At 72.4% G+C, this 57,671-nt stretch carries 50 protein-coding genes (2 of these 50 cut by a window edge); 30 read left to right on the top strand and 20 right to left on the bottom strand.

The window, feature by feature from the left end:
* From Q9R28_RS14855 to Q9R28_RS14820, 8 genes are all read left to right on the top strand, one after another.
* A protein-coding gene (locus tag Q9R28_RS14855; protein ID WP_066658412.1) for a cytidine deaminase crosses the window boundary here: on the top strand, positions 1–239 show its 3' portion. 181 nt of this gene lie to the left of the window's left edge; only the last 239 of its 420 coding nucleotides appear in the window; its start codon lies beyond the left edge, outside the window; its stop codon occupies positions 237–239.
* Position 240: 1 nt separating this feature from the next.
* Positions 241–1,530: a thymidine phosphorylase gene (locus Q9R28_RS14850; protein ID WP_209685137.1), complete on the top strand. Its 1,290-nt coding sequence runs from the start codon at positions 241–243 to the stop codon at positions 1,528–1,530.
* A 131-nt stretch (positions 1,531–1,661) separates the two neighbouring features.
* Positions 1,662–2,774: an adenosine deaminase gene (locus Q9R28_RS14845; RefSeq protein WP_066655085.1), complete on the top strand. Its 1,113-nt coding sequence runs from the start codon at positions 1,662–1,664 to the stop codon at positions 2,772–2,774.
* A 2-nt stretch (positions 2,775–2,776) separates the two neighbouring features.
* Positions 2,777–3,223: a PTS sugar transporter subunit IIA gene (locus Q9R28_RS14840; RefSeq protein WP_066655083.1), complete on the top strand. Its 447-nt coding sequence runs from the start codon at positions 2,777–2,779 to the stop codon at positions 3,221–3,223.
* Positions 3,220–3,498, top strand: coding sequence for a PTS sugar transporter subunit IIB (locus Q9R28_RS14835; RefSeq protein ID WP_209685140.1), 279 nt, complete (start codon positions 3,220–3,222; stop codon positions 3,496–3,498). The genes Q9R28_RS14840 and Q9R28_RS14835 overlap by 4 nt, the downstream gene beginning before the upstream one ends.
* A 32-nt stretch (positions 3,499–3,530) precedes the next feature.
* Positions 3,531–4,358, top strand: a complete 828-nt coding sequence (locus Q9R28_RS14830; protein WP_066655080.1) for a purine-nucleoside phosphorylase — start codon at positions 3,531–3,533, stop codon at positions 4,356–4,358.
* Positions 4,359–4,429: 71 nt separating this feature from the next.
* Positions 4,430–6,076 carry a phospho-sugar mutase gene (locus tag Q9R28_RS14825; protein ID WP_311206499.1) on the top strand — a complete coding sequence of 549 codons (1,647 nt, stop codon included), beginning with the start codon at positions 4,430–4,432 and terminating at the stop codon, positions 6,074–6,076.
* 316 nt (positions 6,077–6,392) lie between these two features.
* Positions 6,393–7,346: a hypothetical protein gene (locus Q9R28_RS14820; RefSeq protein ID WP_311206473.1), complete on the top strand. Its 954-nt coding sequence runs from the start codon at positions 6,393–6,395 to the stop codon at positions 7,344–7,346.
* 206 nt (positions 7,347–7,552) lie between these two features.
* On the opposite strand, the gene Q9R28_RS14815 is transcribed toward Q9R28_RS14820, so the two are convergent.
* Together Q9R28_RS14815 and Q9R28_RS14810 are read right to left on the bottom strand one after the other, a co-directional pair.
* Positions 7,553–9,331 carry a biotin carboxylase N-terminal domain-containing protein gene (locus tag Q9R28_RS14815; protein WP_311206472.1) on the bottom strand — a complete coding sequence of 593 codons (1,779 nt, stop codon included), beginning with the start codon at positions 9,329–9,331 and terminating at the stop codon, positions 7,553–7,555.
* A gap of 79 nt (positions 9,332–9,410) precedes the next feature.
* Entirely contained in the window at positions 9,411–10,220 is an 810-nt protein-coding gene (locus Q9R28_RS14810; protein WP_311206471.1) for a Maf family protein, read from the bottom strand.
* 14 nt (positions 10,221–10,234) lie between these two features.
* Between Q9R28_RS14810 and Q9R28_RS14805 the strand changes: the two genes are divergently transcribed.
* The 4 genes from Q9R28_RS14805 (at position 10,235) to Q9R28_RS14790 (ending at position 14,683) form a co-directional block, all read left to right on the top strand.
* Positions 10,235–11,494, top strand: coding sequence for a TRAM domain-containing protein (locus tag Q9R28_RS14805; RefSeq protein WP_311206470.1), 1,260 nt, complete (start codon positions 10,235–10,237; stop codon positions 11,492–11,494).
* 122 nt (positions 11,495–11,616) lie between these two features.
* Positions 11,617–12,333 carry a response regulator transcription factor gene (locus Q9R28_RS14800; protein WP_251155536.1) on the top strand — a complete coding sequence of 239 codons (717 nt, stop codon included), beginning with the start codon at positions 11,617–11,619 and terminating at the stop codon, positions 12,331–12,333.
* Positions 12,334–12,338: 5 nt separating this feature from the next.
* Positions 12,339–13,640, top strand: coding sequence for an ATP-binding protein (locus Q9R28_RS14795; RefSeq protein ID WP_311206469.1), 1,302 nt, complete (start codon positions 12,339–12,341; stop codon positions 13,638–13,640).
* Positions 13,637–14,683: a hypothetical protein gene (locus tag Q9R28_RS14790; RefSeq protein WP_251159532.1), complete on the top strand. Its 1,047-nt coding sequence runs from the start codon at positions 13,637–13,639 to the stop codon at positions 14,681–14,683. Before Q9R28_RS14795 ends, Q9R28_RS14790 begins: the two co-directional genes overlap by 4 nt.
* A gap of 473 nt (positions 14,684–15,156) precedes the next feature.
* Here Q9R28_RS14790 and Q9R28_RS14785 read toward each other — a convergent pair whose 3' ends face one another.
* Positions 15,157–15,432, bottom strand: coding sequence for an acyl-CoA carboxylase subunit epsilon (locus tag Q9R28_RS14785; protein ID WP_311206468.1), 276 nt, complete (start codon positions 15,430–15,432; stop codon positions 15,157–15,159).
* Positions 15,432–17,027 (bottom strand): acyl-CoA carboxylase subunit beta, encoded by a 1,596-nt coding sequence (locus tag Q9R28_RS14780; RefSeq protein WP_066655068.1) that lies wholly within the window; start codon positions 17,025–17,027, stop codon positions 15,432–15,434. Before Q9R28_RS14780 ends, Q9R28_RS14785 begins: the two co-directional genes overlap by 1 nt.
* 74 nt (positions 17,028–17,101) lie before the next feature.
* Between Q9R28_RS14780 and Q9R28_RS14775 the strand changes: the two genes are divergently transcribed.
* From Q9R28_RS14775 to Q9R28_RS14765, 3 genes are read left to right on the top strand one after another with little or no spacing between them, the layout of a single operon-like run.
* The gene (locus Q9R28_RS14775; protein ID WP_311206467.1) at positions 17,102–17,965 is read left to right on the top strand and encodes a biotin--[acetyl-CoA-carboxylase] ligase; all 864 of its coding nucleotides are present in this window, start codon (positions 17,102–17,104) and stop codon (positions 17,963–17,965) included.
* A 4-nt stretch (positions 17,966–17,969) separates the two neighbouring features.
* Positions 17,970–18,518 carry a PH domain-containing protein gene (locus Q9R28_RS14770; RefSeq protein WP_251155541.1) on the top strand — a complete coding sequence of 183 codons (549 nt, stop codon included), beginning with the start codon at positions 17,970–17,972 and terminating at the stop codon, positions 18,516–18,518.
* A gap of 53 nt (positions 18,519–18,571) precedes the next feature.
* Complete coding sequence (locus Q9R28_RS14765) at positions 18,572–19,879, top strand: UDP-glucose/GDP-mannose dehydrogenase family protein (RefSeq protein ID WP_311206466.1); 1,308 nt, start codon at positions 18,572–18,574, stop codon at positions 19,877–19,879.
* 133 nt (positions 19,880–20,012) lie between these two features.
* Here Q9R28_RS14765 and Q9R28_RS14760 read toward each other — a convergent pair whose 3' ends face one another.
* On the bottom strand, positions 20,013–21,224 hold the full coding sequence (locus Q9R28_RS14760; RefSeq protein ID WP_311206465.1) for a glycosyltransferase: 1,212 nt from the start codon (positions 21,222–21,224) through the stop codon (positions 20,013–20,015).
* Positions 21,225–21,358: 134 nt separating this feature from the next.
* On the opposite strand from Q9R28_RS14760, the gene Q9R28_RS14755 reads away from it, so the two are divergent.
* Positions 21,359–22,582 carry a polysaccharide pyruvyl transferase family protein gene (locus Q9R28_RS14755; RefSeq protein ID WP_311206464.1) on the top strand — a complete coding sequence of 408 codons (1,224 nt, stop codon included), beginning with the start codon at positions 21,359–21,361 and terminating at the stop codon, positions 22,580–22,582.
* On the top strand, positions 22,579–23,571 hold the full coding sequence (locus tag Q9R28_RS14750; protein ID WP_311206463.1) for a lysylphosphatidylglycerol synthase domain-containing protein: 993 nt from the start codon (positions 22,579–22,581) through the stop codon (positions 23,569–23,571). Before Q9R28_RS14755 ends, Q9R28_RS14750 begins: the two co-directional genes overlap by 4 nt.
* Before the next feature lie 46 nt (positions 23,572–23,617).
* On the opposite strand, the gene Q9R28_RS14745 is transcribed toward Q9R28_RS14750, so the two are convergent.
* Together Q9R28_RS14745 and Q9R28_RS14740 are read right to left on the bottom strand one after the other, a co-directional pair.
* Positions 23,618–25,174, bottom strand: coding sequence for a DUF2142 domain-containing protein (locus Q9R28_RS14745; protein ID WP_311206462.1), 1,557 nt, complete (start codon positions 25,172–25,174; stop codon positions 23,618–23,620).
* A 36-nt stretch (positions 25,175–25,210) separates the two neighbouring features.
* Complete coding sequence (locus tag Q9R28_RS14740) at positions 25,211–25,699, bottom strand: GtrA family protein (RefSeq protein WP_066655053.1); 489 nt, start codon at positions 25,697–25,699, stop codon at positions 25,211–25,213.
* A 133-nt stretch (positions 25,700–25,832) separates the two neighbouring features.
* Between Q9R28_RS14740 and Q9R28_RS14735 the strand changes: the two genes are divergently transcribed.
* Both Q9R28_RS14735 and purE read left to right on the top strand, forming a co-directional pair.
* Positions 25,833–26,969, top strand: coding sequence for a 5-(carboxyamino)imidazole ribonucleotide synthase (locus tag Q9R28_RS14735; protein ID WP_311206461.1), 1,137 nt, complete (start codon positions 25,833–25,835; stop codon positions 26,967–26,969).
* A 61-nt stretch (positions 26,970–27,030) separates the two neighbouring features.
* Positions 27,031–27,543, top strand: a complete 513-nt coding sequence (purE, locus tag Q9R28_RS14730; protein WP_311206460.1) for a 5-(carboxyamino)imidazole ribonucleotide mutase — start codon at positions 27,031–27,033, stop codon at positions 27,541–27,543.
* A gap of 18 nt (positions 27,544–27,561) precedes the next feature.
* Here the strand turns inward: purE and Q9R28_RS14725 are convergent, their stop codons facing one another.
* Positions 27,562–28,269: a hypothetical protein gene (locus Q9R28_RS14725; RefSeq protein WP_066655046.1), complete on the bottom strand. Its 708-nt coding sequence runs from the start codon at positions 28,267–28,269 to the stop codon at positions 27,562–27,564.
* Between the two features lie 169 nt (positions 28,270–28,438).
* Positions 28,439–29,581, bottom strand: a complete 1,143-nt coding sequence (locus Q9R28_RS14720) for a glycosyltransferase family 1 protein (RefSeq protein ID WP_311206459.1) — start codon at positions 29,579–29,581, stop codon at positions 28,439–28,441.
* A 121-nt stretch (positions 29,582–29,702) separates the two neighbouring features.
* Between Q9R28_RS14720 and Q9R28_RS14715 the strand changes: the two genes are divergently transcribed.
* On the top strand, positions 29,703–31,262 hold the full coding sequence (locus Q9R28_RS14715; protein ID WP_311206458.1) for a hypothetical protein: 1,560 nt from the start codon (positions 29,703–29,705) through the stop codon (positions 31,260–31,262).
* Positions 31,259–32,215, top strand: coding sequence for a pentapeptide repeat-containing protein (locus Q9R28_RS14710; RefSeq protein ID WP_311206457.1), 957 nt, complete (start codon positions 31,259–31,261; stop codon positions 32,213–32,215). Before Q9R28_RS14715 ends, Q9R28_RS14710 begins: the two co-directional genes overlap by 4 nt.
* Positions 32,216–32,329: 114 nt before the next feature.
* Here Q9R28_RS14710 and rfbD read toward each other — a convergent pair whose 3' ends face one another.
* From rfbD to Q9R28_RS14695, 3 genes are all read right to left on the bottom strand, one after another.
* Entirely contained in the window at positions 32,330–33,181 is an 852-nt protein-coding gene (gene rfbD, locus Q9R28_RS14705; protein WP_311206456.1) for a dTDP-4-dehydrorhamnose reductase, read from the bottom strand.
* On the bottom strand, positions 33,178–34,164 hold the full coding sequence (rfbB, locus tag Q9R28_RS14700) for a dTDP-glucose 4,6-dehydratase (protein WP_311206455.1): 987 nt from the start codon (positions 34,162–34,164) through the stop codon (positions 33,178–33,180). The genes rfbD and rfbB overlap by 4 nt, the downstream gene beginning before the upstream one ends.
* An 87-nt stretch (positions 34,165–34,251) precedes the next feature.
* Entirely contained in the window at positions 34,252–35,193 is a 942-nt protein-coding gene (locus Q9R28_RS14695; RefSeq protein ID WP_311206454.1) for a glycosyltransferase family 2 protein, read from the bottom strand.
* A 163-nt stretch (positions 35,194–35,356) separates the two neighbouring features.
* On the opposite strand from Q9R28_RS14695, the gene Q9R28_RS14690 reads away from it, so the two are divergent.
* The 4 genes from Q9R28_RS14690 to Q9R28_RS14675 all read left to right on the top strand — a co-directional run bounded on the left by Q9R28_RS14690 (position 35,357) and on the right by Q9R28_RS14675 (position 39,965).
* Positions 35,357–36,457, top strand: a complete 1,101-nt coding sequence (locus tag Q9R28_RS14690; RefSeq protein ID WP_311206453.1) for a hypothetical protein — start codon at positions 35,357–35,359, stop codon at positions 36,455–36,457.
* 100 nt (positions 36,458–36,557) lie between these two features.
* Complete coding sequence (locus tag Q9R28_RS14685) at positions 36,558–37,166, top strand: dTDP-4-dehydrorhamnose 3,5-epimerase family protein (protein WP_066655027.1); 609 nt, start codon at positions 36,558–36,560, stop codon at positions 37,164–37,166.
* A 10-nt stretch (positions 37,167–37,176) separates the two neighbouring features.
* Positions 37,177–38,040, top strand: a complete 864-nt coding sequence (gene rfbA, locus Q9R28_RS14680) for a glucose-1-phosphate thymidylyltransferase RfbA (protein ID WP_311206452.1) — start codon at positions 37,177–37,179, stop codon at positions 38,038–38,040.
* Positions 38,040–39,965, top strand: coding sequence for a glycosyltransferase (locus Q9R28_RS14675; protein WP_311206451.1), 1,926 nt, complete (start codon positions 38,040–38,042; stop codon positions 39,963–39,965). The genes rfbA and Q9R28_RS14675 overlap by 1 nt, the downstream gene beginning before the upstream one ends.
* 21 nt (positions 39,966–39,986) lie before the next feature.
* Here the strand turns inward: Q9R28_RS14675 and Q9R28_RS14670 are convergent, their stop codons facing one another.
* From Q9R28_RS14670 to Q9R28_RS14645, 6 genes are all read right to left on the bottom strand, one after another.
* Positions 39,987–41,108 (bottom strand): glycosyltransferase family 2 protein, encoded by a 1,122-nt coding sequence (locus Q9R28_RS14670; RefSeq protein ID WP_311206450.1) that lies wholly within the window; start codon positions 41,106–41,108, stop codon positions 39,987–39,989.
* Between the two features lie 61 nt (positions 41,109–41,169).
* Positions 41,170–42,045, bottom strand: a complete 876-nt coding sequence (locus Q9R28_RS14665; RefSeq protein WP_311206449.1) for a glycosyltransferase family 2 protein — start codon at positions 42,043–42,045, stop codon at positions 41,170–41,172.
* Positions 42,042–43,169, bottom strand: a complete 1,128-nt coding sequence (locus Q9R28_RS14660) for a glycosyltransferase family 1 protein (RefSeq protein ID WP_311206448.1) — start codon at positions 43,167–43,169, stop codon at positions 42,042–42,044. Before Q9R28_RS14660 ends, Q9R28_RS14665 begins: the two co-directional genes overlap by 4 nt.
* Position 43,170: 1 nt before the next feature.
* On the bottom strand, positions 43,171–44,418 hold the full coding sequence (locus Q9R28_RS14655; protein WP_311206447.1) for an ABC transporter ATP-binding protein: 1,248 nt from the start codon (positions 44,416–44,418) through the stop codon (positions 43,171–43,173).
* A 3-nt stretch (positions 44,419–44,421) separates the two neighbouring features.
* Positions 44,422–45,318 carry an ABC transporter permease gene (locus Q9R28_RS14650; protein WP_311206446.1) on the bottom strand — a complete coding sequence of 299 codons (897 nt, stop codon included), beginning with the start codon at positions 45,316–45,318 and terminating at the stop codon, positions 44,422–44,424.
* A gap of 87 nt (positions 45,319–45,405) precedes the next feature.
* Positions 45,406–47,973 carry a glycosyltransferase gene (locus tag Q9R28_RS14645; protein ID WP_311206445.1) on the bottom strand — a complete coding sequence of 856 codons (2,568 nt, stop codon included), beginning with the start codon at positions 47,971–47,973 and terminating at the stop codon, positions 45,406–45,408.
* Positions 47,974–48,092: 119 nt separating this feature from the next.
* Between Q9R28_RS14645 and Q9R28_RS14640 the strand changes: the two genes are divergently transcribed.
* The 4 genes from Q9R28_RS14640 (at position 48,093) to Q9R28_RS14625 (ending at position 53,753) form a co-directional block, all read left to right on the top strand.
* A complete protein-coding gene (locus Q9R28_RS14640; protein WP_311206444.1) occupies positions 48,093–49,124 on the top strand; it encodes a glycosyltransferase family 2 protein in 1,032 nt (343 codons plus the stop codon).
* A 241-nt stretch (positions 49,125–49,365) separates the two neighbouring features.
* A complete protein-coding gene (locus tag Q9R28_RS14635; protein WP_311206443.1) occupies positions 49,366–51,447 on the top strand; it encodes a hypothetical protein in 2,082 nt (693 codons plus the stop codon).
* Between the two features lie 93 nt (positions 51,448–51,540).
* Entirely contained in the window at positions 51,541–52,962 is a 1,422-nt protein-coding gene (locus tag Q9R28_RS14630) for a hypothetical protein (protein WP_311206442.1), read from the top strand.
* A 32-nt stretch (positions 52,963–52,994) separates the two neighbouring features.
* Positions 52,995–53,753: a polyprenol monophosphomannose synthase gene (locus tag Q9R28_RS14625; protein WP_066655007.1), complete on the top strand. Its 759-nt coding sequence runs from the start codon at positions 52,995–52,997 to the stop codon at positions 53,751–53,753.
* 108 nt (positions 53,754–53,861) lie between these two features.
* On the opposite strand, the gene Q9R28_RS14620 is transcribed toward Q9R28_RS14625, so the two are convergent.
* Positions 53,862–55,181 (bottom strand): exopolysaccharide production protein, encoded by a 1,320-nt coding sequence (locus Q9R28_RS14620; RefSeq protein ID WP_311206441.1) that lies wholly within the window; start codon positions 55,179–55,181, stop codon positions 53,862–53,864.
* Positions 55,182–55,275: 94 nt separating this feature from the next.
* Between Q9R28_RS14620 and Q9R28_RS14615 the strand changes: the two genes are divergently transcribed.
* Positions 55,276–56,796, top strand: a complete 1,521-nt coding sequence (locus Q9R28_RS14615; protein ID WP_311206440.1) for a hypothetical protein — start codon at positions 55,276–55,278, stop codon at positions 56,794–56,796.
* Between the two features lie 9 nt (positions 56,797–56,805).
* On the opposite strand, the gene Q9R28_RS14610 is transcribed toward Q9R28_RS14615, so the two are convergent.
* A protein-coding gene (locus Q9R28_RS14610) for an O-antigen ligase (RefSeq protein ID WP_081984932.1) crosses the window boundary here: on the bottom strand, positions 56,806–57,671 show its 3' portion. Its footprint extends 511 nt past the window's final position; the window shows 866 of its 1,377 coding nt (coding positions 512–1,377); its start codon lies beyond the right edge, outside the window; its stop codon occupies positions 56,806–56,808.

Below are 57,671 nucleotides of genomic sequence, written 5' to 3'. Positions count from 1 at the left end.
CCGAGTGCTCGCTCGTCTCGCAGCTGCACATGACCGGCGGCGGCAAGCTCGTCGCGTTCACCTGCGTGGACGGCGACGGTGCGACGCTCATGCCGTGCGGCCGGTGCCGGCAGCTGCTGTTCGAGCACTCGACCGAGGGCATGCTCCTCGAGACGGTCTCGGGCATCCGCACGATCGACCAGGTGCTCCCCGACGCGTTCGGGCCCCGCACCCTCGCGACCTACCAGCAGGAGCACTGACATGGCAGTCGAGCCCTTCGACACCGTCGACCTCATCCGCACCAAGCGCTCCGGCGAGGCCCTGGCCACCGCCGAGATCGACTGGCTCGTCGACGCGTACACGCGCGGGTACGTCGAGGACCCGCAGATGGCGGCCCTGGCGATGGCGATCTTCCTCAACGGCATGGAACGGCGGGAGATCAAGGACCTGACGCTCGCGATGATCGCGTCGGGGGAGCGGATGTCGTTCGACGCCCTCGGCAAGACCACGGTGGACAAGCACTCCACCGGAGGCGTCGGGGACAAGATCACGCTGCCGCTCGCGCCGCTCGTCGCGTCGTTCGGGGTGGCGGTGCCCCAGCTCTCCGGCCGCGGGCTCGGCCACACCGGCGGCACGCTCGACAAGCTCGAGTCGATCGCCGGATGGCAGGCGTCGATCTCGAACGACCGCATGATGGAGGTGCTCCGCGACGTCGGCGCGGTCATCTGCGCGGCCGGTTCGGGACTGGCACCGGCGGACAAGAAGCTCTACGCGCTCCGTGACATCACCGGCACCGTCGAGTGCATCCCGCTCATCGCGTCGAGCATCATGTCGAAGAAGATCGCCGAGGGCACGGGTGCGCTCGTGCTCGACGTCAAGTTCGGCTCCGGTGCGTTCATGCCGACGTACGAGGCGTCGAAGGAGCTCGCGCAGACGATGGTCGACCTCGGCAACGACGCGGGCGTGGCGACCTCGGCGCTGCTCACCGACATGGAGGTCCCGCTCGGACTGACGATCGGGAACGCGCTCGAGGTCCGGGAGTCGGTCGAGGTCCTGGCCGGCGGCGGCCCGTCCGACGTGGTCTCGCTGACGGTCGAGCTCGCGTCGGAGATGCTGCGGCTCGCCGGGCTGCCGGACGCCGATCCCGCGGCAGCGCTGGCGGACGGTCGCGCGATGGACACGTGGCGCCGGATGATCGAGGCACAGGGCGGCGACCCCGCTGCGGACCTGCCGGTCGCCCGCGAGCAGCACGTGGTCACGGCGACGGAGTCGGGTGTGCTCGTCCAGCAGGACGCCCTGCCGTTCGGCATCGCCGCGTGGCGTCTCGGCGCCGGCCGGGCCCGCGCGCAGGACCCGGTGCAGGCGGGAGCCGGCATCGAGCTGCACGTCAAGCCCGGCGACACCGTCACCGCGGGCCAGCCGCTCTGGACGCTCCACACCGACGAGCCGGCGCGCTTCGACCGCGCGCTGGAGTCGCTCGAGGGTGCGTGGGCGATCGGGTCGTCCGCGCCCGAGCGCGGCCCCATCGTGCGGGAGCGCATCACCGGCTGAGCGCCACGGCCGCCACCCGGCCCCACCGACCGGAGGCTCCCCACTCGTCTGTGGGGAGCCTCCAGTCGGTCCGTCCGTCTGTTGTGCACAGGTGCCGACGCGGCGTCGGCGACCACCGCTAGCCTGGGAGCATGAGCGCCGACGCCCCGACCTACCGCCTGCCCGACGCCGGAGCGGTCATCGACGACCTGCCCAAGGTCTCGCTGCACGACCACCTCGACGGGGGTCTGCGCCCGGCGACCATCGTCGACCTGGCGGACGAGGCGGGCATCGAGCTGCCGACGACCGACCCCGAGGCACTCGGCGCGTGGTTCGCCGAGCAGTCGAACAGCGGCTCGCTCGTCGAGTACCTGAAGACCTTCGACGTCACGACGTCGGTGATGCAGACCGCGCCGCAGCTGCACCGTGTGGCGAAGGAGTTCGTCGAGGACCTCGTGGCCGACGGGGTGGTCTACGGCGAGATCAGGTGGGCACCGGAGCAGCACCTGCGGGGTGGGCTGACGCTCGACGAGACGGTCGAGGCGGTGCAGGCCGGCATCGAGGAGGCGGTCGACGCCGCGGGTGGCGCGATCCGGATCGGCCAGCTGGTCACCGCGATGCGTCATGCGGACCGGTCGCTCGAGATCGCCGAGCTCGCCGTCCGGCACCGGGACCGCGGCGTGGTCGGCTTCGACATCGCGGGAGCCGAGGCAGGCTTCCCGCCCGCGAACCACCGTGCGGCGTTCGAGTACCTGGCATCCGAGCTGTTCCCGGTCACGGTCCACGCCGGCGAGGCCGACGGGCTGGCGTCGATCCGCTCCGCGCTGGTGGACGGTCGGGCGCTCCGCCTCGGCCACGGCGTCCGGATCTTCGAGGACATCACCCTGTCGGACGCCGGTGACGGCTCCACGCTGGCGTCGCTGGGCGAGATCGCGTCGTGGGTCCGCGACCGCGAGATCCCCCTCGAGGTCGCCCCGCAGTCGAACCTGCAGACCGGTGCGATCGCCGCGTGGGGCGACGACCTCGCCGACCACCCGTTCGACGTGCTGTACCAGCTCGGCTTCCGCGTGACGGTGAACACCGACAACCGCCTGATGAGCGGCACGTCGCTGTCACGCGAGCTCGCCCTGCTCGCCGGCACCTTCGGCTACGACCTCGACGACCTCGCCGCGTTCCAGATCAACGCCGCGCTCGGTTCGTTCCTGCCGCTCGAGGACCGCGAGGAGATCATCGCGACCATCACGGCCGGACACCAGGAGGCCTAGCGATGTCCCTGCCGCCGCTGCCGGACGACGCCGTCGTGCTCGGAGCGAGCGCGTCCTCGTGGCGCGACGCGCTCCGGCTCGCCGGTGCCGCGCTCGTCACCTCGGGGTCGGCGACGCCGCCGTACACCGACGCGATGATCGACCTGGTCGAGGAGCACGGCCCGTACATCGTCATCTCGCCCGGACTCGCGTTCGCGCACGCCCGGCCGGGGCCGGCGGTGCTGCGGGACGGGTTGGCCGTCGTGACCCTGCGCGAACCGGTGTCGTTCGGGCACCCGCACAACGACCCGGTGTCGGTCGTCCTCGGGCTCGCGGTCGCCGAGGTCGGGACGCACCTCGAGTCGATCGGCGACATCGCGAACACGTTCAACGACGCCACGGTGACCGCGCGGCTCGCGGCGGCGGGCTCGGCGGACGAGGTCCGGACGATCATGGGGGTGTCGGCGTGAAGATCGTGACGATCTGCGGTGCGGGGATCGGGTCCAGCGGGATCCTCAAGGTGAACGCGGAGAAGGCCCTCGGCACGCTCGGGCTGTCGGCGTCGGTCGTCGCGGCGGACGTCGCCTCGGTGCGCGCCGTGGCCGAGGACGCCAACGTGATCCTGACCAGCCAGGAGTTCGTCGAGGCGATCGGGGAGACCTACGCCGAGGTCATCGTGATCCGGAACCACTTCGACCAGGGCGAGATCACGGCCGCGGTCGACCGGGCGCTCGGGGAGCACTGAGCAGCTCCCGACGCTGCCTCTAGAGTTGGGGCATGAGCACGGAGAACCCGCTGAACGACCCCGCCGCCGACCCGTTCGAGGTCGCCCGCGACGCCGCCGCCGTCATCGCCGACCGGTCCGGCATCGAGCGGCACGACATCGCCCTGACCCTGGGCTCCGGCTGGGGCAAGGCCGCCGACATCATCGGCGAGACGGTGTCCGAGATCCCCGCGGCCGAGGTCCCCGGCTTCAGCGCCTCTGCGGTGCCCGGACACTCCGGCACGGTCCGGTCGATCCGCCTGCAGGACGGCCGGCACGCACTCGTCATCGGTGCACGGACCCACTACTACGAGAACCACGGCGTCCGTCGCGTGGTGCACAGCGTCCGCACCGCCGCGGCGACCGGGGCGTCGGTCATGGTGCTGACCAACGGCGCCGGTGGCATCAAGGAGCACTGGACGCCCGGCACTCCGGTCCTCATCAGCGACCACATCAACCTGACGGCGGACAGCCCGCTCGAGGGCGCCACGTTCGTCGACCTGACCGACCTGTACTCGGCACGGCTGCGCGAGGTCGCGAAGTCGATCGACCCCACCCTCGACGAGGGCGTCTACACGCAGTTCCGCGGCCCGCACTACGAGACCCCGGCCGAGGTGCAGATGGCGAAGACCATCGGCGGGCACATCGTCGGCATGTCGACCGCGCTCGAGGCGATCGCCGCCCGTCAGGCGGGCATGGAGGTCCTCGGCTTCTCGCTCATCACGAACCTCGCCGCGGGCATCCAGAAGACCCCGCTCTCGCACGCCGAGGTGCTCGAGGCCGGGCGCGAGGCCGAGCCGGTCATCGCGGACCTCCTCGCCCGCGTGGTGGCGGCGCTGTGACCCGGCACGAGGGTGCCTCGGACGGCGCCATCGCGGACGGCGACCTCGGTGACGGCGGTGCCCTCGCCGCCGTGGACGAGGACGTCCTGTCCCGCGCCCGCGCGTGGGTGGAGCAGGACCCGGACGACGAGACCCGTGCGGAACTCCAGCAGCTGATCGACCGCGGCGACGCCGAGGAGCTCGCCGCGCGGTTCTCCGGTCGCCTGCAGTTCGGCACCGCCGGCCTCCGCGCCGAGCTCGGCGCCGGGCCGCAGCGCATGAACCGCGTCGTCGTCACGCAGGCCGCGGCGGGGCTCGCGCGCTTCCTGATCGACACCGGTCGTGACCGCAGCGTCGTGATCGGCTACGACGGCCGGGTCAACTCCGACGTCTTCGCTCGCGACTCCGCCGAGGTCATGCGCGGCCTCGGGCTCGAGGTCACCCTCCTGCCGTCCGCGCTCCCGACGCCGGTGCTCGCGTTCGCGGTGCGCCACCTCGGTGTCGGCGCGGGCGTCATGGTGACCGCGAGCCACAACCCGCCGCGGGACAACGGCTACAAGGTGTACCTCGGGGGCGAGGACGACGGCTCGCAGATCGTCCCGCCGGTCGACGGCGAGATCGCTGCGGCGATCGACGCGGTCGCCGCGGGGGACGTCCGCGACCTCGTGCGCGCCACCGACTACACGGTCGCCGGTCCGGAACTCGCCCGGGCCTACGTCGACGCGACCGCCGCGACGGTGCCGGCCCCGGCCCTCCCGGTCGACGCGCAGCCGAAGGCCGTCTACACGGCGATGCACGGCGTCGGGTGGGAGACCGCGCGAGCCGTGTTCGCCGCGGCGGGGTTCGCCGAGCCCGCCGTCGTGCCGGAGCAGATCGAGCCGGACGGCGCGTTCCCGACGGTGTCCTTCCCGAACCCGGAGGAGCCGGGTGCGATGGACCTGTCGGTCGCGCGCGGTGTCGCGGTCGGGGCTGACCTGGTCATCGCGAACGACCCCGACGCCGATCGCCTCGCCCTGGCGATCCCCGACGGTGCCGGCTCGTTCCGTCGCCTGTCCGGCAACGAGGTCGGTTGGTTGCTCGGCTGGCGGGCCGCCGCTCGTGCGCAGGCCGCGGGCTCGTCGGACGGGTCGGGTGTGCTCGCGGCGTCGATCGTCTCCTCGCCCGCGCTCGCCCGCGTCGCGGAGCGGTACGGGCTCGGGTACCGGGACACCCTGACCGGGTTCAAGTGGGTCTCCCGCGTGCCCGACCTGGTGTTCGGGTACGAGGAGGCGCTCGGCTACCTCGTCGACCCCGGCGTCGTCCGCGACAAGGACGGCATCTCGGCGGCCCTGGCGCTGCTCGACCTCGCCGTCTCGCTCGCAGCCGAGGGCCGGACCGTCGCCGACCAGCTCGACGCCTTCGCGGCCGAGTTCGGGGCGTTCGCCTCCGGACAGGTGTCGACCCGCGTGGACGACCTGTCGCGGATCGGGGAGATCATGACGTCGCTGCGGTCGTCGGCGCCCTCGTCGCTCGGCGGCCGTACGGTCACCGGGGTGACGGACTACTCGGACGGCGTGGAGGGCTTCCCGCCGTCCGACATCCTGCGCTACGACCTCGAGGGCGGCGCGCGGGTCATCGTCCGCCCGAGCGGCACCGAGCCCAAGGTGAAGGTCTACATCGACACGGTGGCGGCTTCGCCGGCCGAGGCGCAGGCGCTCGTCGACGCCCTCGCCGCCGACGTGCGGCCCCGCGTGTCGTAGCGGCGCGGCGCTGGTCCGCCGCGCCGTTGCCGGCCGCGCCTGCGGTGCGGGTGCCGCCCGTGCCGCTGTGCGGATGCCGCCGGTACCTGCACAACCGGAAGCACCTCACGCCACGCAATCACGTGGCGCGAGGTGCTTTCCGTTGTGCACGAGCAGCTGACACCACCGATGGGCATCCGGGTACCTCGGGACCGAGGACGAGCGCGGACCTCGTTGGGCGGCCGGTCCTCCTGCACAGAGCGGGGACGAGCGCTCGCTGCTCACAGGCACGGCCGGGAGGCGCGTGACCGGTCTGCGCGCGCGCCACGCTCAGGACATGGCGACGTTGGAGATCCTGGTCGGTGGCGGCGCGGACGAGACCGGGCGGCGCGGGCGGGACCACCGCGATCGCGCGCTGCGGGGAGAGCTCGTACGACTGGCCCCGGGCCGGTTCGTCGTCGCGGACGACTGGCGACGGGCGACCCCGGGGGAGCGGCACATCGCTCGGATCAAGGCGTTGCACGATCGGCTCGCCCCGCGACTGGTCGTCTCGCACGCCTCAGCCGCGGCGTTGCACGGGCTGCCCTGGCCCGGCGAGTTCCCGGTCCCGGTCGAGGTGATCGATCCGCTGCGATCCACCGGTCAGTCGCTGCGCTCCGTGCACAAGCGTGCCGGCGCCGGGCGCACACTCCGAACGTCGTACATGGTGGCGAACGGGCGAGCCCTGACCGACCTGGCGAGCACGGTGGTCGACCTCGCCGTGGCGTACCCGCTGCGGACGAGCGTGCCTGCGGTGGACCGTGCGCTCGCCCGCGGATCCAGCCTCGATGAACTCCGCGCGACACTGGACGAGAGCACCGCCGTACAGTTCCGAGCGAGGGCGGAGCGGGCTCTGGATCTCGCAGACGCGCGCTCCGGGTCGCCGGGGGAGTCCGTCGCCCGCGTGGCGCTCGACGAGGTCGGGGCGCCGAGGCCGATGCTGCAGCAGGAGTTCCGTGACGGCTCGGGGCCGATCGGCGTCGTCGACTTCTGGTTCGCCGACCAGGGCGTCGTCCTCGAGTTCGACGGTCGAGTGAAGTACGCCGACTCGTCCATGCGTGCCGCGGGCATGACGGCCGAGGACGTGCTCGTCGCGGAGAAGCGGCGCGAGGACCGGCTTCGTCGCCACCCGGACATCCGGGCGCTCGGCCGGATCAGCGTCGTCGAGACCGACGACACGGAGCGGCTGCGCTCAGTGCTGCGCGCCGTCGGGGTGCCGACGGCGCGCGGCCGCTTCACGACCGTCCGGTGAGCGATCCTCCTGCGGACGGCAGCCGGCGCGACGTGCCCGGACACAACCGGAAGCACCTCGCGCCACGGAACCGCGTGGCACGAGGTGCTCCCGGTTGTGCGGCGCGGGGCCGGCGCGCGGCTCGGCGCGGCGCGCGGCTCGGCGAGGCCCGCCCCGCGGGGCGCGGCGCGCGGCTCGGCGAGGCCCGCCCCGCGGGGCGCCGCGCGCTACGCGAGCTCGAGCAGCACGTGGCCGGACGAGATCGTCTGACCGACGGGGGCGTTCAGGCCGGTCACGACCCCGTCGCGCGGGGCCTGGACGGGCTGCTCCATCTTCATGGCCTCGAGGACGACGAGCAGGTCGCCCTTCACGACGGTGTCACCCTCGGCGACCGCGAGCTTCACGACGGTTGCCTGCATCGGGGACGTCACCGAGCCCGAGGACACGAGCCCGCCCTTCACGCCGGACGACCGGCGCTTCGGGGGAGCGGAGGGACCGGCCGGACGCCGACCGGCGGCGCCGGCAGCGCCACCGCCGACGATCGAGGGCATGGTGACCTCGATGCGCTTGCCCTGGACCTCGACGACGACGCTCTCGCGGGCGGCCGGTGCGGGGAGCTCCTCGGGGGAACCGCTCCAGGCCGGGATGTCGTTCTGGAAGTCCGTCTCGATCCACTGCGTGTACACGCTGAACGGCGTCTCGTCGTCCGTCGCGAACGCCGGGTCCGACACGACCGCACGGTGGAAGGGCAGCACGGTCGGCAGTCCGGTGACCTCGAACTCGGCCAGGGCGCGGCGCGACCGCTCGAGCGCCTCTTCGCGGGTGGCGCCGGTGACGATGAGCTTCGCGAGCATGGAGTCGAACGAGCCGGAGACGACGTCGCCGGAGACCACACCGGAGTCGACGCGGACGCCGGGGCCCGACGGCGCGGTGAACGCGTGCACGGGACCGGGTGCCGGGAAGAAGTTCCGACCCGGGTCCTCGCCGTTGATGCGGAACTCGAACGAGTGACCGCGCGGGGCGGGGTCCTCGTAGTCGAGCGTGCCGCCCTCGGCGATGCGGAACTGCTCGCGGACGAGGTCGATGCCCGTGACCTCCTCGGAGACGCAGTGCTCGACCTGCAGGCGGGTGTTCACCTCGAGGAACGAGACCGTGCCGTCCGCGCCGATGAGGAACTCGCACGTGCCGGCGCCGACGTAGCCCACCTCGCGCAGGATCGCCTTCGACGACTCGTACAGGCGCGTCTGCTGCTCGGGCGTCAGGTACGGCGCCGGGGCCTCCTCGACGAGCTTCTGGTGCCGACGCTGCAGCGAGCAGTCGCGCGTGGAGACGATGACGACGTTGCCGTGCTCGTCGGCCAGGCACTGGGTCTCGACGTGGCGCGGCTTGTCGAGGTACTTCTCGACGAAGCACTCACCGCGTCCGAACGCGGCGATGGCCTCGCGCGTCGCCGATTCGAACTGCGAGGCGACCTCGTCGCGCGTGCGTGCGACCTTCAGGCCACGGCCGCCGCCGCCGAAGGCCGCCTTGATGGCGACCGGCAGACCGACCTCGTCCGCGAACGCGATGACCTCGGCAGCGTCTGCGACGGGCTCGATGGTGCCCGGCGCGAGCGGCGCGCCGACCTTCTCGGCCACGTGGCGCGCGGAGACCTTGTCCCCGAGCTGCTCGATCGACTCCGGCGAGGGTCCGATCCAGGTGAGCCCGGCGTCGATGACGGCACGGGCGAAGTCGGCGTTCTCGGCGAGGAACCCGTACCCGGGGTGCACGGCGTCGGCCCCGGACCGGCGGGCCACCGAGATGATCTTGTCGATCACGAGGTAGGTGTCCGCGCTCGTGGTGCCGTTCAGCGCGTAGGCCTCGTCGGCGAGGCGGGCGTGGAGGGCGTCGCGGTCCTGGTCGGCGTACACCGCGACCGAGGCCTTGCCAGCGTCGCGGGCCGCGCGGATGATGCGGACGGCGATCTCGCCGCGGTTCGCGATGAGGACCTTGCTGATACGGGGCATGGTACGTCAGCGTATTCGTGCAGCGGCGGCCGGTTTTGACCGGCACGTACAAAGAAACAGCGTCCAGCAGTGTGGATGTCTACAGCGCCCACAGATCGTGCCAGGCGACGCCGAAGCCACGGAGCAGCATCGACCGCAGGACCGGCAGCGACAGCCCGACCACGGCCGACGGTGCTCCGTCGATGCGCGTGATGTACGCCGCGGCCCGTCCGTCGATCGTGAAGGCGCCCGCGACCTCGAGGGGCTCGCCCGTCGCGACGTACGCGTCGATCTCCTCGATCGACACGTCCTCGGCGAAGGTCAGCACGGCGCTGTCCACGGCGACGACGTGGTCGCCGGCGGTGACCAGCGTGGAACCGCCCGGCGCGACGTCACCGAGGTGACCCGCGATGCCCAGCGGCCCGCCGTCTGCCGCGTCCACCTGTCGGACGGGAGGCACGGTGCCGGTCCGTCCCGCGCCTCCAGGCCGGTCCCCGGTCGCGTCCGGGGCCGTGTCGAGACCGCGGTCGAGGCGCCGGTCCACGACGCAGTGGCCACTCCACAGGGTGCCGCCGCCCGCGGCGAGCATCTGCCGCCACCGCTCCTTCGCGACCTCCGGGTGGTGGGGCTTGCCGTGCAGGACGCCGTCCACCTCGAAGGCGGAGTCGCCGCCGAACACGAAGCCGTCCACGGCGGACCCGGCGACGCGGGCGTCCGCGACGGCGTCCGCCTTGGCGACCGCGAGGAGCCCGACGAGCTCCGGACCGGTGAGCTCTCGGCCGAGCGCGGCCCGCGCGGCGACGACGGCGGCGTCCTCGTCCACGCCCGGCGCGACGAGCACCGGCTCGATGCCGGTCTGCGCCAGGAGCGCACGGCGGGCGGGGGAGGTACTCGCGAGGTACAGACGCATGGGAACATCGAACCATGGGTGAATCCGTCGGAACGCTGCTCGAACTCGACGTCACCGGGATCGCCCACGGCGGCATCTCGGTGGCACGGCACGAGGGGCGTGTGGTCTTCGTCTCGGACGCGGTGCCGGGCGAGCGCGTCGTCGCGCGCGTGACCGAGGACCGCAAGAAGTCGTTCTGGCGTGCCGACACCGTGTCCGTCCTGTCGCCGAGCGAGCACCGGGTCGACCACGTCTGGCCCGAGGCCGCCCTCGACCGCGACCCCGCCGTGCGCGCCGGCGGTGCGGAGTTCGGGCACATCGCCCTGCCGCACCAGCGCACCCTCAAGCACGACGTCCTGGTCGACGCCTTCGCGCGGTTCGCCCGAACGGACCTCACCGAGGTGCTCGGACACGACGTCGCCGTCGAGGCCGCCCCCGGCGACGAGGAGTCGAACGGCCTCGGCTGGCGCACGCGCGTCCGGCTGCACGTCGGCGAGGACGGCACGGCGGGCCCGTTCGCCTCGCGCTCCCACACGGTGGTGCCGGTGGCCTCGCTCCCGCTCGCCTCCGCGCGTGTGCAGGAGAGTGCGCCGCTCGGGCGCGGTGCGATGCCGGGCGCGTCGGTCGTCGACGTCCTCGCGCCGAGCGGCGCCGAGGGGGCCCGGCTCGTCATCGACGAGCAGAAGCCCACCGTCATGACCGAGGTCGTGGGGGAGCGTTCGTTCACCGTCGACGACAACGGCTTCTGGCAGGTCCACCGCCAGGCGCCGGCCGTGCTCACCGCGGCCGTGCAGGACCTGGTCGACCGTGACCGGCTCGACCCCGAGGGGCAGCACCTCGACCTCTACGGCGGCGTCGGACTGCTCGCGGCGGCACTCGGCGACGTCGTCGGCCCGAAGGCCCGCATCACGAGCGTCGAGAGCGCGGCCCGGGCCACCGAGCACGCGCAGGAGAACCTGGCGGAGTGGATCGGCGCGCGTGCCGAGACCGGCCGCGTGGACCGCTGGCTCGCCCGGACGGCCGCCGACGCGTCCCGACCGGAGCTGCAGCGCTTCCGCGCCGGCACCGTCGTGCTCGACCCGCCGCGGTCCGGCGCGGGCCGCGAGGTCGTCGTGCAGGTCGCCGCGCTCCAGCCCGCGCAGGTCGTCTACGTCGCCTGCGACCCGGTCGCCCTGGCGCGCGACGTCGCGACCTTCGCCGACCTCGGGTACCGGCTCGAGGCGCTGCGTGCGTTCGACCTGTTCCCGCACACCCACCACCTCGAGGCGGTCGCGCGGCTGGTCCCGATCGCCTGACCCCGGGTCCGCAGTGTGACGCGGTGTCCCACAACTCGGAGCCTGGGTCCGACCTGGGTATCCTTGGTCGGTGATCGCTCCCGGCGACAGGGGCCGGGCGCGCATCGGAACGAGAGGTCACCGTGGCAGCAGACACGAACACCAGCAGCGGGACGACCGGACTGGCCACCAGGCCCGTCCGCGTCGCGATCGTCGACGACCACGAGTCCGTGCGGCTCGGCATCCAGGCGGCGTGCCAGAACGAGGGGTTCGAGGTGGTGCTCACCGCCGCGAGCGTGCCCGAGTACGTGGCCCAGCTCGGCGGGCGTGAGGTCGACGTCGTCGTGCTCGACCTGTCGCTCGGCGACGGCTCGACCGTGACCGCGAACGTCAAGGGTGTGCAGGGCACCGGCTCCGCGGTGCTCGTCCACTCGATCGCCGACCGCGTCGCGAGCGTGCGCGAGGCACTGGCCGCAGGGGCGGCCGGCGTCATCCCCAAGTCGTCCGCGACCAAGACCGTGATGGCGGCCGTGGCGACCGTCGCCCGCGGCGACGTGCTCAACAACCTCGAGTGGGCGAGCGCCATCGACGCCGACCGCGACTTCGCCAAGGCGCAGCTCGGACGCCGCGAGCGCGAGATCCTGCACCTCTACGCCTCCGGGCTGCCGCTCAAGCTCGCGGCGCAGCAGCTCGGCATCGGGTACTCGACGGCGCGCGAGTACCTCGACCGCATCCGTGTGAAGTACGTCGAGGTGGGGCGTCCGGCGCCGACGAAGGTCGACCTGCTGCGCCGCGCGGTCGAGGACGGCATCCTGCCCGGGCTCGACTCGGGCATCGACCCCGACGCCGACGGCCGCTGACCCCGATGGCCACCACGGCCGGACCGGCACGGTCGGCAGGTGTCCCGGCCGGGGCGCCCGACGGGTCGGGCTCCGCGACGGACGACGTCGCGCCGACCGAGGCGGCACCGTTCGGCGTCGACCCCCTGCGCGGTGTGCGACCCGCGCTGACGCAGGCATCGGTCGAACGACTCTTCGCGATCCTCATCGCGGTCGCCGCGGTCGGGTACGGCGCGGTCTACGCGCCCGCCGTCGTGCGGCAGCTGCCGTGGCTCGATCCCGTGTGGGGCCCGGTCGCCGCGGCGGTCCTCGGCGCGTCGTTCGTGGCGGTCGGGGTGTCCGCGTTCGCGCAGCGGTTCGCGCAGGTCGCCCAGATCGTGTGCGCGCTGCTGTTCCTCGTCGTGCTCGTCACGTGGCCGCTCACCGTCCGCGAGCCGATCCCGGACAGTCAGTACCCCTGGCCGTGGTGGTTCCTCACCGTGGGGTCGACGGCGGCGGCGATGGGCTTCGCACCGTGGCGCGCGACCGTCTACACCGCGCTCGTGCCCGCCGTCTACGTCGTCGTGCGCCTCACGCCGCTCGGTGGCGACGCCGGGGCCAGCGCGGTGCTCCAGGGCGTGTACTCGGCGATCCTCAGCGGAGCGGTCCTCGTCATCGCCGTGCTCCTCCGTCGGGCCGCCGCTGCGGTGGACGCCGCACAGGCCACCGCGGTGCGGCGCTACTCGCTCGCGATCCGCGAGCACGCGACCGAGGTCGAGCGGGTGCAGGTCGACGCGATCGTCCACGACAGCGTCCTGACCACGCTGCTCTCGGCGGCACGCGCGGACACACCCGAGGCGAAGGCCCTCGCCGCCCGCATGGCGCGCAACGCCATCGACCACCTCGGCGCCGCTGCAGCCGACCTGCCGGGGGAGGCCCCGCCCGTGACGGTGCACGACCTCCGCGTCCGCATCACCGACGCCGTCGGAGCGCTCGCCGCTCCCGTCCGGCTGCGGGACGCCCCGGTCGGCGGGCTGCGCATCCCGGCGACGATCGCGGACGCGCTCGCATCCGCGGCGTTGCAGGCGTGCGTCAACAGCGTGCAGCACGCCGGCGGGGCAGGGGTCGAGCGGTGGGTCCGTGTCGAGCAGCGTGGTGGCGCCGTGCACGTCGAGGTCGGTGACGACGGCGCCGGGTTCGACCTCGCTGCCGTCCCTGCCGCGCGGCTCGGCGTCCGCCGCTCGATCATCGAGCGGGTGCAGGCCGTGGGCGGCACGGCGGTGGTCGCGAGCAACCCCGGGGCGGGTACGCGGGTCCGCCTCGACTGGCACCCGGAGGTGTCCGCATGAGGGTGTCCCTGCCGGCGAGGATCGCCATCGGGCTCGCCGCGCTGTTCTCCGTCTTCCACCTCGTACTGGGCGTGGCGTCGTTCCCGTTCGTCCGTGACGTCGGTCCGGTGCTCACGTGCATGGCGCTCTACGCCGCCGCGAGTGCCGTCGCGATCTTCCTGCCCGGTCGGACCCTCCCGGTCTGGGCGGCGTGCTTCTCGCTCGCCACCGCGCTGGTCATGCCGGTCATCGCCGCCCCGGTCGTCGACCTGACGGTGAAGGACGACTCGATCACCTGGTGGGTCGCCGCGGTCGGCACGCTCATGGTCGTGCTCGTCGTGCGGGGCCGACGCGCCTTCGCGTGGGTCGGCGTCGGCTTCGTCACGGTCTTCGGTGTGGTCTGGGCAGGACCGGGTGCCTTCGGGGCGCTCGGACTGGTCGGCAACCTGACGTGGGTCGCCGTCGCCACCGGCTTCGCCGTCGCGATGGACCGGGCGACCCGCACCACGCGCGACTTCATCCGTGCCGAGCAGGAGACCGCGGACTGGCAGGCCGCGCAGGACGCCCACGTGTTCGAGCGGCAGTTCCGCCTGAGCCAGACCACCCGGATGGCGCTGCCGATGCTGCAGCAGGTGATCGATCGGGGCGGGGACCTGACCGACGTCGAACGGGCCGAGTGCCTGCACCTCGAGCAGGCGATCCGCGACGAGATCCGCGGACGGTCGCTGCTGTCCGACGACGTCCGTGACGAGGTCATGCGCCTGCGGCGACGGGGGGCCACGGTACAGCTGCACGACGACGGTGGCCTCGACGACCTGGAGATCGACGAGCTCCGCCGGGTGCACGCCGAGATCGCCGGTGCGCTGCGCCGAGCCCGCGAGGCGGACAACGTGATCGTCCGGACGGTGGCCGAGGGGTCGGAGGCGGCGGTCACCATCGTCGGGCTGCGACTGGACACCGCGGCGAGCGAGTCCGCGGCGCTCGGCGTCGGATCGGACGACGACGGCGACGAGGACGACTCGGTGGTGCTCTGGACCGAGATCCCGCGCCGCGCGACGGTCTGAGGCGGCACCGGCGGCCGCCGTCCAGCGAGGCGCGCGCGCAAGGCCACCCGGGAACGGGGGAACGGGCCGGTCCCGAGGGGCCGGCCCGTTCACGACCCGAGCCTGAGCGACAACCCGAATGTCGCCCTGGCTCGCAGCTGGTCGGAGGCGTCGTACCCTAGTCGGCCACCGACCAACGATGTTCTTCTGGGAAGGACACCGAACACAGACAACTATGCCCGCTGCCCGAAGCCGTGTCAGTCGTCATTATGGGGGACAAACCACGCCCTCCCGGTGGTTCCGCGGTCGAGGTGTCCCCCGACCGAGGGGAGACCGACCGGGAAGTGCACCCCGCAATCCGAGGTCGACGACCGGGTCGCGCGGTGCGACAGGGGTACATCGTGCCGCGGGTACCCCCGGATGCGCAAGACCCCCGCCGGGGAACGGCGGGGGTCCGTTGAGGAACGTGCGGCGTGCCGCTCTCGGACCGTCGGTCAGCGCAACGAGCGGCCCCAGGCGCCGGAGCCGTGCTCGAGCGGCCGGCGGAGGCCACGGGCGGACGCGTCCCACCCGGTCCGTGGTGACTCGGTGACCTCGGCGCGACCGGTGGCGGCGACCTCGTCGGCCTGCCGCTGGAGCACGGCGACGACGGCCGCCAGCTCCTCCGGCGAGGGGTCGCCCGCGACGACCCGGACGTCGGCACCGACCGTGGTGTCGGCGCCGCCCGGCACCGGGGAATCCGCCGGGAGGTGTGCTGCGTGTCGTCCCATCAGAGCGGGATGTTCCCGTGCTTCTTCGGCGGCAGCGACGCGCGCTTCCCGCGCAGTGCCCGCAGCGCCTTGATCACCGAGACCCGGGTCGCGTGCGGCTGGATGATGCCGTCGAGCTCGCCGCGCTCGGCCGCCAGGTACGGCGACGCCACGTTGTAGGTGTACTCGTTCGCGAGCCTGGTGCGCACCGCGGCGACGTCCTCGCCCGCCTCCTCCGCGCGCTTGATCTCGGCCCGGTACAGGATGTTGACCGCACCCTGGCCGCCCATCACCGCGATCTCGGCCGTCGGCCACGCCAGGTTGATGTCCGCACCGAGCTGCTTCGAGCCCATCACGATGTACGCGCCGCCGTACGCCTTCCGCGTGATGACGGTGACGAGCGGGACGGTCGCCTCGGCGTACGCGTACAGCAGCTTCGCGCCGCGGCGGATCACGCCGGTCCACTCCTGGTCGGTGCCGGGCAGGTAGCCGGGGACGTCGACGAGGGTCAGGATCGGGATGCCGAACGCGTCGCAGAACCGCACGAAGCGGGCCGCCTTCTCGCCGGCGTCGATGTTCAGCGTCCCGGCCATCGCCTGCGGCTGGTTCGCGATGATGCCGACGGTGCGGCCCTCGACGCGGCCGAAGCCGACCATGATGTTCGGGGCGAAGAGCGGCTGGACCTCGAGGAACTCACCGTCGTCGACGATGTGCTCGACGATCGTCGTGACGTCGTACGGCTGGTTCGTCGAGTCGGGGATGACGACGTCGAGCTCGTGGTCGGCGTCGGTCGTCTCGAGTTCCGGGGCGACGTCGTAGGCCGGCGGGTCGGACAGGTTGTTGTCCGGCAGGAAGCCGACGAGGGAGCGCGCGTAGTCGAGCGCGTCGGTCTCGTCCTCGGCCAGGTAGTGCGCGACGCCCGAGACGGCGTTGTGCGTCTGTGCGCCGCCGAGCTCCTCGAAGCCGACGTCCTCGCCGGTGACGGTCTTGATGACGTCCGGACCGGTGACGAACATGTGGCTCGTCTTGTCCACCATGATGACGAAGTCGGTGAGCGCGGGGGAGTACACCGCACCACCGGCTGCCGGCCCCATCACGATGGAGATCTGCGGGATGACCCCGGAGGCCTGGGTGTTCAGGCGGAAGATCTCGCCGTACTTGCCCAGGGCGACGACGCCCTCCTGGATCCGGGCGCCGCCGGAGTCGAGGATGCCGATGATCGGCACACCCGTCTTCAGTGCGTGCTGCATCACCTTGACGATCTTCTCGCCGGCGACCTCGCCGAGGGAGCCACCGAAGACGGTGAAGTCCTGCGCGTAGACCGCGACGTTGCGGCCGTGGATCGTGCCGACGCCGGTCACGACGGCGTCGCCGTAGGGGCGCTTGGCGTCCATGCCGAACGACGTCGTGCGGTGGCGCACGAACTCGTCGAACTCGACGAACGAGTTCTCGTCGAGGAGCTGCTCGATGCGCTCGCGGGCGGTGCCCTTGCCCTTCGCGTGCTGCTTCGCGATGGCGGCCTCGCCCGCGGCGGTCACGGCCTCGTGGTAGCGGTCGCGCAGGTCCGCGAGGCGACCGGCCGTGGTCGAGAGGTCGGGGGTGTCTCCTGTGGTCACCCGCTCACCCTACCGGCGGCCACGGCGGGGCCGGTTGGAGGACCCCCACGGTTCCTGCCCGTAGATTTGCGTGCATGTCCACACCCGTCCCGCCGGTCCTGCCGCGTGCCCGTGCCGTCGTCGAGGCCGCCGGTGGGGTGTTCGACGCCGTCGGGCGCACCGGCTCCACGAACGCCGACCTGTTGGACGTCGCTCCCGGTCGGGCGCACGGCAGCGCCGTGGTCACGCTCGACCAGACGGCGGGGCGCGGGCGGCTCGACCGGTCGTGGAGCGCGCCGACCGGGCAGACGCTCGCGGTGAGCCTGCTCGTCCGCGCCGACCTGGCCGACCGCGACCGCGGGTGGCTGCCCCTGGTCGCCGGCGCCGCGATGCGCGACGCGGTGTCCGCCGTGCTGGGCGACGTCGACGCGGCGACCAGGGCCTCCCGTTCGGCCGCCGACGCCGACGACGCGACGCCCGTTCCGGAGCCGCGTGTCCTGGTGAAGTGGCCGAACGACGTGCTCGTCGACGGACGCAAGGTGTGCGGCATCCTCTGCCAGGTCGCCGCCGACGGCAGCGTCGTCGTCGGCGCCGGCGTGAACCTGACGATCCCGGAGGACGCCCTGCCGACGCCCACCGCGACGTCGTTGGCGGTCGCCGGTGCGACCGGTGACGCCGACGGCCTGGCGGACGCGGTGCTGTCCACCTGGACGACGGCCGTCCTGGAGGCGGTGCGTGCGCTGGTGGACGGGGGTGCGGCCGCCGGAGCCGTCCGGTCACACGTCCGCGCAGCGTGCGGCACGATCGGCCGCCGGGTCCGTCTGGAACTGCCCGACGGCACCGTCGACGAGGTCGACGCCACCGGCATCGACGACGACGGTCGCATCACGATCCGGGATCGGGACGGCCGAACCAGGGGCGTCGCGGTGGGGGACCTCACCCACCTGCGCTATGCATGACGGCATGACCGCCGAGCCGCCGCCCGAACGCGTGGTCGCGCGGCTGCGGCCGCACGCGCGCCGACTCGTGCGTCCGGCCGTCTTCGTCGTGGTCGTCGCACTGGCAGGGGGCTTCGGCTTCGGCGTGTTCCGCGCACAGCTCGCGTGGCTGAACGCGGTCGTCGCCGGACTGACGGTCCTGCTCGTCGTGCTCGGCGGCCTCGTCCCGCTGCTGCGGTGGATGTCCGAGCGGTACGTGGTGACGACCCGGCGGCTCGTGGTGGTCCGTGGTCTCGGCACCCGGACCCGTCGCGAGCTCCTGCACTCCCGCGGGTACGACGTCACGGTGCGGCGCCGCGGCCTGCAGGGGGTGTGGCGGTCCGGTGACGTGCTCGTCTTCCCCGGCGAGGACACGCCCGTGGTGCTCGCCGACGTCCCGCACGCCGACCTCGTGGTGGCCGTGCTGCACGACCTGGTCGAGGCGCACGAGGCCCGCCGACGGCACCGCGAGCCGGACTGGGACGAGATCGTCGGGGGACCCTCGCGACCCGCCTGGGGCGACCCCGGTCGGTGAGGTGCCGATCGTCCGGGTTGGGAGTCTTCCTCGTTACCCGGTAGCGTCGTGCCGTGCGTATCTCCGTCATCGGCTGCGGGTACCTCGGTGCCGTGCACGCCGCCTCAATGGCCAAGCTCGGACACGAGGTCGTCGCGGTCGACGTCGACCCCGCGAAGATCGAACGGCTCGCCGCCGGTGAGCCCCCCTTCTTCGAGCCCGGGCTGCCCGAGATCCTGACCGAGGCCCTGGCGTCCGGTCGCATCCGCTTCACCACCGACATGGCCGAGGTCGCCGGGTCCACCGTGCACTTCCTCGCGGTCGGCACCCCGCAGGGACCGACCGGTGCCGCGGACATGCGGTACGTCGACGCTGCGGTCGCCTCGCTCACGCCGCACCTGTCGGCCGGTGCGTTCGTCGTGGGCAAGTCGACCGTCCCGGTCGGCACCGCCGCGCGCCTGGCCGCCGAGGTCGAGGCAGCGGTCCCCGGTGCGACCCTGGTGTGGAACCCGGAGTTCCTCCGCGAGGGCTTCGCCGTGCAGGACACCATCTCGCCCGACCGGTTCGTCTACGGCGTCCCCGAGGGCGAGGCCGGCGAGCGTGCCGTCGCGGCGCTCGACGAGGTCTACGCGCAGGCGCTCGCCGCGGGGACGCCCCGCCTCGTGGTGAACCTGCCCACGGCGGAGCTCGTGAAGATCAGCGCGAACGCGTTCCTCGCGACGAAGATCTCGTTCATCAACTCGATGGCCGAGATCGCCGAGGTCGCCGGCGCCGACGTCACGGCGCTCGCCGACGCGATCGGGCACGACGACCGGATCGGTCGGAAGTTCCTCAACGCCGGTCTCGGCTTCGGTGGCGGCTGCCTGCCGAAGGACATCCGCGCGTTCCAGGCCCGCGCCGACGAGCTGGGCGTGGGGGAGTCCCTCGCCTTCCTGGCCGACGTGGACGCCACCAACCTCCGTCGACGCGCGCACGTGGTCGACCTCGCCACGGAGCTGCTCGGTGGGACGGTCACCGGGAAGCGCGTCGCCGTGCTGGGCCTGGCCTTCAAGCCGAACTCGGACGACGTCCGCGACTCCCCGGCGCTCGACATCGCGGCACGCCTGCTCGGGCTCGGTGCGTCGGTGGCGGCGTACGACCCGGAGGCGATCGAGACCGCACGTCAGCTGCACCCGGAGCTCGAGTACGTCGGATCGCCGACCGAGGCGGTCACCGGCGCGGACATCGTGCTCGTGCTGACCGAGTGGTCGGTGTTCCGTGCGCTCGACGCGGCCGAGGTCGCCTCGCTCGTCGCGTCGCCGGTCGTGGTCGACGGGCGCAACTGCCTCGACCGCGAGGCCTGGACCGCCGCGGGCTTCACCTACCGGGGCATGGGGCGCTAGCGCTCCGACCACGCTGACGACGGACGGCCGTTCCCCTCACCGGGAACGGCCGTCCGTCGTCTCCGGGCGCCGTTCCCCTCACCGGGAGCGGCTGTCGGTCGTCTCCGGGCGGGGCGGACCCGGCCGGTGACGTTCAGCCCCGGTGCGGGGTGCGGCGCTCGACGGCCGCGCGGAGGACGTCCCGGTAACGGGAGCCGATGCGCTCGGTCGCGTACTCGGCCGCAGCGGTCGTCGCTCCGGCCTGGTGGCGCTCCCGGGCGTCGGCGTCCGTGAGCGCGCGCACGAGGGCGGCGCGCAGCGCGTCGACGTCGCCGGGCTCCACGAGCAGACCCGAGACGTCGTCACGGACGACGTCCCGGATGCCCGGGAGGTCGCTGGCCACGATCGCCGCGCCGACCGCCGCCGCCTCGAGGAGCGTCACCGGGAGTCCCTCCTGGTCGCCGTTCGCGGCCGGTACGGACGGCAGGGCCACGACGGTGGCGGACGCCAGGGTGGCGAGCACCTCGCTCTTGCCGCGCTGCCCGACGAAGGTGACCGGCAGCCCCGCGGCCTGTCGTTCGAGGCGCTCGCGCCACGGGCCGTCGCCGACGACGGTCAACGACCAGTCGACGCCCTCGAGGCCGCGGAGTGCCTCGACGAGGTTCCCGAAGCCCTTCTTCTCCACCAGCCGGCCGACGGCCACCACGTGCCCGGGCCGCCGGACGGTGGTCTCCCTGGCCGCGACCGCGGGCGCGAGGTCGACACCCATCGGGACGACGCTCGACCGGGCCGGGTCGACACCCCACTCCGTCAGGCGGGCCCGCATCTCGTCGTTGACGGTGGTCACGTGCGCCGAACGCCCGAACACCCAGCGCTTCAGCCGGACCAGCGGCGCGGCGCGGAGCGCGTAGACGTCGCCGCCGTGCGTCGTGACGACGAGGGGCACCCCGGGCGCCGCCAGTGCCGCGACGAGTCCCTGGGGGATCGCCCAGTGCGCGTGGATCACGTCGGGACGTGCGGCACGGACGGCTCGACGCACCGCGAGGAACTGCGCCGCGAGGAGTGCCGGCACCTGGAGGAGACGCTTCCGGTCGGCCTTGAGGTTGTCCAGGATCGCGCCGTCGGCCAGGTCCTCGAAGTGCCGCGGGAAGTAGGCGAACCGACGCACCCGGACGCCGTCGATCGTCTCCGAGCGGGCGGCGCCGGCGACCCGCGGTGTCAGCACCGCGGTGTCGAACTCGACCGCTTCCTGCCGTGCCAGGTTGAGCACGAAGGCGGGGACGCCGTCGTCGGGGTGGGCGGGGAAGGTGGATGCGAGCACGAGCAGGCGGGGACGACCGGTGCTGGGGCGGACGGGTGCGGGCAAGGGGGTGCCTTCCGGGTGGACGGTCGTTCGGCGGACGGGTCCCGTTCGATCGGGGACGCCGCGCGGGTTGGTACGCTGCTCGGGGCCCGCGGTGCGACCGCTGCGCAGGCCGGCAGGACCGGAGCAGGAGACCCGTGCGCGTACTCATCCACAATAGCGATTCGCCCCACAACCGAGGGGACCGGGCGATCCTCGCCGGGAACATCGAGCTCGCCCGCCGGCGGTGGCCGGGCGCCGAGATCGTGTCGCTGTCGCAGTACCCCGAGCGCGACGGAGCCTGGTTCGGCATCCGGTTCCTCCCGATGTCGCCGTACAGCACCGGGATCGGCGACCTCTTCCGCCTGCTCCGGGCTGCCCGGACCGCGGACGTCGTCCTCTGGGGCGGTGGCGAGATCCTCAAGGACTACACGAACAAGCTCGGCCTGGTCTACTGGCTGCTGAAGTTCGTGCTCGTCCGTGCGGTCAACCGGCACGTCGTCGGGGCGTTCCAGGGCATCGGCCCGACCTCCGCCGGCATCAGCAAGCGGCTGATCCGAGCGACGGTGGACCTCACCGAGGTCTTCATCGTCCGCGACGAGGAGTCGCGGGAGAAGCTGCGTTCGTGGGGTGTCCGGACGCCCGTCATCGCCTCCTTCGACCCCGCGGTGGTCGGCACCGTGACCGCACCGGACGCGGACGTGCTCGCGCGGCTCCAGCGGACCACCGGCCTGTCGGCGGATCAGCTCGACGGGTCGGTCGGCATCGGCGTCCGACGCTGGTTCCACTACAAGCGCAGCGGCTGGATCCCGTTCCGCTTCATCCCGAAGGCGCTGCGTCGGTCGCACGTCGAGTCCGCCGACCTCGTGACCTACCGTGCGGCGCTCGCGGAGCTCGTCGACACGGTCGTCGAACGGTGGGACGTCGACGTCGTCTTCTACCCCATGCACATGGAGGCCTCCGAGGGCGACGCCGCGTTCGCGCGCGAGGTCATCGCCCAGATGCGCCACGGCGTCCGAGCGCACGTCGTCGAGGCCGACGAGTTCTCGCCCGCCGAGTACGCCGGCCTGATGTCGCGGAGTCGGCTCTTCATCGCGAGCCGTCTCCACTCGGCGATCGTGGCGACGATCGCGGGCGTGCCGGCCACCGTGCTGTACTACGTCGACAAGGGGCGGCTCTTCTTCGAGCAGATCGGCCAGCAGCGGTACGCCCGCCCGATCGAGGACGCTCTGGAGCCGACCTTCGTCGCCGACGTCGTCGCGTCGCTCGAGGACCTCGACGAGCACCGTGAGCGTGTGGTCGCGGACCTCGCCGCCGGTGTGGAGCGCATGACCGGTGCCCTGCACACGGACTTCGCCCGCGGAACCGAGGGCGTGCGGTGAGCGCGACGACGAAGCGGGTCCTGCGACGGGCGGTGCCCATCGCCTTCTACGTCCTGCTCGCGGTGTTCCTCTTCCTCTACGTCCGCAGCGTCGACTGGGGGCAGCTCGCCGGTATCCGCTGGAACTGGTGGTGGGTCGCCGTGGCGACGGTCATCAGCCTCGGCTTCCGGTACTGGGGCGTCGGCATCTGGTTCTTCCTGCTCAGGCGCCTCGGCGCGACCGGCCTGCGGGGGAGCGGTGTCGCGCTGACCTTCGTCTACGCCAAGTCGTGGATGGGCCGCTACATCCCGGGAGCCGCGACCTGGATCATCGGTAAGGTCTACTTCGCCTCGAAGCACGGCGTCTCCCGCGCGCGGCTGGGGGTGAGCGGGCTGCTCGAGGGCGCCCTGCAGATCGCCGCGACGCTGGCGCTGGCGCTCGTGCTCCTGCTGATCGATCCGCGGACGCACACGCTCGACCCCTGGATCATCGCGCTCATGGTCGTCGCCTTCATCGGCTGCGTGGTCTGCCTCGTGCCGAGGGTGTTCGTGTTCCTCATCAGCACGGCGTTGCGGATCCTCCGCCGCCCGCCGCTCGACGCCGACGTCGCGCCGAGCCTCGGCACCGTGCTCGGCGGTGCCGGGCTCTACGTCGCCGGCGCCGTGCTCTCGGGGAGTGCGTACTACTTCATCACGCTCGCCGTCTACCCGTCCCTGCGTCCCGCGGACGCGGCGTTCGTGATCGGGGCGGCCAGCATGGCGTCCGCGATCAGCATGCTCGCCGTGTTCGCCCCGGGCGGGCTCGGTGTGCGCGAGGGCGTCCAGGCGCTCCTCCTCGGCCTCGTGATGCCGGGACCGATCGCGCTCGTCGTGGTCGTCGTCACCCGCGTCTGGAGCCTGGCCGTCGACGGCCTCTTCCTGCTCACCGCCGCTGTGCCGACGTGGTTCTCGAAGCGGGGGAGACCGGACCAGGCCGACCCGGCCGGGGTCGAGCCCGCTCCGGGGCGCTGACCGGCAGGTCGGCGGCCCGTCGACCGGCTCCGACGTCGGCAGGCGGTCAGGCGGTCGTGACCACCCCGGGCGCTCGCGTCGGCGCTGCGCTGCGCACCACCGCGGTCACCGTCGCGACGAGACCGACGAGCACGAGCGCGACGAGGACGGCGACGACCGACGGCGGGACCGGTCCGAGCGCCACGTACCGCTCGACACCGGCGGGTGTGACGGGGAACCGCGCGGCGTTCCAGAACCAGCTGGAGACCACGCCGAGTCCGTAGAGCCCGACCGCCGGCAGCGCGATCGACAGTCCGACGGCGGTCCGGGCCCGCGCAGTCGGTCCGCCGGCCATCCGCCGCCACGCGATCGCGCTCACGGCGACCAGGCAGACGATCGCGGGGAAGTAGTAGCGGCCCTGCGTCGCGGCGACCTCGGTCGTGGTCAGGTAGGCGTGGGCACTCGTGTAGGTCTGGATCGCGATGAGCAGTGCCGGGAAGACCGCGAGCACGACGACGGCGCGGCGGTCCGGACCCTTGCGGAAGGCGAATGCCACGACGACGGCGAGCGTGACGAGGGTGAGCACGCTGGTGAGCACGTCACCGATCGAGACCTGGGCCTTGATGCCGGGGCTGCCCCAGAAGGTCCGGGCCAACGTCCCCCAGCTGACGTCCAGGAAGTGCGACAGCGTCGGGTGCTCGCCGGGAGGGAACTCCTTGGGCGGACGCATCGCGGTGTACCCGTTCGGCTGCACCCGCCCGTACGCCAGGACGTTGTGGACCCACCACCAGGCGCCGATGCCCGCGGTGACGGCCATCGTCACGACCGTCCGGACGAGTCGGGTGCGGAGCGGGAGCAACCCGCTGCCGGCGACGAGCACGACGAGCGCGGCGAAGGGGACGGCGGGGAGTCCCGTCCCCTTGATCCACACGAGGCCGCCGAGCACGACACCGAGGGCGAGCGTCGTCCGCCAGCGGTGGTCGCCGGTCAGCAGGCGGACCGTGAGCCACGCGACCACGGCCGCGAACAGCATCACGGGTGCGTCGTTCGACACCGAGGACGCGATCGAGGCCAGCTGCGGGATGCCGAACAGTGCCAGCGCCCCGACCAGGCCCGCGCGAGGTGAGCGGGTGAGTCGCCGGACCGAGGCCCAGGTCAGGAGCGGGAGGAGGGTGACCGCCGCCACGTCGACGAGGCGCAGCACGAGGACGGCGTGGTCCCACCGGAGGCCGGCGAAGTGGACGGCCTTCAGGACCAACGCCCCCACCAGGTAGGCGGTGGGCGGGTGCTGCGTCATCTGGTCGACGGTGCTCGACTCACCCGGAGCGCCCCCGAGCAGCTCCGCGAAGTCCGACCACTCGGACTTGGGCAGGGTCGCCTGCTGCGCGGCCGCGGCCTGCACCGCGTTGAGCACGTGCATCTCCCCGGGAGCCACCCAGGGGGCACTCGTCGCGAGGTGCACCGTCGCGTCGATGTGCGCGGTCTCGTCAGGAGCCTGGAACACGGGGACGACCAGCGCCCACACGAGCAACCAGAGCCCGAACGTGACCGTGACCACGGCGACGGCCACGCGCTCCCGACGATCGACGGGCGGTGCGCTGTCTCGGAGTCCGGGCGTCGTCACCGGACCATCCTACGGACGGCGCGTGAGCGGCTGGACTCAGACCTCGGGGACGCGGACCGTCTCCGGCGTCGCGTCCGCGCGCCGGGCGGACTCCTGCTCGACCCGGTCGGGGTGGTACACCCACACCTTGTAGAGCCAGAAGCGGAAGATCGTGCCGAGCCCCAGCCCGATCACGTTGCCGGAGATGTTGTCGGCGAGTGCCGAGGTGAAGCCGAGCGCGTAGTGCGAGACCGCCAGGCAGCCGAGCGAGATGACCATCCCGCCGAGGGACACGACGACGAACTCGAAGCCCTCCTTCGCAGCGACGGAGCGGCGCTGGTGCCGGAACGTCCAGTACCGGTTGCCGATCCAGTTCACGAAGATCGCGACCGTCGTGGAGACGACCTTCGCCCAGAACGGACCGCTGTGCACCTCGTCCGGCGAGAGCACCGTGGCGCGGAGGACGTTGAAGACCCCCAGGTCGACGACGAAGCCGATCGCCCCGACCACGCCGAAGCGTGCGAGTTGTGCGATGAGTCGCCGCACGTGCTCTCCTGATTCCGTAGAGTTGGCCGGGACCGGCCAGCGGTCGGAACGGGGCAGATCGATGATCGGCCTCGACGGATTGTAGTCGAGCGGTCGCGGACCGAGGTCCGGAATCGCGGAAGGAACGCACAGGATGGCGCTGCACGTCGGAGTGATCGGTGGGGGACAACTGGCGCGGATGATGGTCCCCGCCGCCGTCGAGCTCGGGCTCGAGATCAGCGTCCTCGCCGAGGGGCCCGGGATGTCCGCCGCGATCGCCGCCACGGCCGAGGGCGACCACCGCGACGTCGACACCGTCCTCGCCTTCGCGCGGGGCGTCGACGTCGTGACCTTCGACCACGAGCACGTCCCGCAGGACGTCCTCCGTCGCCTCGTCGACGAGGGCGTTGCGGTGCACCCGGGGCCGGACGCGCTCGCGGTCGCGCAGGACAAGATCACCATGCGTCGACGGCTCAGCGAGCTCGGCGTCCCCGTCCCGGACTGGGCGGCCGTCGAGGACCGGTCCGCCCTCGCCGCCTTCCTGGCCGACCACGGCGGACGCGCCGTCGTGAAGACCCCGCGTGGCGGCTACGACGGCAAGGGTGTCCGTGTCGTCTCCGACCCGTCCGACGTCGACGACTGGTTCACCGCCGTCGCCGAGCTCGGCGACGGGCAGGCCCTGCTCGTCGAGGAACTCGTCCCCTTCACCCGCGAGCTCGCGCAGTCCGTCGCACGTCGCCCCTCGGGCCAGGTCGTGGCCTGGCCGCTCGTCGAGACCGTGCAGCGGGACGGCGTCTGCGCCGAGGTCATCGCGCCGGCGCCGGCCGCCGCGGGGCGACTGGCGGACGCGGCGGAGTCCCTCGCGGTCCGGATCGCCGAGGAGCTCGGCGTGACGGGGGTGCTGGCGGTCGAGCTGTTCCAGACCGCCGACGAGCGGATCCTGGTGAACGAACTCGCGATGCGCCCGCACAACACCGGGCACTGGACGATCGACGGGGCGACGACGAGCCAGTTCGCGCAGCACCTGCGCGCCGTCCTCGACCTGCCCCTCGGCACGACCGGCATGCACGCGCCGGCGGCCGTGATGGTCAACGTCCTCGGTGGGCCGGCCGACGGCGACCTCGCGGCCCGCTACCCGGCCGCACTGGCGGACTTCCCGGAGGCCGGGTTCCACTTCTACGGCAAGGCCCCTCGTCCCGGCCGCAAGGTCGGGCACGTCACGGTGCTGGGCGAGGACGTGGACGACGTCGCCTACCGCGCCCGCGCCGCGGCAGCGCACTTCGACGACTGACCGCGTCCTCGCCGGTCTGCTGGACGGACGCCGGGCCCTCACCCGCCGCTAGGCTCGTGCCGTGACCGACACCACCGCCGCCACCGCACCGCTCGTCTCGATCATCATGGGGTCCGACTCGGACTGGCCGACCATGCGTGCGGCCGCCGACATCCTCGGGGAACTGGGCATCGCGTTCGAGGCCGACGTCGTCTCGGCGCACCGGACGCCCGACAAGATGGTCGACTTCGCCCGTGCCGCAGCCGCCCGGGGCATCCGTGTCGTCATCGCCGGAGCCGGTGGAGCGGCGCACCTGCCGGGCATGGTCGCGTCGTTGACCACGCTGCCGGTGATCGGGGTCCCCGTGCAGCTCGCGCGCCTCGACGGGCTCGACTCGCTGCTCTCGATCGTGCAGATGCCGGCCGGGATCCCGGTCGCGACCATGGCGATCAACGGTGCGGCCAACGCCGGTCTGCTGGCCGCGCGGATCATCGGCACGACCGACGCCGGGGTCCGATCGGCCCTCGCGGAGTACGCCGACGGACTCGAGCAGGTCGTCGAGCGGAAGGCACGCGCCCTGCGCGAGGCGCTCTGAGCGCTCGCGGGCGGCCGTTCAGGACACGCTGACGGCGCCCGTCCTGCCGTCGACGCTGACCGTCGTGGTGCCGGCGGTGGTGGAGGTCGTCGCGGTCCACACCGGGGCCGAAGCCGGACCACCGAGCACCACCGAGACGAGCGTGCTGCCCGGCACCGCTCCGAGAGCCGAGGTGGCCGCGCGGTCCGCCGTGACCTGCAGGCCCTCGGTCCGGGACACGTCCGACTGCCGCGTCGCCGCGTCGCTGTCCTTGGGGAACGGGCCCGACGTCACCCGGCCCAGCGTGGCCGACACCACGGACTGGGTACGTGCGCCGTCCGGACCGGACACCAGGACCGTCCAGTCGTCCCCGGAGCCGGCGATCGAGATCACGGTCCCGCCGCCGGCGGCGGCGATGCCCTGCTCGGCAACGGCCGCCCAGTCGACGGTGGCCGGTGCGTCGGCCCCGCTGCCGTTGCCCGTTCCCTGACCGCTGCCGTCGGCGGGGGCGTCCTCGGTCGGGCCCGCGCTCGACGTGTCGCTGCCCGCCGTCGGGGTGCCGGCCGGCTCCGGGACCGGGGCGGAACGCGTGGGCGTCGGGCTGGTGCTCGGCGTCCGGGTGGCGGCGGACGCCGACGTCGAGGGTGCAGGGTCGTCGGCGCGGGAGCACGATGCGAGGGTGGTGCCGAGCCCGGCTGCGAGCGCGATCGCGGTGACGATGGCCGAGGTGCGGTGAGGACGCGTCATGGGTGTGATGATCGCAGCACTGTGCGACGATCCGTCCGCCCGACACGGTGGCGCGGAGGATCGGTGCAGTCCCGTGACCGGTGCTGCGCCAGGTTCGGAGGCATCGTCGTGCCGGCTGGTCGTCGTGCCCGTCGGTCGTCGTGCCCGCTGGTCGTCGTGCCCGACGGGGTCAGAGGTCCGCGTGCAGCTGCCAGACCTCTTCGGCGGAGTCCCGCCAGTCGAACATCCGTGCCCGGTCGGGTCCGGTGACGGCGAGTCGTGACGCGAGCACCGGGTCGTTGACGACCTGGAAGACGGCCTGTGCCAGGCGCTCCGGGTAGCCCTCGAGGTCGTGGCGGGCCACGGTCACGCCGGCGTCCGCAGCGACCTCACGGACGGCGGCGTCGTCCGAGTGCACGACGGGGGTGCCGAACGACATCGCCTCGACGACCGGCAGACCGAAGCCCTCGGCGAGGCTGGGGAACACGAAGACCGTGGCCCGGTCGTAGGCGACGGCAAGGTCGGCGTCCTCGATGCGCCCGAGCACCTTGACCCGATCGGGCGCGAGCCCGGCGGCCTCGGCCGTGCCGTGGACGTCCACGTCCCCCCACCCGTCCGGGCCTGCCACGACGAGGGGGACGTCCGCGGGGGCGGCGGGGTGGGCCATGGCCCGGATCAGGTGGCCGAGGCCCTTCCGCGGCTCGAGCGTGCCGACGGCGAGCACGTAGCGCTCGGGGAGGCCGAGGCGTTCGGCGCGCAGGTCGGCGTCCGGCGGGACGGCGAGTCGTCCGCTCGGTGCGCCGCCGATGACCCGGATGCGCTCGTCGAAGCGGTGGATGCGGTTCAGTTCGGCTGCCACGGCGTGCGTGGGGACGACGACCGCGTCCGCGTGGCGCCAGGCGCGCTTGACCATCGACTTGTGGAAGTGCACCCCACGGGGCGTGAGGGTCTCGGGGTGCGTCCACGGCACCACGTCGTGCACGGTGACGACGGTCTGGTGACCAGGGTCCTGGAACCGGTCGTGCCGGACCAACGGCGCCAGCACGCTCGGCGCGTGGACCATGCCGGCAGAGGCCCCTCTGGCCAGCCCGGCCTGCCACGCGAGGGCGAGCTCGCGTCGGCCGAGGGGGAGACGGTCGAACCCGGCGAGTCCGGGGAGCAGGGTCCGGAGGCGGTCGAGGTCGGCGGCCGGCGCTGCGGACACGACGGCCTCCACGTCGCATCCCGGCGGTGCCGTCGCGACGAGCTGCCGGGTGAGCTCCTCCGCGTACCGCCCGATCCCGCCGGGAACGGGCGAGATCACCTGGTCGAGGATCACACGGAGGGTGGTCATCGGTGGCTCCTCGTGGTGCTGGTGGACGGGCTCCGACCCTACCAGCGGGGTCCGCTCGCTCCTGGGTGCGTTCGGTCGTGGCACGGTCGTTCGTTAGGGTTGGACGGACCGAAGGGGACCCTTGGCAACAACAACCGCACCGGGGCGCAGGCTGCGCGCCCTCCACGCTGCTCCGCTCGTCCGCGTCCTCGAGAACCCCTGGACCCTGCGCCTGACGCTCGTCCTCTTCGTGCTCGTGGGCGCGGTGTTCTCCGTCGCCGTCCACATGCCGGTCGTCGACGGCGTCGGCAACGTGCCCTACGCGGGGACCATCGCGCCGGACGAGAACCGACACATCGCGAACATCCTGTACTACGCGGGGCGCAGCGTCTGGGCCGGTCCCGTCATCACGGACGCCCCGGCGAGCCTGCTGCAGATGGGCGAGATCGAACGCTTCCCGAGCTACGTCTACTACTACGTGATGAGCTTCCCGGTGAAGCCGCTGCTCGACCTCGGCGCACCGTACTCGGTCATCGTGGTGGCGCTGCGCTTCGCCAACGTCCTGATCGCGGCGGTCGGTCTCGTGGTCGTCCACCGCCTGGTCCGCACGATGGGTACGGCGCCCTGGGTCGCGACGCTCGTCGTGGTGCTGCTCGCGGGCACCGGCCGGTACGAGTGGCAGGCGGCTGCCGTCACGTACGATACCCCGGCCAACACGCTGTTCTTCCTCTGCCTGCTCTTCTGCGCGCGCCTGATCCGTTCGAGCGGACACGCGTACTCGGACCTCTTCCGTGCCCTCGTCCTGGGGGCCCTCGCCATCGTGGTGAAGTACACGTTCGTCCCGTTCGTGCTCGTCGCGGTCGCGGTCGCCGTCGCCCTCGTGCTGCAGCGGGACGGTGTCCGCACGTTCGCACACCCGGTGCAGCGCTTCCGTCGGGTCTTCGCGGAACACCCGGTGACGTCGTCGCTGTGGGCGTTGCTCTTCGTGGTCACCGCGGCGGTGCTGCTCGAGCGCATCGGCGGCAACCTCCTCGTCTACGGCCAGTTCAACCCGTCCTGCACCAAGCTGCACACCCACCAGGAGTGCCTGGCGTTCGACATCTACCGGCGGAACTACTGGGCGGCGAGGGCGCACGACCTCGGGATCGTCAACGCCGTACCGCAGACGCCGTTCGACCTCTTCGAGTTCGTCGGCAGCTGGATCAGCGCCTACTTCCAGAGCATGTTCTTCTACCGCGGACGCAACACCGTGTGGCAGGTCTCCACCGTCGTGCAGATCGCCGGCGCGGTCACGTTCGTCGTCGCGGTCGTCGCGACGCTGCTGTCCTTCCGGAGCCTCGTCCGGACGCGGGCATCGGTCTGGGGGCTCTTCGTCGCCGGGAGCTACGTGGTGGCGATGTTCTTCTTCAACCTCCGGACGTTCATCCGGCTCGACAACGAGTACGCCTTCTCCGGTCGGTACCTGTTGCCGGTGCTGCCGTTGATCTACGTGTTCGCGATCATCGCCGGTGTGGCACTCTGGCGCACGCTGCCGCACTGGTGGCGTCGGGTGCTCGTCGTGCCGGCGGTGCTGCTCGGCGTCCTCACCCTGGTGACGTACGCCGGACCGATCGCGTTCTTCACCTACGCGCGCGGCGAAGGCTGGTACACGCCGATCGCGCTCCACCTGCTGCCGAGCTTCCTGACGGGAGTCGCCTCGTGACCAAACGTCCCACCGAGCCCGACATCGGCGACACGATCGCCGGTGACGACCCGACGATCCGGACCGGTCAGATCCGCCCACGGCTCTCCCGACGGCACTGGTCCGTCGCGCTCGTGGTGCTGGTCGTCGCGGTGATGGCCGTCGGCTACGAGTTCCTCTCGGCACCCAACGCGCAGGTCATCGGCGCCTGCCGGGTGGTCGCCGGCGCGTCGCCGGCATCGCACACCGAGTGCTCCGGCGACGACCTGGCCGGCCGTGACCTGTCGGGGATCGACCTCCGACTCGCCGACCTGTCCGGAACGGACCTGCGAGGCGCCGACCTGGACGGAGCGATCCTCTACGGCGCCGACCTCTCGGGTGCCGACCTCAGCGGTGCCCGGTTCCGGGACGCCGACCTCACCCAGGCGGACCTCAGCGGCGCGACACTCTCCGACACCGACTTCACACGCGCCGGCATCAACGGCATGAACGTCGAGGACACCGTCCTGGCAGCGTCCACCTTCTCCGAGTGGGTCACGGACTCGGACCCGGTCCAGGTGACCCTGACCGCGGGCACGCAGCCGGGGATCGAGAAGAACACATGCGCGAAGCGGGAAGGGCTGTTCTACCCGGGAGAGAACGGCGTGACGTGCACGCTGTCGACGACGGCGGAGTACGACGGCACCCTGGAGTACACGCGGAACGTCGAGGTCAAGCTGCCACCCCAGGTAGACGTCCCCTCGACGGTGGCGCTCCGGGTGGGGCAGCAGGTGTCCGTGCAGTTCCAGGCGGACAGTCCGTTCCCGGCGGTCGTCACGGCCTTCTCGGCATCGCTGCCCGCGGGCCTCTCCTGGGACCCCGAGACGCTGACCGTCACCGGTGTGCCCGAACGTGCGGGCACCACGAAGGTCGAGTTCATCGCGGACAACGGCAAGCAGGTCCGGACCCCCGTGACGTTCCGCATCGGGCGCTGACCGTCCCACCGCACCAGCGGGAGGACGGGCACCGGGCCCCCGCGTGCAACGGATGCCGACGTCGACGGGGCACGAGACCCTCCGGTCTCGTGCCCCGTCGACGTCCTCGTCCGGTCAGGCGGTCAGGACACCCGCAGCCGCGGCGGCGTGGAGGGCGTCCCTCCAGTCACGCATCGGCGCCAGGCGGGCACGTCGCCAGCCGTCGTGTCCGAGGACACTGAACGCCGGCCGGGGCGCGGGACGGACGAACGCGGAACTGTCCGTGGGCAGCACGCGTTCCGGGTCCAGCCCGACCTCCTCGAAGATCGCCCGCGTGAAGTCGAACCAGGAAGCCCGGCCACCGTTCGTGCCGTGGTAGATGCCGGCAGGAGCACCAGCGTCGAGCATCGCGACGATCTGGTCGGCGAGGTCGGCGGTCCACGTGGGCTGCCCGACCTGGTCGGTGACGACGCTCACGGTGTCGTGCGACGCCGCCAGCCGCACCATGGTCTTCGCGAAGTTCGGGCCGCCGGCACCGTAGAGCCAGGCCGTCCGCACGATGTACGACCTGTCCGGCGCGACAGAGCGGACCGCTGCCTCGCCGGCGGACTTGGTCCGCCCGTAGGCGCCGAGGGGCCGCGTCGGCTCGTCCTCGGCGTACGGGGTCGTCCCCGTGCCGTCGAACACGTAGTCCGTCGACACCTGCACCAGGCGTGCGCCCGTCGCCGCCACCGCGGTGGCGAGGACCTCGGGACCACGGGCGTTCACGGCGGCGGCGGCGTCCTCGTCGGACTCCGCGTCGTCGACCTTGGTGTACGCCGCGGCGTTGACCACGACGTCGTGTCCGGCCACCGCGTCGGAGACGGCAGCCTGGTCGGTGACGTCGAGGTCTGCGCGGGACAGGGCGGTGACGTCACGCCCTGCCAGCGATCGCTGGAGGTCCTGACCGAGCATGCCGGCCGCCCCGGTGATCAGGTAGCGCGTCATGCGATCGCCGCGCGCTCCTTGAGCGGCTCCCACCACGAGCGGTTGTCGCGGTACCACTGCACGACGTCGGCGAGGCCCTGCTCGAACGGCACCTGCGGCTCGTAGCCGAGCTCTGCCTGGATCTTCGAGATGTCGACCGAGTAGCGCAGATCGTGGCCGAGGCGGTCCTGCACGCGGTCGACGTACGACCAATCCTTGCCGGTCGCGTCGAGCAGGAGCTGCGTGAGCTCCTTGTTCGTGAGTTCCGTGCCGCCACCGATGTTGTACGTCTCGCCGGCGCGCCCACGGGTCAGCACCAACGCGATGCCGCGGGTGTGGTCGTCGACGTGCAGCCAGTCGCGGACGTTGTCGCCCTCGCCGTACAGCGGCACGTGCCGGTCGTCGATCAGGTTGGTGACGAAGAGCGGGATGACCTTCTCGGGGAAGTGGTAGGGCCCGTAGTTGTTCGAGCAGCGCGTGATCGAGAGGTTCAGCCCGTGCGTCCGGTGGTAGCTCCGGGCGAGCAGGTCGCTCCCGGCCTTCGACGCCGAGTAGGGCGAGTTGGGCTCGAGCGGACGGTCCTCGGCCCACGAACCCTCGCTGATGGAGCCGTAGACCTCGTCGGTGGAGACGTGCACGAAGCGCTCGGTCCCGTGCCGGAGCGCGGCGTCGAGCAGGCGCTGGGTGCCGACGACGTTCGTCTCGACGAAGATCCCGGAGTCACGCACCGAGCGGTCGACGTGCGACTCCGCGGCGAAGTGCACGATCGCGTCGACCGTCGGGACGACCTCGTCGAGCTTCGCGGCGTCACGGATGTCGCCCTGCACGAAGGTGTACCGCGGGGAGTCCGCGACGGGCGCGAGGTTCTCGAGGTTGCCCGAGTACGTCAGGGCGTCGTAGACGACGACCTCGGAGCCCTCGAGCCCCGGGTAGGCGTCCTCCAGGGTCCGACGGACGAAGTTCGAGCCGATGAAGCCGGCCCCTCCGGTGACGAGGATCTTCACGCTTGGTTTCCTTTTCGTGGCCGATGTGCGTCGGTCACGAGGAGCCGACGGCGGTCGGGGTCGAGTGTAGCGGGGGCCGGTCCGGCGTCAGTCGCCGTAGCGCGCGAGCTTCTGCAGGTCGAGCTGTTCCTCGGCCAGGGTCCGGTTCAGTCGTGTCAGGTCCGCGACCACGCCGATCGTGATCGACAGGAGCGCGCTGATCATGAGCACCATGCCCAGGATGAGCGACTGCAGGTGGTTGCCGCCGCTGTCCGTCCACAGCAGCACGAGGTACCGGACGAACGGGATCAGTCCGGCCACCCCGAAGACGGCGCTCACCCAGGCGAACAGTGCCATCGGCCGGTACATCAGGTAGACCCGCGCGATGGCCGACCCGGACTGGAACATGTGCTGCCAGATGTTCTTGAACAGCCGGGACTCGCGCGTCTTCGCGTTCGTCGTGATCGGGATGCTGGCGATGGCGAGACGCTTGTAGCCCGCCTGCACGATCGTCTCCATGCAGTAGCTGAAACGAGTGACGATGTTCAGACGGATGAGCGAGTACTTCGAGTAGGCGCGGAACCCACTCGCGGCGTCCGGCAGGTCGAGGCCGGCGGCCCGGCTGGCGACCCAGGAGCCGAAGCGCTGCATCGACTTCTTGAACCCGGAGAAGTGCTCGATGGTCCGGGTCTGCCGGTCGCCGATCACGATGTCGGCGTCGCCACGGAGGATCGGCTGGACGAGGTCGGCGATCTGCGACTGCGGGTACTGGTTGTCGCCGTCCGTGTTCACCACGATGTCGGCGCCGTGCAGCATGGCGTAGTCGACCCCGTCGCGGAAGGACCGCGCGAGACCCATGTTCCTCGTGTGCCGGACGAAGTGCCGGACGCCGTGCGCACGGGCGACCTCGACCGTGCGGTCGGTCGAGCCGTCGTCGATGACGAGGATCTCGATCTCGTCGACGCCGGGGATCGAGGTCGGGATGGTCTCGAGCACCGACGGGAGGGTCTGCTCCTCGTTCAGGCAGGGGATCTGGACGAACAGTTTCACGGGTGGTGGGTCCTGGGGGTCGTCGGCCGGGCTGCAGCCCGGGATCTTCGGGTCCCGGCCACACGGCCGGACGCGTGTCTTCGCGGACACACAGACGGTCGAGTCTACGCACAAGCGGGAACCGAGTCGAGAACGCCGTGGCCGGCCGTGCCACGATGGGGCGATGGCACCCCTCAGGTCGGCGATCGCCCGCGTCCTCCGGCGCGCCGGGACCACCCCCGCTGCGCCCCCACCGCTCGTCGGCTTCGTCGTGCACGGGGCAGGAGGGGTCCACCCGGCGTCCGCGCACGTCCGGGTGACCGGTCGGATGTCCGCACTCGCCGCGGACGGCCTCGCACGGACCGTCCAAGTCGACCCGGTGCGGTGGGCCGACGGTTCGGACACCGCGCACCTCGACGCCGTCCTGGTGCAGCGCGACGCGTTCCCGCTCGCGTCGCTCGACGCCGCGCTCGCGCGGGCACGCGACGAGGGCACGCGGATCGTCGCCGAGGTGGACGACGACTTCTTCACGCCCGAGGCGCGTGCCCGGCTGGCCCGTGCCGAGTACGCGCCGGACCGGCTGGCGTCGGTCGAACGGCTCGTGCGGTCCGCCGACGCGGTCGTGGTCGCCACCGAGCAGCTGCGCGAGGTGCTCGCGGCGCAGGGCGTCGACGCGGTCGTCGTCCCGAACGGCGTGCAGCCGGGACTCTGGCCCTCCCGTCCTGCCGAGCCGCCGAGCACCGGCGACCGGCGCGTCCTGTACATGGGCAGCGCGACGCACGCGGCGGACCTCGAACTCCTCCGCCCGGTGTTCGAAGGTCTCGTCACCGAGGACGGTCGCCGGGTGCGGCTCGAGGTGATCGGTGTCACCGGGGAGGACGGCACCTGGTTCGACCGGATCACGCTCCCCGAGGGGGCGACGCACTACCCGGCGTTCGTCGCCTTCCTGACGGGGCAGGCCGATCGGTGGTCCGCCGGGGTCGCGCCGCTGACCGGAGAGCGGTTCAACGACGCCAAGAGCGACCTGAAGTTCCTCGAGGTCACGATGCTCGGCCTGCCGTTCGTCGGCTCCGCCCGACCGTCCTACGCGGGTGCGGACCGGAACGGCGGGCTCCTCGTCGGCGACGACCCCGAGGAGTGGCGGACCGCGCTGGCCACCGCGTTCCGGGAGGGCCCCGAGCGCAACCGCCGCGCACGTGCGTACGTCGCCGCCCAGCGGGTCGTCTCCGCGGGCGCTCCGAACGCCGGGGAGCGGGCCTGGCGCCGCGCGCTCGGGATCGGCTGAGCGAGCCGGTCTGCCCGGGCCCCGGCAGCGTCGTCGGCCGGGTCGCCGTCGCGGTGCGGCCCACCGACGTCCCGCTGCGTCGCCTTGCTAGGCTGCCCCGGTGCAGATCCGCGAACTGAAGATCCCCGGCGCGTGGGAGTTCACGCCCGTCCAGCACGGCGACGCACGAGGAGCGTTCCTCGAGGCGTACCGTGCCGACGTCCTCGAGGACACGGTCGGTCACCCGCTCGACCTCCGCCAGGTGAACATGTCGATCTCGTCCGCCGGTGTCGCCCGCGGGATCCACTACGCCCTCGTCGCCCCCAGCCAGGCCAAGTACGTCACCGCCGTCCGCGGGGCCTTCATCGACTACATCGTCGACATCCGCGTCGGGTCGCCGACGTTCGGCCAGTGGGACGCGGTCCGCATCGACGACGTCGACCGCAGGGCCGTCTACCTGTCCGAGGGACTCGGCCACGCCATCGTCGCGCTCGAGGACCGCTCGACGGTGAACTACCTGGTGAGCGCCCACTACGACCCGCAGCGCGAGAAGGGCATCAGCATCCTCGACCCGACGGTCGGCCTGGAGCTGCCCGAGGGGATCGGCGAGCCGGTGCTCTCCGAGAAGGACACCTCGGCCCCGACGCTCGAGCAGGCCGCCGAGCAGGGCCTGCTGCCGACCTACGAGGAAGCGGTGGCCTACACCGAGTCCCTCCGCACGAAGAAGTAAGGACGGTCCGATGAAGGGCATCATCCTCGCCGGTGGTTCCGGCACGCGCCTCTGGCCCATCACCAAGGGCATCAGCAAGCAGCTCATGCCGATCTTTGACAAGCCGATGGTCTACTACCCGCTGTCGACGCTCATGATGGCCGGCATCCGCGAGGTCCTCGTCATCACGACGCCGGAGTACAACGAGCAGTTCAAGGCTCTGCTCGGCGACGGTTCGTCGCTCGGCATGGACATCCAGTACGCCGTGCAGCCGAGCCCGGACGGCCTGGCGCAGGCGTTCGTCATCGGCGAGGAGTTCATCGGCGACGACAGCGTCGCGCTGGTCCTCGGCGACAACATCTTCCACGGCACCGGCCTCGGCACGAACCTGCGGAAGAACACCGGCGTCGACGGAGCGACCATCTTCGCCTACCACGTGGCCGACCCCACGGCGTACGGCGTCGTCGAGTTCGACGACGCGTTCACCGCGGTCTCCATCGAGGAGAAGCCCGCGCAGCCGAAGTCGAACTACGCCGTCCCGGGGCTGTACTTCTACGACAACTCGGTCATCGAGATCGCGAAGACCATCGAGCCCAGCGCACGCGGTGAGCTCGAGATCTCCACCGTCAACGAGCGGTACCTCGAGGCGGGCAAGCTCGGCGTGCAGGTCCTCGACCGCGGGACCGCCTGGCTCGACACCGGCACGTTCGAGTCGATGATGCAGGCGTCCGAGTACGTCAAGGTCATCGAGGACCGCCAGGGCTTCAAGATCGGCTGCATCGAGGAGATCGCCTGGCGCAACGGGTGGATCGACGACGCACAGCTCGCCGACCTCGCGGCACCCCTCGTCAAGGGCGGCTACGGCGTCTACCTGAACGCCCTGCTGCAGGGCTGATGGCGTCCCGGCTCGGCCGGCTGTTCGGGCGGCCCGCTGCTGCGGGAGCCGAGCGGACGGGTCCCGACGCCACCACCCGCGGTGGTGGGGTCGACGGAGCGGCCGAGCCGCGCCTCCCGGTCGACACGTCCCTCGTGACGGACCGGCCGACGGTCGCACCGGACGGGTTCGACGTCGTCGTGACCGTGCAGGAGCGGTCGTTCCGGGACGGAGCGCACCGACCGTCGGTCGCCGCCGCGGTCGCCGCCGGCGCACGCACGGTCGTCGTCAGTGCGTACGACGTGCACGCCGGCCCGACGAGCACCTACGCGCCGGTCGAGCCAGCGGCCGACCACGTGGTCGCGCAGCGCACGGTCGCGGCGACCTGGGGCGGCGCGGTCGCCGCGGCACGCGCGCAGCTCCGGTCCGCCACGGTCGTGGTCCAGGACGCCGCGATCACCCTCCCCGAGGGCGCCCACGCCCGGCTCGTCGCGACGGTCGGCCGGGAGGCGCGGGTCGCCGTGGCCGTCGTCCGGTCGGCCGACGACGTGGTGCTGAGCGCCGGCGCGTCCCTGCCCCAGCCGACCGCCCCGGTCGCGTCGCTGCTGCGCGGCCACCCCGCCGAGGACGCCGACCGACTCGACGGCACGGCCGTCTTCGCGGCGGACCTGCCCTGCTTCGCCGCGCCCGTCGCCGCGCTCGCGGACCCCGTCCGCACCGTCGACACCCGCACCGCGGTCGCCCGGCTGACCCGCGACACCGCCGACGACCTGCACGGCGACTGCGTCCTCGTGCCGCTCGGGCGGGCCTACGGCGACCCGGCCGTCCGCGAACGGCGCTACGACGCGGACGCGGCGGATGCGCTCGCGGTCTGGCGAGGACGTCGCGACGAGTGCACCGCGCCGGCACTGGAGTGCCTGGGATTCCTCCCGGCCCGGGGTACCGCGGACCCGGTCGGTGCACCCGTGGCGCTCCGCGAACCCGTCGTCCGGGCCGAGCGGGGCACCGAGCGGCTGTCCCTGCGCGACCGCGGGGAACGGCTGCGCTGGTCGCTGCGGATCGCGGCGCACCCGGGGGCACGGGGGGACGACTGGGGGGACACGTTCTTCGCGCGCGACCTCGCGCGGGCGCTGCGGGGTCTCGGGCAGGAGGTCGTCGTCGACCACCGCGAGTCGCACGTCCGGCCCTTCTCCGAGCACCTCGACGACGTCGCGCTGACCCTGCGCGGACTCGACGACACCCCGGTGCACCCCTCGGCGACGAACGTGCTCTGGGTGATCTCGCACCCGGACCTCGTGACGCCGGCGGAGCTGGCACGCTACGACCTGCGGTTCGCCGCCGGGCCGGTGTGGGCCACCCGGGTCGCCGGGGAGACGGGGCTGCCGGTCGCGCCGCTGCTGCAGGCGACCGACCCTGCCCGCTTCCACCCGGGTGCTCCGGACGCCGCGTTCGGCGCGCTCGACACCGCGTTCGTCGGGAAGACCCGACGGGTGTTCCGGCCCGTGGTCCGCGACGCGGTCGAGGCCGGGGTGGACCTCGCGGTGTGGGGCGAGGGCTGGGAGGAGCTCCTGCCCGAGGGCGTGCACCGTGGTGTCTTCGTGGCGAACGACGACCTGCCGGCGCTCTACCGGACCGCCCGGGTGGTGCTCAACGACCACTGGGACGACATGGCGCGGGACGGCTTCCTGTCGAACCGGCTGTTCGACGCCGCTGCCTCGGGGGCGCTGGTCGTGACCGATCCGGTGCCGGGGGTCGACGACCTCTTCCACGGCGCGGTGCGGACGTACACCTCGGTCGAGCAGCTCCGGGAGACCGTCCGCGCGGGGGAGTCGGCGACGCTCGAGGACCGTGTGGCGCGGGGGGAGCGGATCGGTGCCGAGCACTCGTTCCGGAACCGGGCCGAGACGCTGCTCGACGCCGTCCGTCGGGCGCGCGCGGATCGCTGAGCCGCGCGCGCCCGACGCGGGTCAGCGTCGTCGGATGCGCCGGGCGGCGTCCCCGGCTCGGTCGGCGAGCCGGACGATCCGTCGGGCCCTGACGGCGGCCAGTTCCGCCTCGGTCCGACGGTGCGCGTCGCGCTCGAACTGCACCGTCCGGCGCAGCGAGTCGGCGAGCTCCGCGCTGTCGCGCACCTCGTCCTCGAGCGCGGCGATGCGGGCGTCGCGGTCGGCGATCGAGCGCCCGAGGGACCGGAGGGCCTCCAGTCGCTGCTGTGCGACGACGGGCTCCGGCGCACCGAGCGAGGTCGAGCCCGCACGGCGCAGGACCTCGGCGATGCCGTCGTCACGAGTGAAGGGTCCGCCCCCTGCCTCGTCGTCGGTCACGAAGCGGAGTGAGAAGACGGCCTCGAGCACCCCCTCCTGCAGCCGGCGCCAGTCGCGCATGCCGTGGTGCCGCGGGCTCGGCGTGAGGTCCGGGTTGTCGTCGTAGGCGCGGCCGGTGACCTCGACGCGGTGCGCGTACTGCGCCCAGGACCGCCACGGCAGGTGCAGGACCTCGAGCGCGAGGCCCTCCGGCACCGGAGCGCCGTTCGCCACGCTCGCACGGTGGTTGCCCTGCACGACCGTGACCGCCGGGTCGCCGACGTGGACCGTGTTCGCGGTGGGCGGGGCGATGAGACCGACGGCCCGGAGCTCCTCGACGGACCGCTCGTCGCGCCAGTGCAGGCGTTCGATGCCGGCCCCGGACTCGGCGAGTTCGCCGGTCAGGTTGACGACCGGCACGAAGAACGCGCCGATCACCGGGTCGAGGCGTTCGAAGACCTGTCGGGCGGTGAGCGTCCGGTCGACGGGCAGGATGAACTCGTCGGCGTCGGCGTTCACCACCCAGTCGGCCCCGTGCACCGACGCGGCGTCGCGGGCCATGCCGGTCACGACGGTGCTCTGCTGCTTGCGGTGGACGGGGTCGTGGCGCAGGTCGACGGTGACGTCGTCGCGTTCGGCGAATGCTTCGAGCAGGGCGCTCGTCCCGTCCACCGAACCGTTGTCGGTGATGACGAAGACGTCGAAGCCCTGGGCGACGTGGTGGTCGAGCCAGGCGGGGATGACGTCCGCTTCGTCGCGGACCATCAGGGTGACGGCGAGGATCATGTGCTGCAATCCGGGTCGGGGGAGGGCGGGTGGGCGTGCTTCCCTGAGAGGTTATCCGGGTTCAGCGGGTCCGCGTTGCACGTGCACGGACGGACAGCGCCACGCGCAGCACCGCTCGCAGCGGCCAGAGCCACCACGCGGCGTACTTGCCGGCCAGGAAGCGGTACGCGCTCTCGTGGTGGGCGCGGCGCATCCGCTCCGAGGATCCACGCGTCGCGGTACCGCCCACGTGGGTGGCGACCGCCCCCGGCTCGTACACGTTCCGCAGGCCGAGGCGACCGATGCGCCACCCCAGGTCGACGTCCTCGAAGTACATGAAGTAGGCCTCGTCGAAGCCGCCCAGTCGGTCGAACACGTCGCGGCGCACCAGCACGCACGCGCCGGACAGCCAGCCGGCGTCGCGACGCACCGTGTGGTCACCGTCCTGCCGGTAGCGCTTCGTCCACGGGTTGCCCTGCCAGACGTTCGCGAAGACCGCGTGACCGAGCCCGGTGCGGAGCGAGGGGACGAGCCGCGCCGACGGGTAGACCGCACCGTCGGGCTCGAGCAGGCGCGGCCCGACGGCCCCGATCGTCCCGTCCGTCTCGGCGGTGGCGATCAGGCGGTCGAGCGCTCCGGGGGCCAGCACGACGTCGGGGTTGGACACGAGGACCCACCGCACGTCGGGGTCGAGCGAGGCGACGGCGCGGTTCACGGCGGCCCCGTACCCGAGGTTCGCGCCGACCGCGACGAAGCGCGCCCCGGCCGTCTCGGTCACGCGGCGGAGTGCGTCGGCGGTCGCCGAGTCGTTGTCGGCGACCACGACCTCGACGTCCCGGCTGCTCGCGGCGGCGGTGGATGCGAGGAACGCGGGCAGCACGTCGCCGGACTCGTACGACACCGTCACGATCGCGGCACGGTGGGGGGAAGCGCCGCCCTGCTCGGGCCGGTCGCTCATGCGTATACCCCCAGGTGGCGCTCGGCGCAGGCGGCCCAGGTGAACTCGGCGCTCCGTACCCGCGCACGGTGCACGCGCTCCGCCCGGGCGTCGGCGGGCTCGGCGAGCATCGCCGCGAGGGCGTCGCGGATGGCGTCGGTGTCCGGCTCCGTGTACGTGACGGCATCGCCGCCGACCTCGGGAATCGCGAGCCGCCGGGTCGTCAGGACGTCGCCGCCGGAGGCCATGGCCTCGAGCACCGGCAGCCCGAAGCCCTCGCCGGTGCTCGGGTAGGCAGTGACGCGTGCGGCCCCGAGCAGGACGTGGAGTTCCTCGATCGGCAGGTAGCCGAGGTAGCGCACGGGCGCGCCGGGCTCGTCGCCGACGGCGCTGAGCTCGGCCCGTGCCTCCTCGTCCCAGCCGAGGCCTCCCGCGACGAGCAGCGGTGGGACGGCGGCGCCCCGACTGCAGAGTGCTCGGTGCGCGGCGAGGAGCGCCGGCACCTGCTTCCTCGGCTCGACGGTCCCGAGGAACGCGATCCAGGTGGTGTCCGGGCCGAGGTCGTGTGCGGCGCGGAAGGCCGCCGTCTCGGCGGCGGACGGCACGCGGAAGACGGTCGCGTCCACCCCGAGGTGCGCGACGACCGTCGCTCGGCGGGCGCGACCGGCCAGCCGGTCGAGCTCGGCGACCGTTGCCGCGCTCGGCGCGACCGTGCCTCGTGCCCACCGCCGTGCGAGCTGGGTCCACGTGCGGAAGAAGGTGCGCTTCAGGCGCGAGTGCGCCGCCGGGTCGGAGAAGAACGTCGCGTCGTGCAGCGTGACGACCGTCCGGGAGGCCCGGATCACCGGGAACGTGTAGTGCGGGCTGTGCAGGACGGTCGCCCCGGTGCGACGGAGCAGCCCCGGCAGGCCGACCTGCTCCCACAGCAGCCGGAGCGGCCGCGACGCGGTCCAGCCGGGGGAGGCGTGGTACCGGTGCGTCGGTGCGAGCCCGCGCAGCCACGCGAGGTCGCCGGGCTTCACGACGACGTCGACGCGGACGTCGAGGTCGCCGAGGCCCTGCAGCAGACCGGCGATGTAGCGCGCGACGCCGCCGCGGCTCGGCGGCACCGAGGTCGCGTCGACGAGCACGGGGACAGCCCCCACGTCAGTGGACCTGGCGCTCGGTGGTCTTCGTCCAGGCGATGCCGGACTGCGTGTCCTCGTCGGCGACGACGAAGCGAGCTGCCTCGCGCTGGATCACGATGTGCTCGCCGTTCGGCTTCGCGAGGAACACGTGCACGAAGTACTGTCCGCCGCCGAGCCGCAGGTCCTGCAGGTGCCACTCGACCGTGGCGGTGCCGTCGAGCGGCTCGTGCCGGGTCTGCAGCTGCCGGCTGTCGACACCGAACGCGGGGTGCCCGAGGTGGGTCTCGATCTTAATGCCCGCGCGCCACTCGGGCAGCACGGTGGTGTGCGAGAAGGTCGCGCGGACGACCAGGTCGTCGCCGTGCACGTGCTCCGCACCAGTCTGCTTGCCGGGGATCTCGAGCTCGACGTGCTCGACCTTGCCCGGGGTGGCCTGCTCCTCGGGGTGGTTCGCCTCGACCTCGGCGACACGACGGTCCTCGAGGATCTCGCGGAAGTTCTTCACCGCGAGCCGAGCGGACCCCTGGAACTTGACCTCACCGTGGTGCAGGACCACCGCGGAGTCGCAGAGCTCCTGCACCTGTCCGAGCGAGTGCGAGACCAGGATGATGGTGCGGCCTTGCTCCTGGAACTCGCGGATCTTGTCGAGGCACTTCTTCTGGAACTGCTCGTCGCCGACGGCGAGGACCTCGTCGACGAGCAGGACGTCCGGGTCGGTGTTGATGGCGACGGCGAAGGCGAGCCGGACGTACATGCCCGACGAGTAGAACTTCACCTGGGTGTCGATGAAGTCACCGATGCCCGAGAACTGCAGGATGTCCTCGAAGCGGGCCTCGGTCTCCTCCTGCGTCTGCCCGAGGATCGCGGCGTTCAGGTAGACGTTCTCGCGACCGGTCAGGTCCGGGTGGAAGCCGGCGCCGAGCTCGATGAGCGCGGCGAGGCGACCCCGGCGCTCGACCGTGCCGGAGCTCGGCTCGAGGATGCCGCCGATCGTCTTGAGCAGGGTCGACTTCCCCGACCCGTTCGGTCCGAGCAGCCCGATGGTGGTGCCGGCCGGGATGTCGAGACTGACGTCACGGAGCGCCCAGAAGTCCTCGCTGTGCCGTCGGCCGGCGCGGCCGAGGGTGACGACGCGCTCCTTGAGCGAGTTGTCCTTGCGGATCGTGAACTTCTTGGAGACGTTCCGGACCGTGACGACGTCCGGGGCGCCGGCGAAGGGCGACGCGGGCGAGCCGGCGTCGGTGGTCGTGTCGTTGTCGATGCTCATCGATCAGATCTCCTGGGCGAAGTTGCCCTGCAGCTTGGCGAACACGCGCTGGCACGCGAGCAGGGCCACGAGGCCCACGACCGCGGCGATGCCGAGGCGGAGCAGCAGGTGGTCGGGGTACTGCGCGTCGCCGCCGGCGGACCAGAAGGCCCGGTGGATGCCGAGCACGGCGAGCGTGATCGGGTTGGACGTGTAGAGCGTCAGGAGCCACTCCGGCGCGCGGGTCGCGACCATCTGCCAGCTGTACACGATGGGGGAGCCCCACATGAGCAGGAGCACGAGCACCTCGACCAGGTACTGCATGTCGCGCAGGTACACGTTGAGTGCGGCGAGGAGCAGGGCGAGCGCCGTCGCCCAGATCAGGATCACGAGCGTGGCAGGGAAGAAGAACAGCAGGTCCGGGCGCCACCAGGCGAAGCCGCTCTGCAGCACCGCGGCGACGAGCAGGACGACCAGCTGCACGCCGAAGTTGAAGAGCGCGGACCCGACGCTCGCGAGCGGGTAGATCTCGCGCGGCAGGTAGACCTTCTTGATGAGCCCCGCGTTGCTCACGATCGACGCGGTGCCGGACGCCACGATCTCGCTGAAGAGGCCGTACAGCGTCAGGCCGGAGAAGACGTAGATCGCGAACTCGGGGATGTTCCGCGAGGCCCCGAGGATCTGGCCGAGCACGAAGTAGTAGATCGCGAGCTGCACGAGCGGCCGGATCAGCGTCCAGGCGAAGCCCAGCACGCTGTCCTTGTACCGGGACTTCAGGTCGCGGCGGATCAGCAGGTCGAGGAGCTGCCGGTGCGCGAGGACCTCACGGATCGAGCCCACCACGGCGGACGCCGGACGCCCTGCCGGGACCATGCGTTCCTGCCGGAGGCGTTCGAACCGCTCGCTGACGATGTTGCTCATGGGTTCCTCTGTGTTCGTGCGCTGGGACGGGTGCACCGGGGCGACGGACAACTGTACAACGGTGCCCGCGTGTGCCCGGTGTGGACGTCAGCGCCCGTTCCTGCTCTCCCGCATCAGCCGGACGCGGTCCTGCACCTTGGCGCGGAGCCCGCCGACGCCGTTCTGCCGCAGGTACCAGGTCGCCAGCCGGACGTCGCGGACGACGCCGTGGCGGCTGTTCGCGATCTCGTGGAAGGCCATCTCCCGCTGGCGCGCCGGGCTCAGCGCGACGCGCGGACGGCTCCCCGCCGTGACGGATCCGGCCGGGACCGCAGCGTCGTGCGCACGGTCCGCCGCCGGCTGCGGGTCCTTGCAGAACTCCACGAGCGGTGCGAGTGCACGCTCCCACGTGAAGTCGCTCCGGACGCGACGGACCGCGTCGCGGGCAGCCTGGGCGGCCTCGGGGTCGTACAGCATCGACTCGAGGGCTACGGCGAGGGCGTCCACGTCGCGTTCCTCGACTGCGACGCCCATGCCCTCGGCAGCGACGAGGTCGCCGAAGCTGTCGCCGTCGGTGGTGACGATCGGCAGGTTCGCCCACATGTAGTCGAGGATCCGGGTGCGGAACGAGAACGTCGTCTCGATGTGCGCGAAGTGCGTGCTCACTCCGGCGTCGGCCTCGAGCAGGTAGTTCTGGCGGTCGTCGAGCGCGACCCACTGCTCGTTGAAGAAGACGTGCTTGCCGGTCAGGCCGAGCTCGTCGCTGATGCGGCGGGTCTCCGAGACAATGGCCATCTCGGGCACGTCCGGGTTCGGGTGTGCGACGCCGAGGAAGAACAGCCGGACGTCGTCGTGGCGCTCGGCGACCTGGGCGATCGCGCGGACGAGCGACGGGGTGTCGAACCAGTTGTAGATGCCGCCGCCCCAGATGACGACCTTGTCGTCCTCGCCGATGCCCGGCGTGACGCCGCGGATCGCCTTGCGCTCGTGCTGCGGCGGCTTCGAGTCCATGCCGAACGGGGCGATGGCGATGAGCTTCTCGAGGTTGTCGTCCGCCAGGTAGTTGTCGGGGTTCACGCGACCGACCGCCGCCAGCTGACCGAGCCAGAACAGGCGCTGGCGCTCGGAGGCGCACAGGAAGAAGTCGCCGCGCTCGAGCTGCGCGTTGATGACCTCGGTCGTGCTCGTGACCTGGTTGCGCCAGCCGACGTCGCCGTTGTCCCGTGCCTGCTCGAGCTGCTCGAGGTGCATCGGGTCGTACAGGTCGACGACCATGATCTTGTTCGACCGCTGCAGGGTCGTGAAGTGGTGCAGCGCGTAGCCCTGGAAGAAGATGACGTCCGCCCACTCCTCGTGCTCCCGCATCGCCCGCTCGTGCTGCAGCGGGACGCGGGCGACGTCGAAGGCGTCGGACTTGCGGTTCGCCACGTTCCAGGTGACCAGGCGCACGTCGTTGTCCGGGGCGAGGGACTCGGCGATCTTCCACGCGCGCATGCCGGGGCCGGCCATCTTCTCGCCCAGGGCGTCGCCCGTGATGACGAGGACCTTGGTGCGGTGCATCGGCGCCTCGACGTCGAAGGACTCGAGGATCGCGCGGTAGCCCTCGAGGAAGTACCCGTCCTCGAACAGCGGCTTGAAGGCGTCGCCGAACAGGCGGAACACGTCCTTGTCGCTCCGGACGCGCTGCGCCTGGATGCGGCGACGCTCCTCGGACAGGCGCGGCAGGTCGGCGACGAACTGGTCGAGCGCGAAGAACCCGGCGACGGTCTCCTTCGAGATCGGCGTCAGCGGATCGAACTCGTCGGGCGCACCCGTGAAGCGGCGGATGTCGAACTCCTGCGAGTCCCGTCCGCTCTTGGCGACCGCGCGACGGGCCAGGAGCGCGAGGGCCGCAGGCAGGAACACGCCGAGGTTCTCCTCGGACAGGTTCTTGTAGAGCAGGTGCAGGGCGTTCCGCTCGAGCAGGTACATCTCGCGGTGGTCGCCGAACGACTTCATCGAGCCGTGGTGCTTGTGGAAGACAACCGATCGCGGCGCGAACCGGACGCGGTAGCCGAGCAGGTTGAGCCGCCAGCCCAGGTCGACGTCGTCGTAGAACATGAAGAGGCCGTCGTCGAAGCCGCCGACCTCGAGGAAGACGTCACGGCGGACGAACAGCGCCGACCCGGTTCCGAAGAGCAGGTCACGCGGCTCGTCGAAGCGGCCGTCGTCGACCTCGGCGATGTGCGCCTTGTAGCCCATCCCGAACCAGCTCAGGCCGGACTCGACGAAGTCGATGGTGCGGCCCTCCCAGTCGAGGACCTTGCTCGCGACGGCGGCGACGCGCGGGCTCGGGGCGAAGCCGGCGATGCCCTCCTTCACCCAGGCCGGGTGCGGCTTCGCGTCGTTGTTGAGGAACGCGACCACGTCGCCGGTCGCCTCGCGCGCGCCGAGGTTGCTGCCGCCGGTGAAGCCGAGGTTCTCGGGGGAGACGATGATGCGGACGTTCGCCCGGTCCCCGAGCTCGGCGCGCAGACGTGCCTCGCTGTCGTCGCCGGAGCCGTTCTCGACCACGACGATCTCGAGCCGGTCGGCCGGCCAGTCCACCTCGCTGAGCCGGGCGATGCACTCGAGCGTGTCGTCCGTGCCGCGGAAGTTGATGACGACGACGGACACGCGGGGCGCGAAGGTGGACATGGGAGGACTCCGTACGTCGGCTTGCGGGGGCGCCCTCCGGGACGGAGCCCGGAAAGCGGCACCACTATACCCGGGCGCTCTCGGCGGACCGGGGGCACACGGCCTGCGAGACTGGTCCCGTGGACGTCTCCGTGGTCATCGTCGACTGGCACCAGCCCGAGCTCACACGGCGAGCGATCGACTCCGTGCGGTCGCAGCGGGTCGACGCCGATGTCGAGGTGGTGCTCGTCGTGAACGAGGCGGACGACCGCACCGTCGCGGCCTACCGTGCCGACCTGCCCGCGGTCGTGATCGTCGCCGAGCCGACGAACGCTGGCTTCGCCGGCGGGGTCGCGCGGGGCATCGCCGCGGCCTCGGCCCCCGTCGTCGCGCTCCTCAACAACGACGCCGTCGCCGACCACGGCTTCCTCGCTCGCGGCCTCGCCGCGCTCGCCGCAGGCGGGGACCGGGTGGCCGGGGTCGCCGCGACGGTCGTGCTCGAGGGCGGCTTCGTGCCCGTCCCCGCCGCGGCGGCCCCCGGTCCGGACGACCTGGTGGGCGTCGACGGTCGACGGTGGCGCCGCGACGCCGACGGTCGCACGCTGGTGAACGGCACGGGGGTCGTGCTCGACCGCTCGGGCAACGGCCGGGACCGCGACTGGCTGCGGCCGCTGCAGGACGCCCCGGAGACCGCGCCGCTCTTCGGGTTCTCCGGCGGGGCGGTCCTCCTGCGCCGGGACGCCCTCGCCGACGTCGGGGGCTTCGACGAGTCCCTCTTCATGTACTACGAGGACCTCGACGTGTCGTGGCGGCTCCGGCTCGCCGGGTACGAGGTCCGCCACGCCCCGGACGCGGTCGTCACCCACCGTCACGCGGCGAGCTCCGGCAGCGACTCCCCGCTGGTGCGGTACCAGAGCATGCGGAACCGCCTGGCGGTCGTGCTGCGGAACGGTTCGCCGCAGATGGTGCGCCGGGTCGTCCTGCGGACGCTCGCACGCGCCGCCCGGGACCTGGTCCGCCCCGCAGGTGGACAGCTGACGCCGGCCCAGTGGGCGCGACTCGGTCGGGAGGCACCCGGTCTCGTCGGGCACGCGCGTCGCGCCCGACGTGGGGACGGCACGGGCGCTGCGGCACGTCGTGCTGTCGAGTCACTGCTCGACGCCGGCGCCTGAGCGCCGTCTCAGGAGCGAGCGGCGGCGGGGTGGAGCCGGTTCCCCGCCGGACCGGCGGGGAACCGGCGGCGGTGCGGTGCGCCTCCCGGACGGGGGTCGACGCGGGGGCTGTGTGATCACTGTGACGGAGGTACAGTTTCGTGACACGTGTGGTCTGGACCGTGGACAGGGTCGTTCCGGACCGCTCCCGGAGCACGTGCTCGCTCGCACCCGTCGTCCGCCCCTCAGGAAGGCCCCCGACGTGAAGAAGCTCCTCGCCATGGCTGCGAGCGTGCTGGCGGTCGCCAGCGTGCTCGTCGGTCTGCAGGTGTCCGGTCCGACCGCATCGCAGGAGCCCGCCTCGGCGCTCAGCGGGTCGTCGTTCCAGGCCGGCAACATCATCTCCGACGCCAACTTCTACGACGGCACGGCGATGACCGCCGACCAGGTGCAGGCGTTCCTGGACAGCCAGGTGTCGTCCTGCACGAACAGCAACTGCCTGCGCAACGGGCGGTTCTCGATGAACAGCCGCGGTGGGGACGCCATGTGCTCGGCCGTCACCGGCGGTTCGTCCCTCTCCACCGCGCAGATCGTCACCCGCGTCAGCAAGGCCTGCGGCATCAGCCCCAAGGTGCTCCTCGTCACGCTGCAGAAGGAGCAGAGCCTGGTCACGAACCGCGGTCCCTCCGCTGCGGTGCTCGAGCGGGCGATGGGCTACGCGTGCCCGGACAACGTCGGCGGACGCTGCGACCCCGCGTACGCCGGGGTCGGCAACCAGATGTACTGGTCGGCCTGGCAGTGGAAGCGGTACAGCAACCCGCCGGGGACGAGCAACTACTTCACCTGGTTCAACCCGGGAGCCACCCGCAACATCCAGTACAACGTGCCCGTGTCCTGCGGCACGAAGCCGGTGAACGTGCAGAACAAGGCGACGGCCGCGCTGTACTACTACACGCCCTACACGCCGAACACCGCCGCGCTGAACAACCTGTACGGCACCGGTGACGGCTGCTCCGCCTACGGCAACCGCAACTTCTGGCGCATGTACAGCGACTGGTTCGGGAGCCCGACCGGCAAGGCGACGACCGCGAAGGGCAGCCTCGACGGGGTGTCGACGGCCTACAACGCGGTGACCGTCAACGGGTGGGCGCTGGACACCGCCACGAAGGCGGGCACGAAGGTTGTCGTCACCGCGGGGTCGGTCACCGGGACGTTCGCCGCGACCGGCAACCGACCGGACATCGGCGCCGCCTACCCGGCAGCCGGGCCGAAGCACGGGTTCAGCGCGACGCTGACGGTCCCGGGCGGGGCGCAGCAGGTGTGCGTCACGGCGAAGGCCGCCGACGGGAAGAGCGACGTGTCGCTCGGGTGCCGGTCCGTGACCGTGGCGGAGGGGTCCCCGACGGGGTCGCTCGACTCGGTCGTGGCGAACCAGGGCGGGACCGTCACCCTCACCGGGTGGGCCGTCGACCCCGAGGCCAAGGGTGCGATCGGCGTCCGGATCTACCGTGACGGCGCCTACGTGACCCGCATCAGCGCCGGGACGATGCGGTCCGACGTCGCGGCGAAGTACCCGGCGCTCGGCGGCGGACACGGGTTCTCGACCACGGTCCGCACGACGGTCGGCACGCACGAGTACTGCGTGACCGGGGTCAACGTGAAGGCCGGATCGGACCGCAGGATCGGGACCTGCCGCACCGTGGTGACGCCCGGCAGCACCCCGATCGGCAAGATCACCGCGATCAAGACGACGTCGAGCTCGATCCGCGTGTCCGGTTGGGCGATCGACGGGGACTCGACGGAGTCGCTCACCGCTCGGGTGATCATCGACGGAGCCGGTCACGGCATCCGGGCCGACCGCGCCCGCCAGGACGTCGCGAAGACCTACCCGGCGTGGGGGACCGCGCACGGCTTCTCCGGCACGTGGAAGGCCACGCCCGGCAAGCACACCGTGTGCGTCCAGGTGAACGGCGTCGGCGCAGGGCCGGCGTCGGCGCCGATCGGGTGCAAGCAGGTGACCGTGACTAACGCGAAGCCGATCGGCAGCCTGGACGCCGTGACGGGTGTCTCGAAGGCGGTGCAGGTGTCCGGGTGGGCGATCGACACGGACACGCCGGGGACGTCGATCCCCGTGGACGTCTACGTCGACGGGGTCGGCAAGCGCGTCGTCGCCAAGACGTCGCGTCCCGACGTCGCCGCCGCGTACTCCGGCGCCGGCGCCGCGCACGGGTTCTCGGTGAAGCTCCCGGCGAAGACCGGGTCCCGCTCGGTCTGCGTCTACGCGATCGACTCGCAGGCGGGCGCGAACACCACGCTCGGGTGCCGGACGGTGAAGGTCCCGTAGACCGGGCGCGGACCGTGCCCGGTCCGCCCACGACGGCGGCGACGCACCTCGACGGTGCGCCGCCGCCGTCGTCCGTTGTGAGAGGATCGTCCGGTGCTCGAGACCAGACCGCCCGCGCCGGGGGTGACGGACGGTGCAGCCGGCGGGACGACGACCCTCCGTCGGCGACTGACCACGGTCGCGGTCCCCGTCGTCCTCTGGTTCGTCATCGCCGCCCTCGGGTGGTTGCGCCTGACACCCGAGGTCCGGAACACGCTCTGGGCCGAGGACGGCAAGGTGTTCCTCGAGGAGCAGTACCGACTCGGCTTCGCGGGGGCGCTCTTCCACGACTACGCGGGCTACCTGCACGTCGTGCCCCGGATCGTGATCGCGATCGCCAGCGAGGTCGCCCCGGTCGACCGGTTCGCGGTGACCGTCTCCGCGCTCTGCGTCGCCGTCACGGCAGCGGTCGGCGCCGCGGTCTGGGTCCTGACGGCCGGCGTGCTCCGTTCCGTCGTCGCCCGGCTCCTGCTGGCGCTCGTCCCGGCGCTGGTGCCGCTCGGACCGATGGAGATCCAGGCCAACGCCGCGAACCTGCACTGGTTCCTGATGTTCCTCGTCCCCTTCGCCCTGCTCGCGCCGGTCCGCTCGTGGACGCGGGGGATCGTGCTCGGCGTCGCGACGCTGCTCGCCGGCCTCACCGAGATCCAGGTCGTCGCGTTCTTCCCGCTCTTCCTCCTCGGCATCCGAAACCGCCGGCGCTGGCCCGTGATCGCGGGCACCCTCGTGGGCGGTCTCGCACAGATCGTGACGACGCTCTCGCACCCGCGTGCCGCGCCGACCGCGGAGCCCGACTCCGTGGCGGACATGCTGCTCGGGTACGCGGTGCAACCGTTCGCCGGTTCCGCGACGTGGAGCATGCCGCGTGTGGGCGAGGTCATCGCGCACCACGGCACCTGGGTCGTCCTCGTGCCGCTCGCCCTCGCCGTGCTGCTCGCCGCGCTCGCGTTCTGGGCGGGGTCGTCCGCGCAACGCTGGACACTCGGCGCGATGCTCTGGGGCTCGGCCGCCGTGTGGTTCGGCGCGGTGGTGCTCAACCCGAACGAGATGCTCGCCTTCGCGCACTTCGACACGGCGAAGTGGTTGGGGAACTGGACCTTCCGGTACTCGGCCGCAGCCTCGATCTACGTGATCGGAGCCTTCGTCGTCATCGCCGACGTCGCACTGAGCCGCGGCGTCCGCCTGCCGGGTGTCTGGGTCCGGGGTCCGCGGGACCGACCACGCACTCCCTCCGCCTGGATCGCGACCGCAGCCGGCGCGCTCCTGCTGCTGGCGGTCGTCGCGTCGTTCGCGGCGAACTTCGCGGTGGACAAGGCGAACCGGCAGGGCGGACCGATCTGGGAACAGCAGGTCCGGATGTCGGAGGGCCGGTGCGAAGCCCACCCGGACGGAACCGCCTCCGTGCAGATCGCCCCAGGCCCGCAGTGGGCCGTGACGGTGCCGTGTGCCGTCATCGACCAGGACGCCGAGCGCTGACCGCGCCGGACCACCCCGACCGTGAGCAGGACATGACCCGCAACACCGAAGCCAAGCCCCTCGTGATCGTGCCGACCTACAACGAGGCCGAGAACATCAAGGACATCGCGGCACGCATCCTCGAGACCGTCCCCTCGGCAGGGCTGCTCGTCGTGGACGACGGCAGCCCGGACGGCACGGGCGACCTCGTCGAGGCGATGGCCCGGACCGACGAGCGGGTCCACCTGCTCCGTCGCTCCGGCAAGCTCGGCCTCGGGACGGCGTACGTCGCCGGGTTCCGCTGGGGGCTCGAGCACGGCTACGACCTGCTCGTCGAGATGGACGCCGACGGCTCGCACCCGGCCGACCGCCTGCCGGCGCTCATCGCCGCGGTCGCCGACGCGGACCCGTCGGACGACGTCCTGCTCGCCATCGGTTCGCGCTGGATGCGCGGTGGCTCGGTCGTGGACTGGCCCAAGCGCCGCGAGTTCCTGAGCCGCGGGGCCAACACCTACGCGCGCATCATGCTCGGCATCGACGTGCACGACATCACCGCCGGGTTCCGCGTCTACCGGGCGGACGCGATCGCGCGCATGGACCTCGGGTCGATCGACTCGAAGGGCTACTGCTTCCAGATCGACATGACCATCCGGACCCACGACCTCGGCGGGCGGATCGTCGAGGTGCCGATCCGGTTCCGTGACCGCATCCACGGTGTCTCCAAGATGAGCAAGGACATCATCGTCGAGGCGATGGTGCGGACGACGCAGTGGGGGCTCCAGCGCCGGTTCCGACCGCGTTCCCGACGCTAGGGACGTCGGCCACGGCCACGGCCACGGCCACCGGCCAGCGGCCGCGGGCTCGCCTGCGAGGGCAACGCGGTCGGCTGCGACGGCGACGCGGTCGGCAGCCGCGCACGGTCAGGGGTGCGGGCGTTCCTCGAGCCGGGGGAGCCGCACGCGCCACGAGCGTCGGCGCGCGGCGACCACGAGCACCGTGACGAAGAGCATCAGGCCCGCGCTGTGCAGCAGGTAGCTCTCGGCCAGGCTCGTCACGCCCAGGAGCACGAGGACCGCCGCGGGCCAGACGTAGGCCACGCCGGGGAAGGTCGTCGCCGTCACCCACGACCGGGCGAAGGCGAGGAGTCCCGCTCCGAGGAGCAGCAGCATGCCCGCGAGGCCGACCTGCAGCCAGGCGTCGACGGCCGCGTCCAACCCGGACGTGAACCGGGCGCCGGACGGATCGATGAACGTGACGAACGGGACGACGGGCTCGCTCGGCCAGGTCCCCACCCAGCCCCAGCCCTGGATCGGCTTCTGCTCGATGAACGTGCGGATCTGCTCCCAGAGCTCGAGCCGTGTCGTCGTCCCACCGGCAGCTCCGATGCGGGGGAGCACCCGTGCACGGGTCACGACGAGCACCACTCCCGCCGCGACGACCAGGGTGGCGAGGACGCCGTCGAGCAGCGGCCGGACCGAGGGCCGTGCGTGCCGCAGGGTCCAGAGGGCGAGCGCGGTCCCGGCGAGGGCGATCGTCGCGAGCCCTGTGATCGGCGACTGCACGAGCATGAGCGTCACGACCGCGCCGCCCATGGACGCGACGGCACGCCACCGGGCCACCGAGCGGGTGAGGAACTCCACGACGAACGTCACCAGGGCGGTCACCGCGATGAAGCCCATGAAGTTGCGCGTCCCGCCGATGCCCTGGATCGGACCGCCGAAGGCGATGTCACCGCGGATGCCCAACGCCGGGATCGGCAGGTCGAGCACGAGCCCCGACAGCACCTCGAGCCCGAGCGACACGACCAGCAGGATGCGGAAGGCGTCGCCGCACGCCCGGATGACCTGGACGAGGTCGCGACCGAGCGCCAGGTACAGTCCGAGTCCGACGAACCCGACGGTGGCGGTGAGCCCGCGCAGGGCGACCCAGGAGTACTCGCTCCACAGCACGCTCAGCGCGCAGTACCCGACGAAGACGAGCAGTGACAGCGGCAGGACGCCGTGCCACTCGATCCGGTAGCGCTGCCCGAGCAGGCTGAGCCCGGCGAGCACGGCGAGGGTCACGAGCACCGACCAGGTGCCGGCAGGACCCACCAGGACGCGGACGGTCGGCTCGCCGAACGCGAAGAGCACGATGGTCGTCGCGAGTGCCTGGCTGAACCGACCGCCGGCGGAGAATCCGATCCAGGCGGACAGGTAGCGGCGCGCGCGGATGCGTCGCGTCGTCCTGCCGTCCGTCATCCGTCCAGTCTGACGTACTCGGCCGCACGGGACCTGCGCCGTACCGGAGCGTCGATATCGCGGATCGGCGATCGCTCGCTAGCGTCGGACCCCGATGACATCGACGAGGGACCGGCTCCGACGCTCGGGCGCGGCCGTCGGGGTGGGGCTGCTGGCGGCGCTCGCGGCGTGGGTCCGACTCGGACCCGTCGCGCGCGGGACCGCCTGGGCCGAGGACGCCGGGCTCTTCTTCCGCGAGCACCTCGCCCTCGGAGCAGCCGCGAGCGTCGTCGAGCCGTACGCGGGGTACCTGCACGTCGTCCCGCGACTCGTCGTCGACGTCGGGTTCGCGCTGCCGATCGCCTGGTACGCCCTCACGGTGACGACGCTCTGCTGCGTCCTGACCGGAGCTGCGTGCGCCGGCGTCTTCGTCCTCGCCGCGGACGCCGTGCCGTCGCCGGTGCTCCGCGTCGTGCTGGCCGCGGTGCCGGTCCTGCTGCCCACGGCACCGTGGGAGGTGCTGGGCAACGCTGCGAACCTGCACACCACCGCCCTCCTGCTCGCGCCGTGGGTGTTCGCGCACCGTGCCCGGACCCGGACCGGGGCGGTGACGCTCGCCCTGGTCGCCGTGCTCGTCCTCACCACCGAGGTCCAAGCGCTGCTCTTCCTGCCGCTGCTCCTGCTCGCCTGGGTGCCGGGACGCGACCGAGCCCGGGCGACCGGAGCGTCCGCCGGACGCGCCGACGCGGCGTCCGCTGCGGTGCCCCCCGCATCGTCCGCGGTGCCCTCCCGCCGTGCGCGCGTCCTCCGCGCGCTGCCCGTCACCGTCGCGGCCCTCGGCGCTGGGGCCGCGCAGGTCGTGACGGCCCTCACCACCGACCGGGACTCGCCGCGGGGCAACCCCTCGGTCCGCGACGTCGCCTCGGGGTACCTGCTGCAGACCGTCGGCGGCCTGTGGCGAGCGGACCTGGCAGCGGTCGGCCGCGCGGTCGTGGCCTCGGGCTGGTGGGTGGTCGGGGTCCCCGCTGCGGTGCTCGTCGCGATCGTCGTCACGGCGGTCGTCGTCGGGCTGCGGGAGCGACGCCGTCGTGCGGTGCTGCTGGCGTCTGCCCTCGCCGTGGGGTCGGTCGTGGTGTGGTCGGCGGCACTGCTGGCCAACGCCTCGGCGAACGGACGGTGGTCCCGGTCCGACCCCGGCGCGCTGCTCGACGCGACACCCTCGCGCTACGCGGCCGCGGCCGGCATGCTGCTGAGCGCAGCGCTGGTGGTGTCGGCGTCGGTGCTCGTCGGACACGTGCTGCGGTCGGGCGCCCTGCACGCCACGGGCACGGACGCGGGCACGGACGCGGGCACGGGCACGGGCACGGACGCGACCGTCGTCGGTGGGCACCGGTCGGTCCGGGTGGTCCGCCGCGCCCTCGGGTGGACGGTCGTCGCCGTCCTCGCGGCCACCTGGGTCGCCGCCTTCCCCGGTACGGCCCAGCGTGCGACGGGGCCGGAGTGGTACCCGCAGGTGGTCGCCGCCGAGGCACGGTGCCGACAGGACCCTGCCGGGACGGTGATGATCGGGGCGCTGCCGTGGGAGGCACGGGTGCCCTGCGTGCTGGTGCTCGGCACCGGTGCCACCGGGCGGTGACGCCGCCCCTCAGCCCGACGTGGCGCGGAAGGCGCGTTGCGCGAGGGGAGTGCGCGGCCCGTCCCCGGTCGACGGCGGTTCCTCGTTCACGAGCACGATCCGCGTCTTGATCGCGACGAGGGCGAACAGCACCCAGTTCCCCTGGTAGAGCAGGCGCGACTCCGCGAGCGCCTGCACGAGCAGTGCGACCACGACGAGCAGCGGGAACAGCGAGACCGGATCGAACGGCCGCTGCACGAGCCCGGGACCGTAGGACTCCCGCACGGCCCCCGACCACGACCTGCCGAAGGTGGTCAGGACGTACACGAGGAAGAGCGCCAGACCGACCAGGCCGGTCTGCATCCACACGTCGAGCGCCGCATCGTGCGCCTGCAGGTACTGGACGCCGTTCCGCGGCGCGAGTTCGGCGAGCATCGGGATGTTCGGCCACCAGTAGCCGATCCACCCCCAGCCGAGCACCGGGTGCTGCTCCGCCAGACCCACGACCGCGGTCCAGATCGTGCCCCGGCCCGTCAGGTCGGACGAACGGCCGAGCAGCGCCAGCAACGGAACGCGCGCGGCGACGGCGGCGACGACCAGGACGACCAGGCCGGCGACCACCGCGAGCACACGCGGTCCCCGGCGCCCGCTCGGGACGCGTCGGATCCACAGGGCGACCAGGAGGGCAACGACCACCGCGACCACGGCCAGGAACACCGTCGAGGACCGGGTGAGCAGCAGGGTGGCGGCCGCCACGACCAGCCATGCGACCGCCCGGCCCCGGCGCATCCGGCCGTCGACGAGCTGCACCGCGACGGCGATCGCCGCGAGCAGGGCGACCATCGCCAGCAGGTTGGCGTTGCCCGGCAGACCCTGGATGCGTCCGCCGGTGAACA

Origin of the sequence: Curtobacterium sp. BRD11 (genome assembly GCF_031844345.1) — a bacterium.
Lineage (GTDB): Bacteria > Actinomycetota > Actinomycetes > Actinomycetales > Microbacteriaceae > Curtobacterium.
This window is presented reverse-complemented; position numbering and strand designations above follow the sequence as displayed.

What these genes read in the sequence shown, in the direction of transcription:
- Q9R28_RS14665 (WP_311206449.1), bottom strand. Translation starts at nt 42,045, where the DNA reads ATGAGCGACCGGCCCGAGCAGGGCGGCGCTTCCCCCCACCGTGCCGCG.
- Q9R28_RS14775 (WP_311206467.1), top strand. Translation starts at nt 17,102, where the DNA reads ATGTCCACACCCGTCCCGCCGGTCCTGCCGCGTGCCCGTGCCGTCGTC.
- rfbA (WP_311206452.1), top strand. Translation starts at nt 37,177, where the DNA reads ATGAAGGGCATCATCCTCGCCGGTGGTTCCGGCACGCGCCTCTGGCCC.
- rfbD (WP_311206456.1), bottom strand. Translation starts at nt 33,181, where the DNA reads ATGACGCGCTACCTGATCACCGGGGCGGCCGGCATGCTCGGTCAGGAC.
- Q9R28_RS14670 (WP_311206450.1), bottom strand. Translation starts at nt 41,108, where the DNA reads ATGATCCTCGCCGTCACCCTGATGGTCCGCGACGAAGCGGACGTCATC.
- Q9R28_RS14845 (WP_066655085.1), top strand. Translation starts at nt 1,662, where the DNA reads ATGAGCGCCGACGCCCCGACCTACCGCCTGCCCGACGCCGGAGCGGTC.
- Q9R28_RS14770 (WP_251155541.1), top strand. Translation starts at nt 17,970, where the DNA reads ATGACCGCCGAGCCGCCGCCCGAACGCGTGGTCGCGCGGCTGCGGCCG.
- Q9R28_RS14675 (WP_311206451.1), top strand. Translation starts at nt 38,040, where the DNA reads ATGGCGTCCCGGCTCGGCCGGCTGTTCGGGCGGCCCGCTGCTGCGGGA.
- Q9R28_RS14795 (WP_311206469.1), top strand. Translation starts at nt 12,339, where the DNA reads ATGGCCACCACGGCCGGACCGGCACGGTCGGCAGGTGTCCCGGCCGGG.
- Q9R28_RS14615 (WP_311206440.1), top strand. Translation starts at nt 55,276, where the DNA reads ATGACATCGACGAGGGACCGGCTCCGACGCTCGGGCGCGGCCGTCGGG.
- Q9R28_RS14790 (WP_251159532.1), top strand. Translation starts at nt 13,637, where the DNA reads ATGAGGGTGTCCCTGCCGGCGAGGATCGCCATCGGGCTCGCCGCGCTG.
- Q9R28_RS14735 (WP_311206461.1), top strand. Translation starts at nt 25,833, where the DNA reads ATGGCGCTGCACGTCGGAGTGATCGGTGGGGGACAACTGGCGCGGATG.
- Q9R28_RS14655 (WP_311206447.1), bottom strand. Translation starts at nt 44,418, where the DNA reads ATGAGCATCGACAACGACACGACCACCGACGCCGGCTCGCCCGCGTCG.
- Q9R28_RS14620 (WP_311206441.1), bottom strand. Translation starts at nt 55,181, where the DNA reads ATGACGGACGGCAGGACGACGCGACGCATCCGCGCGCGCCGCTACCTG.
- Q9R28_RS14815 (WP_311206472.1), bottom strand. Translation starts at nt 9,331, where the DNA reads ATGCCCCGTATCAGCAAGGTCCTCATCGCGAACCGCGGCGAGATCGCC.
- Q9R28_RS14725 (WP_066655046.1), bottom strand. Translation starts at nt 28,269, where the DNA reads ATGACGCGTCCTCACCGCACCTCGGCCATCGTCACCGCGATCGCGCTC.
- Q9R28_RS14850 (WP_209685137.1), top strand. Translation starts at nt 241, where the DNA reads ATGGCAGTCGAGCCCTTCGACACCGTCGACCTCATCCGCACCAAGCGC.
- Q9R28_RS14650 (WP_311206446.1), bottom strand. Translation starts at nt 45,318, where the DNA reads ATGAGCAACATCGTCAGCGAGCGGTTCGAACGCCTCCGGCAGGAACGC.
- Q9R28_RS14805 (WP_311206470.1), top strand. Translation starts at nt 10,235, where the DNA reads ATGGGTGAATCCGTCGGAACGCTGCTCGAACTCGACGTCACCGGGATC.
- Q9R28_RS14785 (WP_311206468.1), bottom strand. Translation starts at nt 15,432, where the DNA reads ATGGGACGACACGCAGCACACCTCCCGGCGGATTCCCCGGTGCCGGGC.
- Q9R28_RS14810 (WP_311206471.1), bottom strand. Translation starts at nt 10,220, where the DNA reads ATGCGTCTGTACCTCGCGAGTACCTCCCCCGCCCGCCGTGCGCTCCTG.
- Q9R28_RS14645 (WP_311206445.1), bottom strand. Translation starts at nt 47,973, where the DNA reads ATGTCCACCTTCGCGCCCCGCGTGTCCGTCGTCGTCATCAACTTCCGC.
- Q9R28_RS14820 (WP_311206473.1), top strand. Translation starts at nt 6,393, where the DNA reads ATGGCGACGTTGGAGATCCTGGTCGGTGGCGGCGCGGACGAGACCGGG.
- Q9R28_RS14690 (WP_311206453.1), top strand. Translation starts at nt 35,357, where the DNA reads ATGGCACCCCTCAGGTCGGCGATCGCCCGCGTCCTCCGGCGCGCCGGG.
- Q9R28_RS14840 (WP_066655083.1), top strand. Translation starts at nt 2,777, where the DNA reads ATGTCCCTGCCGCCGCTGCCGGACGACGCCGTCGTGCTCGGAGCGAGC.
- Q9R28_RS14720 (WP_311206459.1), bottom strand. Translation starts at nt 29,581, where the DNA reads ATGACCACCCTCCGTGTGATCCTCGACCAGGTGATCTCGCCCGTTCCC.
- Q9R28_RS14625 (WP_066655007.1), top strand. Translation starts at nt 52,995, where the DNA reads ATGACCCGCAACACCGAAGCCAAGCCCCTCGTGATCGTGCCGACCTAC.
- Q9R28_RS14830 (WP_066655080.1), top strand. Translation starts at nt 3,531, where the DNA reads ATGAGCACGGAGAACCCGCTGAACGACCCCGCCGCCGACCCGTTCGAG.